The 57,671-nt window shown below is 36.7% G+C and carries 56 protein-coding genes and 2 tRNA genes (1 of these 58 running past the window's edge); 31 read left to right on the forward strand and 27 right to left on the reverse strand.

Translation table 11 applies throughout. The features are described from left to right. Positions 1 to 178 precede the first annotated feature (178 nt). Together D0T85_RS16675 and D0T85_RS16680 are read left to right on the forward strand one after the other, a co-directional pair. Positions 179 to 784 carry a TetR/AcrR family transcriptional regulator gene (locus D0T85_RS16675; RefSeq protein WP_163214667.1) on the forward strand — a complete coding sequence of 202 codons (606 nt, stop codon included), beginning with the start codon at positions 179 to 181 and terminating at the stop codon, positions 782 to 784. A gap of 131 nt (positions 785 to 915) precedes the next feature. Beyond that, positions 916 to 1,884, forward strand: a complete 969-nt coding sequence (locus tag D0T85_RS16680; protein WP_163214668.1) for a 3-oxoacyl-ACP synthase III family protein — start codon at positions 916 to 918, stop codon at positions 1,882 to 1,884. Positions 1,885 to 2,031: 147 nt separating this feature from the next. Here the strand turns inward: D0T85_RS16680 and D0T85_RS16685 are convergent, their stop codons facing one another. From D0T85_RS16685 to uvrB, 6 genes are all read right to left on the reverse strand, one after another. Continuing rightward, the gene (locus D0T85_RS16685) at positions 2,032 to 2,637 is read right to left on the reverse strand and encodes a hypothetical protein (RefSeq protein ID WP_163214669.1); all 606 of its coding nucleotides are present in this window, start codon (positions 2,635 to 2,637) and stop codon (positions 2,032 to 2,034) included. Between the two features lie 16 nt (positions 2,638 to 2,653). Continuing rightward, complete coding sequence (locus D0T85_RS16690; protein WP_163214670.1) at positions 2,654 to 2,830, reverse strand: hypothetical protein; 177 nt, start codon at positions 2,828 to 2,830, stop codon at positions 2,654 to 2,656. 147 nt (positions 2,831 to 2,977) lie between these two features. After that, positions 2,978 to 3,051, reverse strand: a tRNA-Arg gene (locus D0T85_RS16695). A 17-nt stretch (positions 3,052 to 3,068) separates the two neighbouring features. After that, positions 3,069 to 3,145: transfer RNA gene (locus D0T85_RS16700), tRNA-Arg, on the reverse strand. Between the two features lie 73 nt (positions 3,146 to 3,218). After that, positions 3,219 to 5,519: a patatin-like phospholipase family protein gene (locus D0T85_RS16705; protein ID WP_163214671.1), complete on the reverse strand. Its 2,301-nt coding sequence runs from the start codon at positions 5,517 to 5,519 to the stop codon at positions 3,219 to 3,221. Positions 5,520 to 5,704: 185 nt separating this feature from the next. After that, positions 5,705 to 7,726, reverse strand: coding sequence for an excinuclease ABC subunit UvrB (gene uvrB / locus D0T85_RS16710; RefSeq protein ID WP_163214672.1), 2,022 nt, complete (start codon positions 7,724 to 7,726; stop codon positions 5,705 to 5,707). Between the two features lie 543 nt (positions 7,727 to 8,269). On the opposite strand from uvrB, the gene D0T85_RS16715 reads away from it, so the two are divergent. Beyond that, on the forward strand, positions 8,270 to 9,052 hold the full coding sequence (locus D0T85_RS16715; protein WP_163214673.1) for a class I SAM-dependent methyltransferase: 783 nt from the start codon (positions 8,270 to 8,272) through the stop codon (positions 9,050 to 9,052). Here D0T85_RS16715 and D0T85_RS16720 read toward each other — a convergent pair. Next, complete coding sequence (locus tag D0T85_RS16720; RefSeq protein WP_163214674.1) at positions 9,044 to 9,574, reverse strand: hypothetical protein; 531 nt, start codon at positions 9,572 to 9,574, stop codon at positions 9,044 to 9,046. The genes D0T85_RS16715 and D0T85_RS16720 overlap by 9 nt on opposite strands. Before the next feature lie 182 nt (positions 9,575 to 9,756). Here D0T85_RS16720 and D0T85_RS16725 point away from each other — a divergent pair, with 182 nt between their 5' ends. The 8 genes from D0T85_RS16725 (at position 9,757) to D0T85_RS16760 (ending at position 20,217) form a co-directional block, all read left to right on the forward strand. Then, the gene (locus D0T85_RS16725; protein ID WP_163214675.1) at positions 9,757 to 11,055 is read left to right on the forward strand and encodes a phenylacetate--CoA ligase family protein; all 1,299 of its coding nucleotides are present in this window, start codon (positions 9,757 to 9,759) and stop codon (positions 11,053 to 11,055) included. A 13-nt stretch (positions 11,056 to 11,068) separates the two neighbouring features. Continuing rightward, complete coding sequence (locus D0T85_RS16730) at positions 11,069 to 11,494, forward strand: amino acid-binding protein (protein WP_163214676.1); 426 nt, start codon at positions 11,069 to 11,071, stop codon at positions 11,492 to 11,494. Positions 11,495 to 11,641: 147 nt separating this feature from the next. Continuing rightward, positions 11,642 to 12,448, forward strand: a complete 807-nt coding sequence (locus D0T85_RS16735; protein ID WP_163214677.1) for an outer membrane protein assembly factor BamD — start codon at positions 11,642 to 11,644, stop codon at positions 12,446 to 12,448. Between the two features lie 12 nt (positions 12,449 to 12,460). Next, the gene (locus D0T85_RS16740; protein ID WP_163214678.1) at positions 12,461 to 12,796 is read left to right on the forward strand and encodes a DNA-directed RNA polymerase subunit omega; all 336 of its coding nucleotides are present in this window, start codon (positions 12,461 to 12,463) and stop codon (positions 12,794 to 12,796) included. Positions 12,797 to 12,798: 2 nt separating this feature from the next. Next, positions 12,799 to 13,245 carry a DUF4293 domain-containing protein gene (locus D0T85_RS16745; RefSeq protein ID WP_163214679.1) on the forward strand — a complete coding sequence of 149 codons (447 nt, stop codon included), beginning with the start codon at positions 12,799 to 12,801 and terminating at the stop codon, positions 13,243 to 13,245. Between the two features lie 141 nt (positions 13,246 to 13,386). After that, positions 13,387 to 16,200 (forward strand): DUF6493 family protein, encoded by a 2,814-nt coding sequence (locus tag D0T85_RS16750; RefSeq protein ID WP_163214680.1) that lies wholly within the window; start codon positions 13,387 to 13,389, stop codon positions 16,198 to 16,200. Positions 16,201 to 16,214: 14 nt separating this feature from the next. After that, entirely contained in the window at positions 16,215 to 18,863 is a 2,649-nt protein-coding gene (locus D0T85_RS16755) for a DUF6493 family protein (RefSeq protein ID WP_163214681.1), read from the forward strand. Positions 18,864 to 18,870: 7 nt separating this feature from the next. Continuing rightward, positions 18,871 to 20,217 carry an SWIM zinc finger family protein gene (locus tag D0T85_RS16760; RefSeq protein ID WP_163214682.1) on the forward strand — a complete coding sequence of 449 codons (1,347 nt, stop codon included), beginning with the start codon at positions 18,871 to 18,873 and terminating at the stop codon, positions 20,215 to 20,217. A 77-nt stretch (positions 20,218 to 20,294) separates the two neighbouring features. Here D0T85_RS16760 and D0T85_RS16765 read toward each other — a convergent pair whose 3' ends face one another. The 3 genes from D0T85_RS16765 to D0T85_RS16775 all read right to left on the reverse strand — a co-directional run bounded on the left by D0T85_RS16765 (position 20,295) and on the right by D0T85_RS16775 (position 23,997). After that, positions 20,295 to 20,843 carry a hypothetical protein gene (locus D0T85_RS16765; protein WP_163214683.1) on the reverse strand — a complete coding sequence of 183 codons (549 nt, stop codon included), beginning with the start codon at positions 20,841 to 20,843 and terminating at the stop codon, positions 20,295 to 20,297. 73 nt (positions 20,844 to 20,916) lie between these two features. Further along, the gene (locus D0T85_RS16770; RefSeq protein ID WP_163214684.1) at positions 20,917 to 21,219 is read right to left on the reverse strand and encodes a hypothetical protein; all 303 of its coding nucleotides are present in this window, start codon (positions 21,217 to 21,219) and stop codon (positions 20,917 to 20,919) included. A gap of 519 nt (positions 21,220 to 21,738) precedes the next feature. Continuing rightward, a complete protein-coding gene (locus tag D0T85_RS16775; protein WP_163214685.1) occupies positions 21,739 to 23,997 on the reverse strand; it encodes a cation:proton antiporter in 2,259 nt (752 codons plus the stop codon). A 136-nt stretch (positions 23,998 to 24,133) separates the two neighbouring features. Between D0T85_RS16775 and D0T85_RS16780 the strand changes: the two genes are divergently transcribed. The 3 genes from D0T85_RS16780 (at position 24,134) to D0T85_RS16790 (ending at position 25,541) form a co-directional block, all read left to right on the forward strand. Continuing rightward, positions 24,134 to 24,625, forward strand: a complete 492-nt coding sequence (locus tag D0T85_RS16780; RefSeq protein WP_163214686.1) for an outer membrane protein — start codon at positions 24,134 to 24,136, stop codon at positions 24,623 to 24,625. A 65-nt stretch (positions 24,626 to 24,690) separates the two neighbouring features. After that, on the forward strand, positions 24,691 to 25,173 hold the full coding sequence (locus tag D0T85_RS16785) for a BON domain-containing protein (protein ID WP_163214687.1): 483 nt from the start codon (positions 24,691 to 24,693) through the stop codon (positions 25,171 to 25,173). Further along, the gene (locus tag D0T85_RS16790; protein ID WP_163214688.1) at positions 25,173 to 25,541 is read left to right on the forward strand and encodes a LysM peptidoglycan-binding domain-containing protein; all 369 of its coding nucleotides are present in this window, start codon (positions 25,173 to 25,175) and stop codon (positions 25,539 to 25,541) included. The genes D0T85_RS16785 and D0T85_RS16790 overlap by 1 nt, the downstream gene beginning before the upstream one ends. Before the next feature lie 80 nt (positions 25,542 to 25,621). Here D0T85_RS16790 and D0T85_RS16795 read toward each other — a convergent pair whose 3' ends face one another. From D0T85_RS16795 to D0T85_RS16815, 5 genes are all read right to left on the reverse strand, one after another. Continuing rightward, positions 25,622 to 26,608 (reverse strand): RluA family pseudouridine synthase, encoded by a 987-nt coding sequence (locus tag D0T85_RS16795; RefSeq protein ID WP_163214689.1) that lies wholly within the window; start codon positions 26,606 to 26,608, stop codon positions 25,622 to 25,624. A 5-nt stretch (positions 26,609 to 26,613) separates the two neighbouring features. Then, complete coding sequence (gene rlmD / locus D0T85_RS16800) at positions 26,614 to 28,035, reverse strand: 23S rRNA (uracil(1939)-C(5))-methyltransferase RlmD (protein WP_163214690.1); 1,422 nt, start codon at positions 28,033 to 28,035, stop codon at positions 26,614 to 26,616. Positions 28,036 to 28,332: 297 nt separating this feature from the next. Then, entirely contained in the window at positions 28,333 to 29,154 is an 822-nt protein-coding gene (locus D0T85_RS16805) for an SDR family oxidoreductase (RefSeq protein WP_163214691.1), read from the reverse strand. Between the two features lies 1 nt (position 29,155). Further along, entirely contained in the window at positions 29,156 to 30,070 is a 915-nt protein-coding gene (locus tag D0T85_RS16810; protein ID WP_163214692.1) for a M28 family metallopeptidase, read from the reverse strand. A gap of 11 nt (positions 30,071 to 30,081) precedes the next feature. Beyond that, a complete protein-coding gene (locus D0T85_RS16815) occupies positions 30,082 to 30,822 on the reverse strand; it encodes a bifunctional 2-polyprenyl-6-hydroxyphenol methylase/3-demethylubiquinol 3-O-methyltransferase UbiG (RefSeq protein WP_203558512.1) in 741 nt (246 codons plus the stop codon). Positions 30,823 to 30,897: 75 nt separating this feature from the next. Between D0T85_RS16815 and D0T85_RS16820 the strand changes: the two genes are divergently transcribed. Then, positions 30,898 to 31,092, forward strand: coding sequence for a hypothetical protein (locus D0T85_RS16820; protein ID WP_163214693.1), 195 nt, complete (start codon positions 30,898 to 30,900; stop codon positions 31,090 to 31,092). Positions 31,093 to 31,173: 81 nt separating this feature from the next. On the opposite strand, the gene D0T85_RS16825 is transcribed toward D0T85_RS16820, so the two are convergent. Continuing rightward, positions 31,174 to 32,412: a DUF4468 domain-containing protein gene (locus tag D0T85_RS16825; protein WP_163214694.1), complete on the reverse strand. Its 1,239-nt coding sequence runs from the start codon at positions 32,410 to 32,412 to the stop codon at positions 31,174 to 31,176. A gap of 571 nt (positions 32,413 to 32,983) precedes the next feature. Next, a complete protein-coding gene (locus D0T85_RS16830) occupies positions 32,984 to 33,691 on the reverse strand; it encodes a pirin family protein (protein ID WP_163214695.1) in 708 nt (235 codons plus the stop codon). Between the two features lie 208 nt (positions 33,692 to 33,899). On the opposite strand from D0T85_RS16830, the gene D0T85_RS16835 reads away from it, so the two are divergent. Continuing rightward, a complete protein-coding gene (locus tag D0T85_RS16835; RefSeq protein WP_163214696.1) occupies positions 33,900 to 35,231 on the forward strand; it encodes an OmpP1/FadL family transporter in 1,332 nt (443 codons plus the stop codon). Between the two features lie 86 nt (positions 35,232 to 35,317). On the opposite strand, the gene D0T85_RS16840 is transcribed toward D0T85_RS16835, so the two are convergent. Further along, on the reverse strand, positions 35,318 to 36,157 hold the full coding sequence (locus D0T85_RS16840; protein ID WP_163214697.1) for a Bro-N domain-containing protein: 840 nt from the start codon (positions 36,155 to 36,157) through the stop codon (positions 35,318 to 35,320). Between the two features lie 132 nt (positions 36,158 to 36,289). Between D0T85_RS16840 and D0T85_RS16845 the strand changes: the two genes are divergently transcribed. From D0T85_RS16845 to queF, 3 genes are all read left to right on the forward strand, one after another. After that, positions 36,290 to 36,970, forward strand: coding sequence for a queuosine precursor transporter (locus tag D0T85_RS16845; RefSeq protein ID WP_163214698.1), 681 nt, complete (start codon positions 36,290 to 36,292; stop codon positions 36,968 to 36,970). A gap of 138 nt (positions 36,971 to 37,108) precedes the next feature. Then, positions 37,109 to 37,771 (forward strand): 7-cyano-7-deazaguanine synthase QueC, encoded by a 663-nt coding sequence (gene queC / locus D0T85_RS16850; protein ID WP_163214699.1) that lies wholly within the window; start codon positions 37,109 to 37,111, stop codon positions 37,769 to 37,771. Position 37,772: 1 nt separating this feature from the next. Next, complete coding sequence (gene queF, locus D0T85_RS16855) at positions 37,773 to 38,219, forward strand: preQ(1) synthase (RefSeq protein ID WP_163214700.1); 447 nt, start codon at positions 37,773 to 37,775, stop codon at positions 38,217 to 38,219. 78 nt (positions 38,220 to 38,297) lie between these two features. Here the strand turns inward: queF and D0T85_RS16860 are convergent, their stop codons facing one another. After that, positions 38,298 to 38,969, reverse strand: a complete 672-nt coding sequence (locus D0T85_RS16860; protein WP_163214701.1) for an SGNH/GDSL hydrolase family protein — start codon at positions 38,967 to 38,969, stop codon at positions 38,298 to 38,300. A gap of 25 nt (positions 38,970 to 38,994) precedes the next feature. Further along, positions 38,995 to 39,468, reverse strand: a complete 474-nt coding sequence (gene rlmH, locus D0T85_RS16865) for a 23S rRNA (pseudouridine(1915)-N(3))-methyltransferase RlmH (RefSeq protein WP_163214702.1) — start codon at positions 39,466 to 39,468, stop codon at positions 38,995 to 38,997. A 203-nt stretch (positions 39,469 to 39,671) separates the two neighbouring features. Between rlmH and D0T85_RS16870 the strand changes: the two genes are divergently transcribed. From D0T85_RS16870 to D0T85_RS16905, 8 genes are all read left to right on the forward strand, one after another. After that, a complete protein-coding gene (locus tag D0T85_RS16870) occupies positions 39,672 to 40,064 on the forward strand; it encodes a DUF4783 domain-containing protein (protein ID WP_163214703.1) in 393 nt (130 codons plus the stop codon). Then, positions 40,057 to 40,896 carry a carboxylating nicotinate-nucleotide diphosphorylase gene (gene nadC, locus D0T85_RS16875; RefSeq protein WP_163214704.1) on the forward strand — a complete coding sequence of 280 codons (840 nt, stop codon included), beginning with the start codon at positions 40,057 to 40,059 and terminating at the stop codon, positions 40,894 to 40,896. Before D0T85_RS16870 ends, nadC begins: the two co-directional genes overlap by 8 nt. Before the next feature lie 151 nt (positions 40,897 to 41,047). Continuing rightward, entirely contained in the window at positions 41,048 to 41,641 is a 594-nt protein-coding gene (locus tag D0T85_RS16880; RefSeq protein WP_370459997.1) for an RNA polymerase sigma factor, read from the forward strand. Further along, complete coding sequence (locus D0T85_RS16885; RefSeq protein WP_163214705.1) at positions 41,625 to 42,917, forward strand: outer membrane protein; 1,293 nt, start codon at positions 41,625 to 41,627, stop codon at positions 42,915 to 42,917. Before D0T85_RS16880 ends, D0T85_RS16885 begins: the two co-directional genes overlap by 17 nt. A 29-nt stretch (positions 42,918 to 42,946) precedes the next feature. Further along, complete coding sequence (locus D0T85_RS16890) at positions 42,947 to 43,474, forward strand: DUF4943 family protein (protein ID WP_163214738.1); 528 nt, start codon at positions 42,947 to 42,949, stop codon at positions 43,472 to 43,474. 20 nt (positions 43,475 to 43,494) lie between these two features. Further along, positions 43,495 to 44,205 carry a DUF4858 domain-containing protein gene (locus D0T85_RS16895; protein ID WP_163214706.1) on the forward strand — a complete coding sequence of 237 codons (711 nt, stop codon included), beginning with the start codon at positions 43,495 to 43,497 and terminating at the stop codon, positions 44,203 to 44,205. 826 nt (positions 44,206 to 45,031) lie between these two features. Next, positions 45,032 to 45,415, forward strand: a complete 384-nt coding sequence (locus D0T85_RS16900; RefSeq protein WP_163214707.1) for a DUF2809 domain-containing protein — start codon at positions 45,032 to 45,034, stop codon at positions 45,413 to 45,415. 48 nt (positions 45,416 to 45,463) lie between these two features. Then, positions 45,464 to 46,018 (forward strand): epoxyqueuosine reductase QueH, encoded by a 555-nt coding sequence (locus D0T85_RS16905; RefSeq protein WP_163214708.1) that lies wholly within the window; start codon positions 45,464 to 45,466, stop codon positions 46,016 to 46,018. A gap of 60 nt (positions 46,019 to 46,078) precedes the next feature. Here D0T85_RS16905 and D0T85_RS16910 read toward each other — a convergent pair whose 3' ends face one another. The 3 genes from D0T85_RS16910 to D0T85_RS16920 all read right to left on the reverse strand — a co-directional run bounded on the left by D0T85_RS16910 (position 46,079) and on the right by D0T85_RS16920 (position 51,513). Continuing rightward, the gene (locus tag D0T85_RS16910; RefSeq protein WP_163214709.1) at positions 46,079 to 47,161 is read right to left on the reverse strand and encodes a hypothetical protein; all 1,083 of its coding nucleotides are present in this window, start codon (positions 47,159 to 47,161) and stop codon (positions 46,079 to 46,081) included. Positions 47,162 to 47,167: 6 nt separating this feature from the next. Next, the gene (locus D0T85_RS16915; protein WP_163214710.1) at positions 47,168 to 48,943 is read right to left on the reverse strand and encodes an HSP90 family protein; all 1,776 of its coding nucleotides are present in this window, start codon (positions 48,941 to 48,943) and stop codon (positions 47,168 to 47,170) included. Between the two features lie 155 nt (positions 48,944 to 49,098). Further along, complete coding sequence (locus tag D0T85_RS16920; RefSeq protein ID WP_163214711.1) at positions 49,099 to 51,513, reverse strand: tetratricopeptide repeat protein; 2,415 nt, start codon at positions 51,511 to 51,513, stop codon at positions 49,099 to 49,101. A 109-nt stretch (positions 51,514 to 51,622) separates the two neighbouring features. Between D0T85_RS16920 and D0T85_RS16925 the strand changes: the two genes are divergently transcribed. Beyond that, positions 51,623 to 51,976, forward strand: coding sequence for a hypothetical protein (locus tag D0T85_RS16925; protein ID WP_163214712.1), 354 nt, complete (start codon positions 51,623 to 51,625; stop codon positions 51,974 to 51,976). Between the two features lie 22 nt (positions 51,977 to 51,998). Continuing rightward, positions 51,999 to 52,763, forward strand: a complete 765-nt coding sequence (locus tag D0T85_RS16930) for a DUF1080 domain-containing protein (protein ID WP_163214713.1) — start codon at positions 51,999 to 52,001, stop codon at positions 52,761 to 52,763. A 112-nt stretch (positions 52,764 to 52,875) separates the two neighbouring features. Here the strand turns inward: D0T85_RS16930 and D0T85_RS16935 are convergent, their stop codons facing one another. Beyond that, positions 52,876 to 53,403, reverse strand: coding sequence for a DJ-1/PfpI family protein (locus tag D0T85_RS16935; RefSeq protein WP_163214714.1), 528 nt, complete (start codon positions 53,401 to 53,403; stop codon positions 52,876 to 52,878). Between the two features lie 216 nt (positions 53,404 to 53,619). Between D0T85_RS16935 and D0T85_RS16940 the strand changes: the two genes are divergently transcribed. Then, positions 53,620 to 53,976, forward strand: coding sequence for a helix-turn-helix domain-containing protein (locus tag D0T85_RS16940; RefSeq protein WP_163214715.1), 357 nt, complete (start codon positions 53,620 to 53,622; stop codon positions 53,974 to 53,976). A 105-nt stretch (positions 53,977 to 54,081) separates the two neighbouring features. Here the strand turns inward: D0T85_RS16940 and uxaC are convergent, their stop codons facing one another. Both uxaC and D0T85_RS16950 read right to left on the reverse strand, forming a co-directional pair. Next, positions 54,082 to 55,488 carry a glucuronate isomerase gene (uxaC, locus tag D0T85_RS16945; RefSeq protein ID WP_163214716.1) on the reverse strand — a complete coding sequence of 469 codons (1,407 nt, stop codon included), beginning with the start codon at positions 55,486 to 55,488 and terminating at the stop codon, positions 54,082 to 54,084. A gap of 126 nt (positions 55,489 to 55,614) precedes the next feature. Beyond that, positions 55,615 to 56,046 (reverse strand): hypothetical protein, encoded by a 432-nt coding sequence (locus tag D0T85_RS16950; RefSeq protein WP_163214717.1) that lies wholly within the window; start codon positions 56,044 to 56,046, stop codon positions 55,615 to 55,617. 736 nt (positions 56,047 to 56,782) lie between these two features. On the opposite strand from D0T85_RS16950, the gene D0T85_RS16955 reads away from it, so the two are divergent. Continuing rightward, positions 56,783 to 57,190: a Fur family transcriptional regulator gene (locus tag D0T85_RS16955; protein WP_163214718.1), complete on the forward strand. Its 408-nt coding sequence runs from the start codon at positions 56,783 to 56,785 to the stop codon at positions 57,188 to 57,190. 96 nt (positions 57,191 to 57,286) lie between these two features. Here D0T85_RS16955 and D0T85_RS16960 read toward each other — a convergent pair whose 3' ends face one another. Continuing rightward, positions 57,287 to 57,671 carry the end of a tetratricopeptide repeat protein gene (locus D0T85_RS16960; RefSeq protein ID WP_163214719.1) on the reverse strand. It continues 1,802 nt past the right edge of the window, so only the last 385 of its 2,187 coding nucleotides appear in the window; its start codon lies off the right edge, out of view — the gene reads right to left on this strand; the stop codon is at positions 57,287 to 57,289.

Consider the following 57,671-nt stretch of genomic DNA (forward strand, 5'->3'; position numbering starts at 1 on the left):
AGTACAAAGTATCGCATGAAGCCTTCCTTTGGCGGAGACAAAGATAGAAAAAATATTTAATTTAATTTGGAATTCAACACAGTACCTCTGTGTCTCTGTGTTCTAAATATTTGTATAAAAGTGAAAACTCGTTCACATTTTATTTGTGTATTTGAATTAAAACAATTTATTTTGCAGTGTGAAATTCAACAGGGAAGACATATTGAAAGTTGCTTTCGACGAATTTATGGTAGATGGTTACGCTACACCTATCATTAGTAATCTGCAACAAAAGTTGGGAATGTCTCGTGGTGCCCTGTACCGGCATTTTAAAAACAAGGATGAACTGTTCAAGGTGGTTGTTGATACCTACTTTTTTCATACCCTTGAGCGGATAACCGAAAAAATAGATGCCAGTATTTGTGTACCCGAACTGGTTCGTTCTTTGGGAAAAAGGCAACGGCTTATTGCTCAATTGATAACAACCAAAGGCGGATCGCGTTTTACATTCCTGAATTTCAATAATTTGATGATTCAAGCTGCTCGTTATTATCCTGGTTTTACTATTCGTTATAAGAAAATTCAACTGCATGTGCAAAACCAGTGGCGGATTGCATTGCTGAATAGTATCAGTGCCAATGAAATTCGTCAGGATATAGATGTAAATTTATTAAGCAGGTTGTTTACCAAAATATATTTTATGGACACCCGCGATGATTTTGCCATAAAAGATGCCAGAAAGAATATAGATGGGCAGGATCAGTTTGTGCTCTATTTGTATGATCTGGTAAAAGTTAAACCCTGATTCAGGGTGAAATAAAAAATGTGCAACGAGATAATTCAATTTATTGAATAGTCTCAATTTTTAATATTAATATTTTTTTGCAGCAAATGTGAACTGGTGTTCACTTGCTGCTCTAATAACACAGACTTGTTATGTTTATCAATTCTACAGGTTTTTATGTTCCGGAAACGAGCATTCCCAACAGTTATTTTACCGAGTTAAACGGCCTTAGTGATGATTGGATTTATCAACGTACCGGTATCAGATCGAGGGTACGTGCTTCAGAAAAGGAAACTCTTAACTACATGTGTCAACAAGCAGTAGAAATGGCTGCTCAAAAGCTACCTTATGGTATTACTACTGTCGATTTAATTATTTTTGCGTCGTATACCCCATCGGATACAGTGGGTACTACAGGGCATTGCATTCAGCGGGAGTTTAATATAGAAAATGCGAAAGTATTTTATATCTCTTCAGCCTGCTCTTCCGGAATGAATGCAATTGAAGCAGTTAGTGCTTATTTTGCTGCCGGATTGGCTTCGCGTGCCTTATTGATTTGTGCCGATCGTAATTCTTCATTCTCGGATGATAATGATTCTATTTCCGGACATCTATGGGGAGATGGTGCTGTGGCATATTTTCTTTCCAATGAACGATATGATGATTCGGAAACAGAAATATTGGATATAACCACTCAAGGACTGGCACACATTGGGCTAGGGCCCGAAGCGGTAAAGTTAAGTCTTCCGCATGGTGGTATTCAAATGCCTTTCGGAAAAGATGTTTTCACTTATGCATGTACGTATATTGCTCAGAATACACAAAAAATAGTAGAGGACAATGGTTACAAAGTAGAAGATCTATCTTATTTTATAGGTCATCAGGCTAATATGCGTATTCTTAAAAATGTAGCTCATCGTTTGGGTTTACCCGAAAAGAAATCTCTTTCGAATATTGAGAGAATGGGTAATACAGGCTCAGCAAGTGCCCTACTGGTGTATGCAATGAATGATAATCGCTTTGAGAGTAATGATTTGGTTTGTATGTCGGTGTTTGGAGGCGGTTATTCGGCAGGTGCTTGTTTGATGGTGATTGGAGATAGAAGTACACCTGAAAAGTAAGTTAGCTTTTTCCAAAGAATAAGTTAAGTTTTTCTAAAGAGTAACTTAAGTTTCTATACTAGAAAAACTTAACTTTTTATATATAAGAAACTTAACTTACTCTGAAGAAAAACTTAAGTTCTTGTTTAGCCTTGATTTTGGATTTTCTTATGGAATTATAAAGTTGCCATCGATTATTCGTGGGATAAAATATCCTTTGATGCAGTTTGGATTTCTTACACAAATTTGGATATGGTTTTTTTCTTTAAAGAATGCTCCTGGGTATATTTCTTCTCCTTCCCAGAAAACACCACGAACAGAATCATAAGATACACTATTATTATCTTCTTCATTGAGGGTATGAATTACCTCAATTACTGCACAGTCCAGTTTTCTTAAAAGTTTGTCAGGGGTTGTTCCTTTATTTACAGGCATTGGAGAGCCTATTAATTCCATAGTTGCAAGAAGTGTGTCATATCCAATTTTCAGTTCTTGTATAAATTCAGAGTCCAGCAGATCCATACAATAACCTAAATCGATAACTGCTCCTAGAACACCTGGTTCTCTAATTTTTTTTGATTTTTCTGCCCATTCAAAAGCTCTGTTATAATTGTTTTCCCAAAAATAAACGCCATTGCCTAGCCAATCATAATCATTTATACTTTTTTTTAAGTCTTCTTCACCACATGCAATCTTCTCTGCTATGTTTTTTTCACATCCATGAAATCCAATAATTAAATTGGCTCTTTTAGAGTACAAAGATTGTTTAGCCATTTAATTGTAGGATATTTTATTTGGTTTTGTATATATCCTTAATATTTCCTTTTCTATTAAGAATACCAGCTTTTTTCAGGAAAACAGTTGCAGCAGCTTTGGAAGAGGTTACACGTGCAGCTGTACTTTTTTGTTTCTCAATCCTTTTTTCAGAAGAATAAGTTGCAATACTACGTTTGTTATTATCTGTCATAACTAATCCTTTCTGGAACCAACCAGTATTCTGATGATTCCTTTTTTATTTCTAACAGCAAATGTACAGTATATATCCATCAAAACCAACTCGTTTTTATCCTTTTGATAAAAAAAACGCCGATAACCACTAGATTATCGGCGACTGTGATCGCGACAGGATTCAAACCTGTAACCGGCTGATCCGTAGTCAGCTACTCTATTCAGTTGAGCTACGCGACCCTAAATGCTTTGTTAATTGGTGACCGCGACAGGATTCAAACCTGTAACCGGCTGATCCGTAGTCAGCTACTCTATTCAGTTGAGCTACGCGGCCATTTCTTTAACGGGTGCAAAGATACGCCCTTTTTTTATATTTGCAAGCAATTTTACCTGTTTTTTTGAATTTCTTATTCAAAGAAGCGGTAATTAAATAATTGCCAACCTAATGTAATGCCCACATTCCATTCTTTTTTCGGTGAGCTATAATGATTTAGGTATGCCGAAATGCTTCCGAAGGGTAATGCACAAATTAACGATAACTCTCCCATATATTCAAAGGAAGAAAATGATTTTCCATATTGTGCTTTGTTCAAACTGGTTCTTTCAATAGGAAAGATAGGTAGGAAGCCGTAAAACTCTCCACGAAAATGAAAGAGATTATTTATGTGATAAATAGGTCTTATTCCGGTAGCCATATACTGATTGGCACGGAAGGCTTCATTGTATGTTAACCGACTATGTGCAGTGGGCGCAAACTCGCCTGCTTGCAACATTGTTGCTGTATAGTTCTCGGAAAAGTTTCTCGAAGCAAATAATCCTTCAATATAGGTGCCTAAAGTGAATTTAGAAGTTATTTTATGATAATCCTCGCGTGTATATGATATTTGTAACCAAGTATGATTTTGGTGGTATCTGGGTATTTCTTCTGATCTCATTCCTGGTTTGAATTTTTCTTTTCCTTTATATATTTGTGCAACTAATGCCTCACTGTACCCCTGTGTGGCATGTTGACGTCTGTTTAAAGTGCTACCGTTTATACTGATAGAACCGCCAAAAATCCTATATTTACTCCTGTCGTATTTATCTTCATCAAAATTAATTGTGTTTTCCTGGAAATATTTATCATCCAGTTCGGCAACACCAAAGCTAAATTCGGCTCTTTTGCTCGACAAAAACGGAAGGGCTACAATCAATTTGGCAAAACGTTCTTCTTTTTGAGTAAAAGCCGGTTTATCTCTGTTCGAGAATATCTTATCCTTTTTGAAATAATCAAGCGTGCTGACAGAAGTAATAAACCTGTAGGATGTTGGTATTGCTGTTGGAAAATCCATTTTTGCCATGAATTGGGCATTGTTATAAATCTTACCGATTTGTCCGTCTAAGCTAAACTCTTTTGAATAAAAATTTAAATCCTGATAAGTTATTCCAAAATAAATCTGGTTTGAACTGGTTGTTGATACGTTTCCTCCAAGCCGGATAGAAAACTGATCCTCAATTTTAACCTTTAGATATAAATCGAACACACTCTCATCGGGCCTGTACACAGCATGAGGCATTATTTCGGAAATAACTTTGTCTGAAAGTAAACGGAAATAGGCGCGCTTGATTGATTCGTAGCCAAAAAAACCGGAATCATCACGTTCAAACTCGCTTCGTATGTAGGCTCGTTGTTTTGAATTTGCTCCTTCAATATATATGTTTTTGAAACGTAATTCGGGGTAGCTGCTTCGGTATATCATGCGGCGTAGTTGAACATTTTCCTTATCTACCCGACGATGAATCCGGCTTTTAATAGAGTCCATCATACTCATGGTACGATCGTAACCTATTTTTTCCAGTTCTTTCAGTTTATGAAAGTCCATCAGAGTTACATTATCATAGCGGAAGGTCAGCAAAATGCCCAACGAGTCGGCCATAGTATAGTCTGTTTTTTGCATGATCATGTTTTCCAATTGATTCATAATGTCTTTCTCGTCTGGTTTCGACGGGTTTTTAGCTACTACACTTCCAATAATAATGTCTGGTTGCAAATCTGTTTGCATAACATCGGTTGGAAAGTTGTTGTAAATACCACCATCGTATGCCAAAACTCCATCTATTTCAATTGGTTTAAATACAAAAGGAAAACTCATGGATGCCCGGACTGCATCGCCAAGGTCACCATCTTTTAAAACCAGTTCTTTTTTGTTATAAACATCGGATGCAATGCATCGGAAAGGAACAAATAAATTGTCGAAATTACCTTTGCTGGCGGCTGTGGCAGCAGCAAATAATTCAATAAATACCAGATTCATCTGGATTGGGTTAACAACGCTGGTTGGAAGAAATTGCGAAGTAACGTTGGATAGAGAGTCTTGAAACGACAGGCGGATATTAAAGAAATCGGGAGTAGGGCGATTAGCTTTGAAATAGTACATATAATCTTCCTCAACTTTCCCTGTGTACCATCTGGCAAAATCTTCCGAACCAATAAGAGTTTCCATATCGTCGGCAGAATACCCCATGGCATAGAGTGCTCCAATAATGGCTCCCATGGATGTACCGGTTACATAATCAATAGGAATATTATTTTCTTCGAGGGCCCGGATTATACCAATATGTGTGAGGCCTTTTGCACCACCACCACTTAAAACGAGTCCAACTTTTTGTGCTTGCGTGGGGAGTGACAGGTATAAAACCGAAAGTATGAACAACAGAAATTTTCTCATAAATGTATGGGCATAAAAAAAGGGATCACGCCTGATCCCAACCTTTGTTAACCTTAAATCTAATACTATGAAAAACACATTGCAAAGATACGGACTTCGTGGAAATCTGCAAATTTTCCATTCATAAACCTGTGTTTTATAACATAGATTAAGATTTTGTGCTATGAAATTAAATATTATGCTTGTTAAGGCCATCTTTCCTTTAAAATATCTTGTAATTTAATAAGTTCGTCACGATACTGGGCGGCTTCAATAAATTCCAGTTTCTTAGCTGCTTCCTGCATTAATTTACGTGTTCTTTCTATGCTTTTTTCGAGTTGCGGTTTGGTCATATATTGAACAACTGGGTCGGCAGCCAGATTTGGGTTTTCGGGTTCAATGTAAACGTTTCCTGTTGTAACCTCTTCTGTATTAGAACCGAAAACAGATAAGTTTCGAGCTTTTTTAATTTGTGTAGGAGTAATACCATGCTCTTCATTATAAGCAAGTTGCTTTTCTCTTCTCCGGTTTGTTTCATCAATAGTAAGTTGCATGCTTTCTGTTATTTTATCGGCATACATAATTACTTTGCCATTAATGTTTCTGGCAGCCCTTCCTGCAGTTTGAGTTAGCGACCGGTGCGAACGTAGAAAACCCTCTTTGTCAGCATCAAGAATTGCAACAAGTGATACTTCGGGTAGGTCAAGACCTTCACGCAGAAGATTTACACCTATAAGTACATCGAAAATACCTTGACGCAGGTCGTCCATGATTTTTATTCGTTCCAGTGTATCAACATCGCTGTGAATGTAGTTGCAACGAATACCATGATTCAATAAATATTCGCTCAGTTCTTCGGCCATACGTTTTGTAAGTGTAGTTACCAACACTCTTTCGTTTATCTCTACCCGCAACTGAATTTCCTCCATAAGATCATCAATCTGATTCATGCTGGGACGGATCTCAATAACAGGATCGAGCAACCCCGTTGGGCGGATAACCTGGTCAACCACAATACCTTCCGATTGTATTAGCTCATAATCGGCTGGGGTTGCACTTACATATATTACCTGATTTAACATTCCCTGAAATTCGTCGAATGTTAACGGACGATTATCCATTGCAGCCGGAAGCCGGAAGCCATACTCTACCAGATTTGTTTTACGGGCACGGTCGCCCCCATACATCGCTCTGATTTGGGGCACACTTACATGGCTTTCGTCAATAACCATAAGAAAATCTTCCGGAAAGAAATCGAGCAAGCAATAAGGACGTGTTCCGGGTTCGCGGCCATCAAAGTAACGCGAGTAGTTTTCAATGCCCGAACAATGTCCCAGTTCGCGTAGCATTTCCATATCATACGTTACACGCTCATACAATCGCTTTGCCTCATAGGGTTTGCCTATGGACTCGAAGTAGGCAACTTGTTTGGTCAAATCGTCTTCAATCTGGTGGATAGCCCTTAGGGTTGTTTCCTTTGTGGTCATAAACAAGTTGGCCGGATATATTTTATAAGCATTAAATTTGCTTAGTGAAAAGTTAGTTACTGGGTCAACTTCTTCAATAGATTCTACTTCATCACCCCAGAAAATAACCCGTAGTATATTGTCGGTATATGCAAGGGCAATATCTACCGTATCACCTTTTACACGAAAATTTCCCCGGTTTAAATCAATATCATTACGTACATATAAACTATCTACAAGTTTTCTAAGAAATACATTTCGGCTAATACTTTTTTCTACCTGTACCTCTATTACATTATTATAGAAGTCGGCAGGGTTACCCATACCATAGATACAGGATACAGAAGATACAACAACAACATCTTGCCTGCCCGAAAGTAGAGAGGATGTAGCTGCCAGCCGTAATTTATCAATCTCATCGTTTATTTGAAGATCTTTCTCTATATACGTATCCGATCCGGGTAAATAAGCCTCCGGTTGATAATAATCGTAATAGGATACATAATACTCAACAGCATTGTTGGGGAAAAAACTTTTAAACTCACTATATAATTGTGCTGCAAGCGTTTTATTATGGCTTAATATCAGTGTGGGCTTATTAATGTTTTTGATAACATTTGCAATGGTGAATGTTTTTCCCGAGCCTGTAACACCCAATAGTGTCTGTGCGTGGGTGCCTTGGAGTAGCCCTTCGGTTAGTTGTGCTATTGCCTCCGGCTGGTCGCCGGTTGGTTTATATGGAGATATTAATTCAAAATTCATTGGCTGATAATGTTAGCTACTAATTAAGAACAATATTCGCTAAAATAATTGAGATACACAAATTGTTTAATGTAGATAATGATTATTTGTTCAATTGTATCATGCCTATGGTACAAAAGTGCCACGCTTGTGATACAAAAGTATCTTAGTTGTGGCACTTTTGTACCACCCTAGTTGATACTTTTGTTTCAAGCCTTAAAAAACAGATGAAACTTTTTTCTCAGGCTTTAAAAATCGGTGGTACTGCAATTTGTTGATTATCAGCAGCGAATCTATCCATGGCCATTTTATCATTGTAGTGGAGAAAAAATGAGAAAACACTTCAATTCTAAAAAAAAGATGTATCTTTGCCGCATGACAACAACTAAGAAGGATTTGGTGAAGTAAATAACTTTAGCGTTCTGCTAAGGTTATCCCTTATTTTATACTCAGGCATGTTCTTGCCCGAGTTATTTTCATATACATATATATAACAATAATTTAGTCATGTGATAGGTGTATTTTATATCTACCTCATTGCTATAATAATAATTTAAAAACATCATGAGTAACAATAATACTAAAACAATTCACGATTTCGATTTTAATTTAATCTGCGAATATTTTGCTGGTGTAGAACGACAAGGACCCGGAAGTCCGGCAGTAACTCTCAAAGCATTGAGCTTTATTGATAACCTGACAAAAGAATCTCGCATGGCCGACATAGGTTGCGGCACAGGTGGGCAAACAATGACTTTGGCACAGCACACCTCGGGCCAGGTTACCGGACTTGATTTGTTTCCGGATTTCATTCAAATCTTCAATCGAAATGCAGAACAACTCAACTTACATGGGCGAGTAAAGGGCATTATTGGTTCAATGACAGATCCTCTTCCTTTCGAAAAAGAATCTTTAGACCTTATATGGTCCGAAGGTGCCATCTATAACATAGGTTTTGAACGAGGATTGAACGAATGGAGGCAGTATTTGAAAACAGGCGGTTATATCGCTGCATCGGAAGCATCGTGGTTTACCAACGAACGTCCTGATGAGATCAACAAATTCTGGATGGAAAACTATCCCGAAATAGATACTATTCCTAATAAAGTTGCCCAAATGCAGCAAGCCGGATACGTTCCTGTTGCTACCTTTATTTTACCCGAAAATTGTTGGACAGAATACTTTTATGCACCATGCCATAAGGCACAGGAAGAGTTCCTGAAAAAGTATCCTGGCAATAAAATGGTAGAAGACTTAATTGCAGGTCAGCGCCATGAAGAAAGCCTATACCTTAAATATAAGGAGTTCTATGGGTATGTGTTCTATATTGGGAAGAAATTAAAATAAACAATCAAACATCTTAGCCGATTCCTCACTTATTCTGCGGACGTGCCCTTGGAAGGTTAATGATAGTATCTGGCCATTTTTCAATTTAGCCGGTACTTCTTTTCCAATAGGTCCCAGTTTTAAGTGAGGAATAAGTTCGTTTGGAAATAGACGGTTTTCGATAGTTGAACCATCTACACCTAACGCAGCATCATCGGTGCAAGTGCGTGGAACATTGTGCTTGATTGTTTTTTTATTTTTGTATGTATAAGAGTCCCACATTTCATTATCGGGATTAATTTGAAGGTTGTTTTTAATGTATTCATCTGCATTCTGAATTTCCGCAACAGTTAATCTTCCCATAATAAAAAGCTGTCCTTTCTCTACTCTTACAGCATAAATAACATCTCCAGCTTTTACTTTACTCAAAGAGGGTTGTGAAGTGTGTTCACCACCATAGATAACAGTAAGAGGTCCTGCATCTCCATTTTTCATTATATTTTTAACCCATTCGTTGGGCCATAGAACGGTATAGAAATTCATAAATATATGTTTTAACGATTATTCGGACAAAAGTACGGATTCTTCCGTTAAAAATACTTTTCTTTGTATTTTTACTAGTGTGATTTTCATCATAGTTTTATTTGTTTACTCAAAATAAATCTTTTACTTTGCACCATCTTATAACAAAAAGCTGCTAATTCATATAAAATTATAATATAAAGATGATCTGGAATGAAAATATCGAATGCATGGATCGTGAAAGCTTAAGAAAGATTCAGAGCATTCGTTTAAAGAAAACAGTAGAGCACGTATATCACAACACACCATTCTATCGGAAAAAAATGCAGGAACTGGGTATAACGCCCGACGACATTAACGATATAGATGATATTGTAAAACTGCCTTTTACCACCAAGCATGATTTGCGCGATAATTATCCCTTTGGATTGTGTGCAGTGCCTATGAGCCAGATTGTACGTATACATGCATCATCAGGAACAACCGGAAAGCCCACAGTAGTAGGATATACCCGGAAAGATTTATCGGCCTGGACCGAATGTCTTGCACGATGCTTTACTGCTTATGGAGCTGGTAGCACCGATTTTTTTCAGGTTGCTTATGGGTATGGATTGTTTACCGGAGGATTGGGCGCCCATTACGGTGCCGAACATATTGGCGCCTCAGTAATTCCGATGTCGAGTGGAAATACCGAAAAACAAATAACTCTGATGCACGATTTTGGGGCAACAGTACTTTGTTGTACACCTTCGTATGCTTTATTTATGGCAGATGCAATAAAAGATTCCGGTATTGACAGGAATGAGTTAAAGCTTAAAATAGGAGCTTTAGGTGCAGAGCCGTGGACCGAGAACATGCGGAAAGAAATAGAAGAAAAACTTGGCATAAAAGCTTATGATATATATGGATTGAGTGAAATAGCTGGTCCTGGTGTAGGCTATGAATGTGAATGCCAACATGGAACCCATTTAAACGAAGACCATTTTTATCCGGAAATAGTTGATCCGCATACTTTACAACCTGTAAAATCTGGTGAAACAGGAGAACTTGTATTTACACATCTTACCAAAGAAGGAATGCCGCTTTTGCGTTATCGTACAAAAGACCTGACGGCCTTGCACCATGAAAAATGCGATTGTGGTCGTACACTGGTAAGGATGGATAGAATACTTGGCAGAAGCGATGACATGTTGATTATTCGTGGGGTTAACGTATTCCCAACACAAATTGAATCTGTTATTCTGAAAATGGAGGAACTCGAACCACATTATTTATTAACTGTTGATCGTATTAATAATACAGATAGAATGGAGCTTCGCGTAGAAGTACGTCCAGATTATTATTCCGATGAAATTAATAAAATGGTGGCTTTGAAGAAAAAAATTACCGGGCGTTTACAAAGTGTATTAGGACTTGGTGTAGATGTGAAACTGGCAGAACCTCGCAGTATTGAACGTAGTACCGGTAAAGCCAAACGTGTGATTGATAAAAGAACATTTTAAAATTCTAAATATTATGATAGCAAAACAACTTTCCATCTTTCTTGAAAATAATACAGGCCGTTTAACAGAAGTAACAGAAGTTTTAGCTAAAGCAGATATTAATCTGTCTGCCCTTTGCATTGCAGAAAATGCTGATTTTGGTATTCTTCGTGGTATTGTTTCCGACCCCGATAGGGCTTACGCGGTATTGAAAGAAAATCACTTTGCTGTGAATATTACAAATGTGGTAGGTATTAACTGCCCGAATGTGCCTGGTGCATTGGCTAAAGTATTGAACTTCCTTTCGGACGAAGGTGTATTTATTGAATACATGTACTCCTTTGCAAATAACAATTCGGCCAATGTTATTATACGTCCCAGTAATCTGGAAAAATGTATTGAAGTACTAACAGAAAAGAAAGTAGACCTGCTTGCTGCAAGTGAACTATACAAATTGTGATTTGAACTTATAAGTTTTGAGTTTTTAAGTTTTGGAACCAATAAACTTAAAAACTCAAAAACTTATAAGCTTAAAAACTCAAAAACTCCAATTATAATTGATTTATTCAATGTGAATAAGTAACTTTGCGCAATTATTTTTAACGGCATGAAGAAAAATCTTGTTTTAGTTTTACTTGCAGCTATCATTTTCTCCTCTTGTGGTGAATATAACAAGTTGCTGAAGAGTACAGATTATGAATATAAGTATGAAGCAGCAAAAAACTATTTTGCAAAAGGCCAGTATACTCGGGCTGCAACTTTGCTGAATGAAGTAATAACTATTCTGAAAGGAACAGATAAAGCAGAAGAATCTCTTTATATGCTGGGCATGAGTTACTATAATCAGAAAGATTATTCTACTGCCGCTCAAACTTTCATGACCTACTACAATACCTATCCACGAGGTACTTATACTGAACTGGCTCGTTTCCATTCGGGAAAAGCATTATACTTGGAAAGTCCGGATGCACGCCTCGATCAATCGGGTACATACATAGCTATTCAGGAACTTCAAATGTTTATGGAGTATTTCCCACAGAGTTCTCAGAAAAAAGAAGCACAGGAAATGATCTTTTCTTTGCAGGATAAGTTGGTAATGAAAGAATTTCTTGCTGCCAGATTGTATTATAATCTGGGCAACTATAATGGAAACAACTTCTTATCGTGTGTAATTACTGCACAAAATGCACTAAAGGATTATCCTTATACATATTTGCGTGAAGAACTTTCTATTTTGATACTGCGTGCCAAACATGAGATGGCTTTACATAGTATTGTTGAAAAGAAAGACGAACGTTTTAGAGAAACAATTGATGAATATTATGCCTTTAAAAATGAATTTCCTGAAAGTAAGTATATGAAAGAGGCAAATAGAATATTCAAAGAATCAAGTAGAACAATAGAAGAAGAATAATTATAATTTTTTATGGATTACAGAAAAACAAATGCGCCGGCTAATACAATAACCCGGGATATGATGGAATTGTGTGCTGACACAGGTAATGTTTATGAAACTGTGGCTATCATTGGTAAACGTTCCAATCAGATAAGTGTTGAAATTAAAAATGATCTTTCTAAAAAACTACAGGAATTTGCATCATATAATGATAATCTGGAAGAAGTTTTTGAGAACAGAGAACAGATTGAGATTTCACGTTATTATGAAAAACTTCCAAAACCAACGCTTATAGCAGCTCAGGAATATATTGAAGGAAAAATCTATTATAGAAATCCTTCAAAGGAAAAAGATAAATTACAGTAATCATGATTCAACGCATACAAACAGTTTATTTATTGTGTGTTGTCGGGCTGCTTATAACAAGCATGTTTCTCCCTCTGGGATTTTTTATTGATACTGATGCTATTGCTTATACATTTACTCCTTTCGGAATAGATTTGAAAGACAGCTTTCACTCTTCCTGGGGGATATTTGCTATCTTATTGTTGAGTAGTATCATCGCAGCGGCAACTATATTCATATATAAAAACAGGGTTCTGCAAATAAGATTTTCTATATTTAATAGTATTCTGTTAATAGGATATTATTTGGTTTTTGTGGCTTTCTTTTTTGCTTTGAAAGATAACTTTAATGATTTCCGTATAAATTGGGCATTGTGCCTACCCTTAATTGCTATAATTTTTAATTATTTGGCTATCAGGGCAATTGGAAAAGATGAAGTGATGGTGAAAGCTGCCGATCGTTTAAGATAAATATAAAGAAAATAAATAATAGAAAAGGTGAAAATACTTCAGGGTATCTTCACCTTTTTTATTTAACTTGCAATGATTTTCTAATTGGTTATAAAATAAATCGTTTTTTTGTTCTAAAATACAGAATACTAAATTAGAATTATGAAGGAGATGTTATTGGAGATTATTGAGAACGAAAAAGTTATTGAAACAATTCCTTTTTTCCGAAAACTCGATGAAGCGAAACGCAAAGAACTAGCACCGGTAGTTAAGGATAGAATAAAATATTATACTACTTATCAACATCAAGGAGACTTTAGTGAAATTCGTGGCACAATGGCGCAGTTCACTATTCTTTCTATTGCAGCATTTATTTGTCTGGATTACAATGATTATAAAAGGAACCGTATTAATTTAAATAATCTGACTTCCGGTTTTATTAAGTTTCATGAATATACTCAATATGAACTGATGGAAAAAATTTGTATTGACGATATACTGGAATGGTATTGCCCGGAATGGCTAAATGCATATATTAATGATAATCGCCTGAATAATAAACTGAGAGACTTTTCGTATAATGAAATAATACATTGGCAAGCAAAAGGATACATTACTCCTACACCCGAACTGATTGTAGCAACTTTAATTTTTCATCCGTTTGCTTTCGACACATACAGTAACCGGTATTTGTTTCAGATTGAAAAACTTACCCAATATCCGCAAACGCTTCAAGAACATGTGTGGTTTCTTTTTCAATATCCTTCGGATATATATTGCGATTTGATTGAGGGAACCGGAAATGAAAACTGGAAAACCGTTTTCAGAGCGCTCATAGCAAATAAATATATAGACCGGATTCACGTATTAAGAGAATGCTTGTTAACAGTTAATCGTAGTAATTTGAGTCGTAATCAGGTTAACTGGTTTATGGAATTATTTAGCAAATTAGATCCATCTTTGTCCGAGCTGTTTGCTATTCAAACGGAACTATTTCAGTTATTAACATCCACATATACCAAAAGCATCTCTGCTATTTTAGAGTATATCAGATATATTTGTACTGTCCCCGGTTTTCAATTAGATGAATTTCTAACCCATATTTCTATAACACTGAAGTCGGGTGTAAAGTCTATTATTGATTTGGCAATTGATATACTATTGAAACTACTCGAAGTGTATACGCAAACATCAAAATTGGTAGATGTATTAGCAGTTGGTTTTATATGTCAGGATGAACTTATTCAGTCTAGGATAGTTCAGTATATTACAGCATATTCTCATCCGGAACAACAAAAAGCCATTCTTAAACAGTATGATAGTTACATATTACCCCCATTTAAACCATTGCTGGATCAGGATATTGAAATATTACCTACCCCGGAAACACCGGCTTTACCAGAAATGCAGGAAATATCTGATTTGGATAGGTTTGTTATAAAGCCCCATATACGTAAAGAAACCAAAATACCGGTAGCCGAAACATTTAATGATTTCATTGCGTATCTGGACGAACTTTTTGAATCGGAAGAAGAATGGCACTTATTTATGTTACCCCACTATGTACAGAAGTTTAGTGCTCATTTAACACAAAACAATATAAACCAACTGGATCCTGTTTTAAAAAAAGTAACTAAAGTTAGTGCTGATACACTTTTAAGGTCGGGATTAATTGGGCGTACCTTTGCATTCTTTATGGTAAGTTATGGTAAATATCTTACTTCGATGTATCCGGATATCACTTTGGAACTACAACAGCATTTGCAAAAAAATGGTCGATTGGATCTTTCTATCTGGTTAACCGCATTTAATCATTATGAACTTTATCCGTTTTACTTTTTACTGACTGCTGTTCTCAAATCAATGAAATCGGGTAATGAATTCCTTTTATTATCTACTCCTACCCATGCGCCTATGTGGATAGATCCGGTAGTTTTAATTCAGCGGTTAAAACAATATCAGGATAATAAGTGTACTCCTAATGGATTTGATATGCAGTTAGCACTTCAGCGGTGTGCTTTAGATAATACTACTGAAGCAATAAAGCTGGCCCAAACAGAATTAGAAGGGGAAATAAAATCTTTAATGCTTTATTTACTGAATCCAAAAGTATCTGCGCCATCGTTAGAAATTAGCAATCCTTCCTGGTGGATGACTGCAACGGTTTGTAAATATCCGCATCAGGTTCCAAAATATGCTTCAAAATGGGGTTATAATATTCCGAGAGCCTGTTTTACTGGAAACTATTCGTTCGAAATAAAAACAATTGAAAACATAAGCTTTTTAAAACTAAATCCTCCGATTTACAATGTAAAGCAGCACAATGAATCAGTTTTCTTGGCAGAATATTATTATAGTTTGTTTACCAGTAGTAAACTATTACCCAAAGACATTACAAAACTGATAACCTCGGCACCTTATCACCATGATAGTATAATTGCCTATGTATTATATATTATTGATGACTTTTCCGAAGGAGATACAATACGCAAAGCATCTGTAATAAATGCTTTGAAAGCATGTATTGAATTACATATATCATTGTCAAATCCGGAAATACAGTTGCTTGCCATTTCTCTTTTTGCTTCGGATAAAACAATCCGAAATTATGCAGCCACTTTGTGGAGCGAAACGGTTTTGGGTGAACTTATTGATAATAAAGTTTTAGGAGAGATTATGGCAGATATTAATAAATCGGGATGGCTTTCTTTAAAAAACTTCAATCAGTTACTTGAGAAAACAATGCTTAATATAAGTGTTCCGCATAACTGTGCTTTAGAAGAACTACTTGCTGCTATGATTGATGGAATGGGCGATAAAACCGTGAAGCATTTGAAAGGTGTACTCGAGATATATAATCAATTACTATCTTTGAACGAAACTAAAAATATTGAGCGAACAAAAATTGTAGAAAAGTGGAAAAACAATAGTGTATTAAAGAATATTGTACACGAAATAATGAGTAAAGGTAAATGAGTAAAACCAATACTATGAATACAGGAAATGAAATTGTTGAGAGTTTTAAGAAAATATATTTCAATAATCAGCGTAATAAAATAATTCCTTTCTTGAAGGAATTAAAAAATAAAGATAAAAAAGCTCTTCTTCCTTTTTTACGTGAGTGTGCCAGTAAATCGACATACAAAGAAAACAGGGAGATATTTTATGTAACGACTCTGGTATGTGCTACCGAATCACAATTTATAAAACTTACTGAATGGTTTTATAATAATACTCTGGAACTGGTAGATGAAGTATTGGAATGGTATTGTCCGGCTTGGTTTTCGAAAGTATACAATAAAAAAGCAAAAAATAGCTGGAATCCTCTTAGCTATACCGATCTTTTACGGTGGACATTGAAAGGATATATTGAACCGGATGAGCTTCTTATAGCCCGTAGTTTAGGACGTGCTCCCTTTTATTTTGATGAAAAATCAAGAAAAAGATGTTCTACTGATGCTTTTCTGGAACTCGACCCTCTTGTATTTGATGAGCATATCTGGACACTGTTTAAGTACGAAGTAAGTATGTTCGATTATAGTGAATATTCTCCAAAAGATGCTGATATACAAGATGCATGGACCCGTATTTTTTTGAAATATACAGCATCCGGCCGTATTAGCAGGATGCGGGTTTTAAAAGGAATATTGCTTACCATAACTTACGACTTTAAAAGTGGGCCTACTGGTTGGTTTGCAAATTTGTTTATAGCAATGAAACCTACTACAGAAGAACTACTTGAGTTGCAGGATGAATTATTTGCTACATTTTCCAGTAAATACTCAAAGCTAGTCAATACAGCTCTTAATAGTGTAAAGCAAATTGCTGGCAGTGAAAAATTCCAGATCGATGGCTTTATATCCCATCTTCCGGTACTTCTTATGTCAGAAGTAAAATCGATACTTCTTTCTACGCTTACTATAGCCGAAAAAGTAGCAAAGAATCATCCCGAAAAACAGGGACAAATATGTTGTGAACTGGCTTATTTGTTTTTGAATAAAGATGAAGCTATTCAACAGAAAACAGCGAAGATAATAAAACAATATGGAGTTCCTTATTCTGATTTAATAAAGGAATCATTAGTGCCTTATCAGGATGCAATTCTTTCGAGTGTAAAAGAACTATTAATTGATTTTATAGAACTGGTACATGTTGAAACAATAGATAATTGTGGGATAACCGAACCATTGAAGGCTATAGACGAGAATCAGCGTGTACCAGCATTTAATACAGTCGAAGATATTGTTTTTTTTCTGTCAAAATTCTTTGGTAGTGATGTTCCTGTATATATTGATTTGCTGCCGGCGGTAATAATGAAACTGAATAGTTTGATTAAGCCCGAAAATCTTTCGCAATTAGAAATACCTTTAATCAAAGCGTATGAGTTATCTTATCACAGATCAATCTCGCGTTATGATTTTAAAGATGGTACAACGTCTATAAATTTCTGGGGGAGAGGACTCTATTACCATCTTTCAGCTATATTCTTTATAAATTATTGCCAGTACTTATGCCGCCGCTTTCCAACAGATGCCGCTTATATTGCCAAAATGCATGAAGAAGCCGTTGATTTAGACATTAAGGAATCAAAAAGAGAGAGATTTAACAAATATAACCGGCAAATACTCCCTTTAAACGAATGGCATGGACAACAATATCCGGTATTTCGACCTTATCATCGTATAATGTGTCATGCTTTAAATTTGATAGAGCGTGAGATAGATCTTCCTTTATTATCAACCCCAACCCATCTACCTGCATGGATACAGCAGGATATGCTGGACAAACGGATCAATCAATATAAAGTAGCCGGAGTGGAACCCGATTCGATAGACCTTCAAATGGCTTTATCGCGTTGCCCAGGTTTTGTTCCGGAAGAAGTATTGCAACATTTGAAAAAATACTCCTGGAAGATATCGGATGAAAAGGAAAAAGATGGAAATTACAATGAGCATTATTTTATACAAATGGATATTCCATTGTCTCCTTGGGAAGACCAGAACAATTTGTATGCCTGCATTGGCGATAATATAAGCTACAGTATAGGTCCATCTGATATTAGTAACTTTATATTAACTTATCCAACAGCACTATCCATACCTTATGCATTGCTTGTAAGAAGCAGAATTAAATTTTCGCAAGTAGCAAATGCCGAAACAAGAGATGTATTGCTTCCGGCTATTCAGATGTTATACAACCAGAAAACAGCAGTAGACTCTTATACAGCCCTGTTTTTGGCATGTTCCATTCTTTGTTCGGATAGGAATATTCGTAATTATGCTGCTGAAATCTGGCTGGAACGATCTCTGCATAATCTAATAGATAATGTGGAATTCGGTTCGATGATTGGAAAGTTGTTTAATGCAGACTGGGCACCAGTAAAAAGGTTGACTGATTTGATAACATCGTTTATGATGAATATAACCCATCAGCAAAATACCGAATTACAGGTTTTAATGGAAGCTATTTTATCTCAATTACATAGAACAGTAACCAACTTAAAGAAATTATTGGAAATATATAGCGAATTGTTGGTATTAAACAATAGTACAGCAAACCTTCAATTGACTCAGATGCATAAATGGCAGGACGAAAAAAGTTTGAAGAAAATAATAGAACGAATCATTAATAAAAAATAAAAGAAACATGAGCGACTTACTAACTTATCATTACGCACAACCTTCGCAGCTTATAAAAGAAGCATCATCCGAACAGCTTTTTCTATCCAAATACAGTGAAATACAGAAAAATACGGATGCTCCTTGTTACTTTTGGGGAAATGTAAACAATCCCTTTATTATGGCGCGGTGTTTAATTACACTGTCAAACATTGTGAAATCAAGTTTCAGCATGTCGCCCTTTCAAATGGCCTTGTTGAAAGATCCCATTGTTACAGCAGGAAACGGAAGTGTGCGTTTTGAAGGCTTTTCGCATTGTGCAGGCGTTTATGCCCGTGTTGATGTTTTACCCGATGGTCTGGATGGCGAATTTCTGGATAACGGTACTACAAATGTCGATTTTAATCAACCTATGCTTACGGCTTTAGGGGGTATTCGTCCCAATGAAAAAGTAATGCTTTCGATAGGGCAGAAGCAGGTAGGTTTACACCGTGAAGGCGAGAAAGTAGTGGAGCGTAAAGTTCCTCTTCCAGTAAAATGGATTAAGGGGTTAAGTACAGTACAGATTTATCTCTCAAAAGCCGAGAATGTGCATACATTCAATAAAATACAAACCCAGCAGCTTTTCCGGGGCATACCACGCGGACAGGTAAAGAATGATTATTATCTGATTATACGTGGCAATACTCCCATGTTTACTCCGGTAAAATCACAAAATGCTATTTGTGTAGGTGGTTTGCATCGTTTACGGTTGCTTGAACCCTTGCTCCCTTATATTGATGTATTGAAAATATTTCCGCATCCTGACATGCAATCCACAACCTGGCAGCTTTATTTTGGTAATATCCGGTTTAGCTTTTCGTTGTCGCGCGATGCATGGAGAGGATTCTCGGGTGAGGGAGCTGCATTAGAATCACTTATCAATGACGTTTCGGATGAGTGGGTCGACGCTCTGGATAAATATGCTTATGCCAACCAAGCATTTAATCCAACCCTGTTTGCTATTGAAGAAAACATTTCATTTGAGAATGTAGATAGTTTAACTGCCCGGCTTGCTGCAATGGGGCTTCTTGGTTTCGATCTGGATGAAAACCGTTTTTTCTATCGTCGTTTGCCTTTTAAACTAAATCGTATCATGAGCCTTAATCCGCGCATTAAAGGAGCAGAAAAACTTATTGAAGATGGAAAAGTAGAAATCATCAGTCAAACTTCAGAACGTATTGAAGCCCGGGTTGAAGGAAGCGGGGTACGGCATACGGTTATTTTAGACAGTAAAAACGAACGTTGTACCTGCGAATGGTACAGTAAATATCAAGGAGAAAGAGGATTGTGTAAACATGTATTGGCAGTGAAGAAGGTTGCTAATAAGGGGTAAGATGTCGGGCGTGTCAATATTAACCACAGATTATCAGATTACACTAATCTGTTAATCTGTGGTTAAGTGGCATAACACTACTTCATCTTGCGATACTCTTTAACTGAATATGCTACTGTTTTTTCAGCACTGTGTTTTATTTGCTTAATTGTTGTTGTTTTATCTTTAGCCTTTAGTTCCAGGTTTTCAAAAATAACCACACTTTCATTGCTTAGCGAATCAACCTTAAAACGATCAATATTGAAAGTGTCTTTTTTTAACGCTAGCATATATTGATTTTTATCTTTAAAAACAACAAATTGACTGGTTGACTTTTGTTCAATGAGATTGCGTAATTTAATGTGTAAAGAGTCGCTTTGTGGCGAAAGGTCTATATTGTATGTTGCTTTCAAAATTTGCAATAATGTAACAGTATCCTGTAAATAATCATCGCCAAACAAGAAATCTCCATGGCGGTTAACTTTAAAGGTATCAGTATCTTGAATTATAAGGAAGTAATTGGGAGTAGAAACTAAATCTGTTTTTTGATCTTTTTGAGTGTGCTCAACACTCTTTTGTTCTGTTTTGCATCCATACACAAGCCCCATAATAGCAAAAGCTAAAAATAATTGCTGAATTCTTTTCATAAGTTTTTCAATTTTAAAGATTAACACTTAAATTTATTTGTTCAAATCGTGAGATTTCTTTGTATTTGCTCTTTTAATTAAAATCCAGCAATTTGGAATTTATTAAAAAAACTTTCCCTGTATTACTCAACTGTATGGAAGAACCATTGTTTAAAATGGTCAGTTTTTTGTTTTTATAAGAAATGTTTATATCCAATCCTTTATCATAATCAATAAAAATGGTGTCGTTTCTTTCAACCATTTGCAATCCTATGCCATTTATTGTAATATGGCTCTTATTAGAAGTTGATTCACTTTCGTTTGTGTTTTGATCTTGCAGAATGTTATTTCCATTCAAGTAAAGGAGAATTATAAAAATGATACCTGCTGTTTTCATAATTTATTTTTTAAGATTAATGTAATAAGTCTTTTTTATCCGATTCTAAGGTTGATTATACTAAGGAGTATATATTGCATGTTTTTATACTCATTGTTTTGGGAAAATTTTCTTTGTACGTTGAAAATAAATGTTAAAGATGACAAGCTATATAGCAGAGCGGGTTCGGTCTATATAACAGAGCACCATTGTTCTATATAGCAACAACCCTTTGGTCTATATAGCATTGACCCCTCGGTCTATATAGAAAGATATTTGAACAGCACTTTTCTCCCGGTAGGATAAAGGTTTTCTCCTACCGGGATGAAGCGTTCATCCTACCGGGAGAAACCGTTTATTCTACCGGGAGAAAGGCTTCATGCTACCGGGATAAAAAGTTATGAGTCATGGGCTATGATACTTCAAATGGTACTTATGTTTTACTTTTTAGCAAAGTGCAATAAGTTAATCGATTGACAATTAGTACATTAAACTATCTATGAGACTTATGAGTCTTTTTTTATCGAAAATTTTCTGTAGCTAAAAATTTTCCTCAAAAATATTTAGTTTATTCTGCTCGCCGGCTAATAAAATGGTATCTCCCTCTTTAAAAGTAAAATGAGAGGGAATATTTATTAATGTTATTTCGTTGCGGTCAACACTGATTATCATGCATTCGGTTTTCTCCTGAATGCACAGTTCTGTAATTGTTTTCCCAATCATAGGGGAGTCTTCTTCTATAACATATTGCGAAAGATGAACCTGGTGTTCAGGAATATCCTCTTCTGTGTTCTTTTTTGATTTACGTTCCTCAATAGCGTGTGTCAGCTTTTGAATATCCTTATCAGCCCCGGCAATAACAATTGTGTCGTATGGATAAAGACGTTCGTTGGCATCGGGCACATTGATTCTTTCATGTCCTCTGATTATGGTTACAATACTTACACCGGTTTTCCGTCGGAAATTAAGTTCCCGAAGTGATTTACCAACTTTGGGCGAGTTGGGAGATATCTCGATCTCTTCCAGATGTATTTCTTTAGATAACAGATGATTCTTTACCATGCGTGGAACGGCAGCTTTCTTATCGGCTAATTTTTGTTTCAGATTATAATTTTCCAGAAAACGGGCTTCCATTTTGCGCGATTGTGTTTTAAATCCCTGCGAAAAGATGATGAGTGTGAGAATTGCCAACCCAATAATAACCATTAAAACTGTTAGTTTGGGGAATAAAGGTATCAGAACCATCAAAACCAACATCATACATACGCCCAATCGGAATGCAATCAGAGATATTAATACACCTTTATTGAAGTAACTGTCGGCCCAGAGGTTTTTAACTTCCTGTGATTTATTCTTTTTCATCATAATTGCACGCAAAAACGGAGCCATTACCAGTATAGTTAAAACTCCGGCCAGAATTTTACCAAAAATACCCGGAACATAATCAGTAATAAATGGAGTTATATAATGTTTGAACAGGAAAATTACTGCCAGTGCAAGCGTTGAATAAATTGCCAACAACAACAAAACACTTTTGAACAACTTGTTCCAGTCGTTCTGGGTATTAACGGTTTTGTGCATAGATACAGCATATCCGGTAATTAGTTTGCTCCATTTAGATGGGATACGCTTTTCCAGAAAATTATAAAATGGAATAGATAATCGGATGCAATAAGGAGTGGTAAAGGTGGTAATAATAGATACTGTAACAATAATAGGATAAAGATTATCGCTGATAACTCCGAGGCTCATTCCTAAAGTGGCAATAATAAAAGAGAACTCACCAATCTGCGCCAAACTAAATCCTGCTTGCAGGGCTACCTTGAGTCCCTCGCCCGAAGCCAACACACCAATGGTGGCAAATAAAATACGACCTACAAGTACAATAAAGACAAGGAAAAATATTAAACCGGCATATTCAATAATAATTCCCGGATTAAGCATCATCCCTACCGAAACAAAGAATATGGCACCAAAAAAGTTCTTGAGTGGTTCAATCAGATGTTCAATGTGTTTGGAGGCAACTGTTTCTGCCAGAATAGATCCCATAATAAAAGCACCTAATGCAGCCGAGAAACCAACATAATGAGCAAATAAAACCATTCCCAAACATAACCCAACGGATAAAATAAGGAGAGTTTCGTCATTGAGATATCGCTTTGTTATTTTCAGCAAGCTGGGAATAAGGTATATTCCTACAATAAACCAGATAAGAATAAAAAAAACAAGTCGTAATAAGCTGCCTAAAAGAGCAGTACCCTCAATATCACTACTGGCAGCAAAGGTTGATAATAAAACCATCATCAGGATGGCAGCAAGATCTTCAACAATGAGCATTCCAAAAACAATTCCTGCAAATTTCTGTTTCTGGAGTCCCATATCATTAAAAGCCTTTATTATGATTGTTGTAGAAGACATAGAAAGCATTCCGCCTAAAAAAATACTATCCATTTTTGACCATCCCAATCCCCGGCCAACAATGTATCCGATAATAATCATTGAACCCAGATTAATGAGCGTGGCAATAGATGCAGTACCTCCTACAGCAATTAATCGTTTAAAGCTAAATTCCAATCCAAGAGCAAAAAGAAGAAAGATTACACCAATTTCGGCCCATATTTGCACATTACCCATATCGGTAACGGTAGGTAGCATTGTAATGTAGGGACCAGCAATAAAGCCGGCTAATATATACCCTAAAACCACAGGTTGTTTTAACCATTTAAATAATATAGTAGCAATTCCTGCGGTAATAAGAATAATGGCCAGGTCGCCAATGAAATCGTGTAGATGAGCCATACAAATTTAAGGTAATTTGTTTAATGCTCGTAAAGTTATAAAAAAACTTTTGAACAAACTCTTCTGTATAAATGTTTTTAGTTCAAATCAGTGAGTCTGATATTTGTTATATAAACAATTAATTTAAACTTTAATTATGAAAAAGATTTTGTTTTTAGTTGCTTTTCTTGCAACCGTGGCAACTACGTATGCGCAAAAGGGCGATCTGGCAGTGATTGGAAACATTGGATATCAAACCAATTATGAAAGATTTGCTATTGGTGCGCAAAGTAGATACAATTTGTCTGACCGTTTTCGGTTAGCTCCGGATGTTACTTTTTTCTTTCCTAAAGATAAAGTTACCGGGGTAGACATAAACCTGAATCTTCACTATGTATTTGATTTAAATGCCGATAACTTAACGTTTTATCCATTAGCTGGTTTTGGTATGCAAAACAATTTTTATGGAAAACGTACCATTGCAGGAGTTAAGATTGACTCGGATACAAGAACCGAACTAGCATTTAACCTTGGTGCCGGATTAACGTATAATCTTAGTGCACGCAGTTTCTTGAATGTGGAAGGTAAATTTATGTTTGGTGATGATGACAGTGGAGTATTCCTGATTGGCTATGGATGGAAATTTTAACCTTTTTAACCTCTAACCTACCTTAACTATATTATTATATTATCATTATTTTAAAAACGAAGTTTATGAAAAAAGTTATATTTATAATGTTGAGTGTGTTCTTTGCCGGAATTACACTCCAATCTTGTTCGGATAACGATACTAAAATTAAGCAAGAAGTTGAAAAAGCTTTAAAAGCACAGTACAGCAATGTTTCGGTTGCAATTAAAGATAAGGTTGTAACTCTTACAGGAGTATTGGAAAACCAAGCAGAAAGAACGTTAGCCGAAAACGTTGTGAAAGCAATTCCGGGAATTAAATCGGTTGTGAATAATATTACGGTTCAGGAGCCTACCCCAACTGTAAAGGTTGATGTGGATGCCAATATCAGAACTGCAATTGAAAACCTGTATAAAACAAGTAACTACACCGATGTGAAAGTAGCAGTAGCAAACGGCGAAGTTGTTTTAAGTGGAAATGTTAAGCGTGCCGACTTGCAAAAAGTGATGCAAATAGCTAACGAAGCAGAAGGTGTGAAAAAAGTAACCAATAATATGACTGTGAAATAATGGGACTAAGAGATAAATATAGCAAACTAATTAAGTTAGCTGGTGAATCGGATATCTCAGATCTTTCGATCACTGAAAATAACAATATTCTCTATGTTTCGGGTAGTACAACTCCTGCTGTAAAGCATGAACTGTGGAAGATTTATAATGAAATAGATCCGGATATGCGTGCAGGTGATTTGATTCTGAATATAGAAGAAAAAGAAGGTGGTGAAGCTATTTATGAAGTGAAGTCGGGCGACAGCCTAAGTAAAATAGCTAAAAACTATCCCGGAGTAACATGGCGAAGTATTTACGAAGCCAATAAGGATATAATAAAAGATCCGAATAAAATATTCCCGGGACAGAAAATAAGAATACCAGGATAGTTGAGTAATGAGTAATGAGTTTTGAGTAATGAGATCTATGCAGAATTATAACTCGAAACTCATTACTCAAAACTCATTACTCACTCAACAGATTTAAGCATTAATTTTTTAAACTCTGCTGGATAAACGGTTTCGAATTCCATTAATCGTTCGGTTACCGGATGGTAGAACTCCAGTTTGAAGGCATGTAATGCCAGCCGTTTCAGAGGATTTGTTTCATCGAATCTGTTATCTCCCAATATAGGGAATTTCAGGTTATCCATATGAACCCGTATTTGATTCTTCTTTCCCTGACCCAAATCGAATTCAATCAGCGAATAGCCATTTGCCCGTTTTATTGTTTTAAAATGAGTAATAGCTTTCTCGTCGTTGTTGTTAGAAACTGCAGTATAAGTTACATATAGCTTATTTTCATTTAGCCAGGAAGCTACTATACCTTTATCTTTATCAATATCTCCGATTACGATGCCAACAAAACGTACCGATTTAAATATCTCATCCCGATATTCGTTGAAAGTATCCCGGGTTTTTTCATCTTTGGCAAAAACTACCAAACCTGATGTGTCTTTATCGAGCCGGTTTACTGTATATATGCGGTTGGGCTTACCCGACCGGGCAACATATTCGCTTAATATGTTGTGAGCCGAACGTTCTTTGAGTTTGGTCGATGTAACAGGCAATCCTTCTTTTTTATCAATTACAATCAGATAAGCATCTTCATATAGAATTTTCAGATAGCTGCTGTGAAATTCCTTTTTTCCTTTTTCTTTGCTTATCTGCACTTTCATGCCTGGTTTAAGGGCAAAGTTATATTGGCTTGTAATTACATTGTCTACATATACCTGTCGGTGGGCAAGCAATGATTTTGCCGAGTTACGACTGATACCCTCTTTTACTTTAATAAGGAAATCAAGTAATTCTCCTGCTTCCTTAACAGTATATACCGTAAATTTAGCTTTAGCACGAGCTTTCTTATTATCCGGAATACCCGTATTGGAGAACTTCTTCTTATTTCCACCTTGTTTTACAGGTGTATCTTTTTTCCTGCTCTTATTGTTTCTTTCCATATATGCTAGTTACGAGCTACAAGTAGTACAACGTTCTCTACATGGTGAGTATGCGGAAACATATCTACCGGTTGAACAGCGGTTACTTTATATTTTATATCCAGAAGTGCCAGATCACGCGCTTGTGTAGCTGGGTTACAGCTAACATACACAATGCGTTTGGGTTCGGCAAAAAGAATAACGTCTACAACATCCTGATGCATGCCGGCCCGTGGAGGATCGGTAATAATTACATCCGGCTTGCCATATTCATTGATAAAATCTTGTGTAAGAATGTCTTTCATATCCCCGGCAAAGAAGAGGGTGTTTTCAATTTTATTGATCTCTGCATTAACTTTTGCATCCTCAATGGCTTCGGGAACATATTCAATACCAATAACTTTACGCGACTGACGGGCTACAAAGTTGGCTATGGTTCCGGTTCCGGTATAAAGGTCATAAACCAATTCGTCACCAGTAAGACCAGCAAAGTTACGTGCTACTTTGTATAATTCATAAGCTTGTTCGGAGTTGGTTTGATAGAAAGACTTAGGACCAATCTTAAAACGTAGCCCTTCCATTTCTTCAAAGATATGATCGTTTCCTTTGAAAACATGTACATCCAAGTCGTTGATTGTATCATTGCATTTATTGTTTATTACATAAAGCAACGAGGTTATTTCGGGGAAAGAGTCGGCTATGTGTTGTAGCATCTGTTTAAAAAGTGCCATTTCACTATCCTCAACAATTTTGCAGATCAGGATAACCATCAACTCTCCAGTAGTTGATGTACGGATAATCATATTACGTAACATCCCTTCCTGAGAGCGTAAATCTATGAACGAATAATTATGCTCGTATGCATAATCGCGCACAGAGTTGCGGATACGATTGGAAATTTCATCCTGCAACCAACACTTCTCAATAGCCAGCACTTTATCGAATGCTCCCGGAATGTGGAATCCTACCGCGTTCATCTGATCGTATTTAACATTCTGCTTAATTTCTTCGTAAGTAAGCCAACGTTTGTTCGAGAAAGTAAATTCCAGTTTGTTACGATAGAACTCTGTTTTTGCCGATCCTAGGATAGGAGAGATTTCGGGCAGTTCAATTTTACCTATCCGGGTAAGATTGTCTGTTACTTGTTTCTGTTTATACCTGATTTGTTCGGAGTAGGGGAGAACCTGCCATTTGCAACCACCACATACTCCATAGTGTTCGCAGAAAGGAACAGCACGTGTATCCGAGTATTTGTGGAAATGCACTGCTTCTCCTTCGGCATATTTGTTTTTCTTACGTTTAACTTGTATGTCTACTACATCACCCGGTACCACATAAGGTACAAAAATAACTAAATCATTTACTTTTGCAATGGCTTTTCCTTCGGCCGCTACATCAATAATTGTCACTTCTTCCAATAAAGGAAGTTCTTTCTTTTTTCGTGCCACTTTATTCCTGTCTGTTAAATTCGATGCAAAAGTAACTAAAAAACAAGCAGGAATCACACTAAGTAATCAACAATGTTCTTTTAATTAGTTACAGTTTGTAAGCAAGGGCTGTAAGCCCGTTCGATTTAGCCCAGGGTTTTAACCCTGGGTAAGCTATCAATCTCCAGCAATGAAGTGCTGTAAGCACGACCCTAGCTAGACTATTCGTTCGTGCTTACAGCACTCTGATTGGTACATATCGTACATACCCAGGGTTAAAACCCTAGGCTAAATCGAACGCACTTTCAGTGCTTAGCTCTAATAGATTTTGCTAATTACCCAAAGTCTGAAAGATAATGGAAATAAATTATAAATGGAATAAATTACTTTGTAGCCGATTCCAGGTACTACCACAGCCTTCATACGCTTGCGTAAAAGCTGTTTGGCCATTTTCGTTGCTACATATTTTGCTTCCATACCGTTCTTTTCATCCTTCTCCATTGTTTGAACGGCTTTTTTCATCCTTTTTGTATAAGCCGAATCTGCCGATTGCGATTTTATAGTGTACTTTCGGGTGTTGGTAAATTCTGTCTTTGTATCGCCGGGAAGCACTGTACAGCACTGTATGCCAAAAGGTTTGGTTTCAATAGCTAATGCTTGCATAAAAATAGATAAAGCAGCTTTTCCGGCCGAATAAAAAGCCTGGTAAGGAATAGGAGTAATTGCAGCAATAGAAGAGGTAGCCATAATTTTACCACCTCCCTGTTTCCTGAAAACCGGTAAGCAGGCTTGAATGGTTTTAACAGCTCCAAAAAAGTTTGTTTCGAGTTGGAATCTGGTTTCACTTTCGTTGCAATCTTCAATAGAGCCTGCTATTCCGTTTCCGGCATTGCAAACAACAGCATCGAGCCTGCTGTTTTCTTTTAAAATACGGCTGATAACTGCTTGAATATCCGATTCAACATTTACATCCATCTGTACAGGGATTATCTCTCCGCTGCCCGAAGATGCTTTTCGAACCTCAGACAGGCGGCGCGAAGCAGAATATACGCGAACGCCCTTTTCCATTAATAGAATTGCCAGTTCGAGGCCAATGCCAGCGCTTCCTCCGGTAAGTAAAACAACTTTGGTATCTGCCATTTTATTCGTTTGCTAATTTCATCATTAAGAGATAGGCTGTTTTGGTAATTTCTACAAGCTTATCCCAATTTATTTTCTCCGGGTGGTCGCTTGGCTTGTGATAATCGGGATGCCCATCGGTATGATACCATATAATGGGTATATTATGCTTTGCAAACGAAGCATTATCGCTTCCGCCTACAGGTTTATCCCACGGACGATAATCAGGTGTTAACGAAAAACCATATTGCTTGATGTCGTTCTTTAGCCATTCACCATACTGGGGGTGAGTATCGGTATAGAAATAAACAACATGATTAGGTTTACTCTCATCGTTGTTCCGGCCTATCATGTCGAAATTCATGTAACATTTAATGTTGTTCAAGTCTGCGAAGGTTTCTACAAAGAAATTTGAGCCTAATAATTTTTTCTCTTCCCCATCCCAGAAAGCAAAAATAACAGTTCTTTGGGGTTTGATTCCCGATTCAACAAATCCTTTTGCTATTTGCAAAACAGCCGAAACGCCAGAAGCGTTATCATCCGCACCGTTGTAAATGGAGTCGCCTTCCAGGTTAGGGTTTATTCCCAGATGATCATAATGCGCTCCTACAATTACATATTCGTTGGATATTTTTCCGGGTATAACTCCAAGTATGTTGTTCATTTGCTTTCCAGTATAAACTTCAAATGGTTGATAATAGCCTTCAACAAATGGTTGAACACTCATTATTTTTAGGCAGGATACAATGTATTCGCCCGCTATTCGTCCGCCACGGGTACCAGCTTCTCTACCTTCCAGAAAATCACTTGCCAGAAACCCAATATATGCTTCGGCCGTATTACGGTTGATGGTTCGTAAACCTTTATCTACTGGCGATTGTGCCAGCACAAATAAACAGGCTGATAGGAGTATTAACAAGCATCCGATTTTTTTCATTTTCTTTATAATTATACTTTAAGACTAAGTTTGGCTAAATAATCATAGTGTGTGCCTTCTTTTACTAACTCTGCATTGAATCCATTTTGGTTGGCATATAGGCTTAATGTTTCAAAATCTACATACAGCCAATCAAAAGGTTCTCCTTTAATATCTTTATATTGCATCTGGAAATCAATTTCTCCATAATAGTTGCCGGCAAGATCAATAACATAGCTGCCATCTTCATCCTCGAAAAGATATTTCAAATCGCTCGAATCCATGTATATACATCCCCCGGGACGAAGCAGTTGCTTCATTTTCCGAAAGAAAACAGGGAAATTCTCTATCTTCCCAATAATTCCCGATCCGTTCATAAGCATAAGAATGGTATCAAAGGAGCCAAGAAATTGCTCGTCGAATAAATTCATTAGTTGCACATCTTTTACTCCTCGTAATCTCATAATTGTTACAGAGCGAACAGAGATGTCTATTGCACAGACTTCTTTGCCCATTTCTTGTAATGCCAGTGTATGGCATCCACTGCCTGCGCCTACATCAAGTATTTTTCCTTCTGCTAGTTTTAAAGCCGTTTTTTCTAGTGGCGGCATTTGCTTGAAATTGCGAAATAATTGTCTGACGTGGATTGCATCTTCATCGAATTGTGAAGAAAATACCCGTAATCTATCAGCTTTGCCATGAACATAATATTCGGCAATGGCTGCTCCCATTGGGTCTTTGTCGGGGGTAAGATGGTTTGTTGTGATACTCATATAATTTTTCTTGATGCGCAAAGATAAATTTTACTCAATTAAAAAGACTATCTTTGCAGCAAAATTATTTCAAATATGAGTAATGAAATAGAAAAAGCAATGACTGGAGGAATCGTTTTTAAAGGAAAAGCGAAAGAGGACTCCGGAAAAGATGAGAAGAAAGTTAAAACAAAAGCAAAGAAAACAACCTATATTAAAGGTACACACGGATCGGCTGCTGCCAAAAAGAAAGCTGAGATAAGAAGGAAAAGAGCCAGTAGGCATAAATAAATTAAGAATTAGGAATTAAGAATTAAGAATATTGCGATGGCGCATTAGAAATTCTTAATTCTTAATTTCTAATTCTTAATTCTATTTCACCCACACATTAATAATTTCACCAATATACATTTTGTGTAGTTGTTTACCTATCCACTCTTCTTTAACCTTTTCGTTGTTAATAGCTTCGGGAGTAATAGATTGGGAAACAAGTTTGCGGCATTCAATAATTAACCATGCTTCGCCAAATGCCTGACTGCCGTTTGGTGTTGTGATAGGAGTTAATCCTGATCCTTTTACTTTATCGGTGTTTTTGCCTGAGGTGCTTCCACAATATTTCAATGCATCACGATACGCTTCGGTATAGAAGGTAAATGTATAAGTATCGTTTTTCTCCATTAACTGATATGTATAGCGTGTAGGATTAATGAAACACATTGCTATTGGTTTACCATATAACATACCCAATCCGCCCCAGCTGGCAGTCATCATATTGAATTGATCTTTAGTACCTGCTGTAATAAGCATCCAATCGTCGTTAAGCATTTTAATGATATTGCCAGGTAATTTATCAGGAGCAATCTGACGATATCCATCTAAATTGGCTGCAGTAGTAGTGATTGGAGCAGAAGTTGTGATTGGAGCTGCAGTAGTAGTGATTGGAGTTGGAGCAGTGGGAGTTGTTACTCTTACTGCAGACTCTTCTACTGTGGTTTTAACAGTAACTCTTTGTTGTGGAATTGTAACAACTGGCTCTGGAGTAGCCATTCCCGATACATTTAGAGCAAGGGCACTCTGGGCACCAGCAAACAATTCGTCGAAATAATCTACTGTTTTTATACGAAACTTAGATAATCCGCGTACAAGTTTGGTTTGGGTTTTGTTCAAAGCATTTTTGTCGGATATATAATCTTCGGCAGTAAGTTTTTCATCTTCGTATGTATAGCGTATTCTTTCTACTTCGAGTATACATTCGCCGGTAGAACATGTAGCATTGATTTGATAATTGATAATTGCCCTGTCTAAAGATAAAGCAGAAGATTTGAAAACAAGATACTCTTCTACTGTACCTGATATAATTCCTTTACTTTCGTCGGTATATACTACACGACTGTTGTTTTCATTCTGTTTTAATCTGTCTTCCATCCATTGGTGGATAGCGTTGTAAATAACTTCTTTTGAAGTTCCAGGTAAGCTGAATTCTTTTTTAAAGACTATTTTTCCGTCTTCTTCGGGTACAGCTCCTGCCAGATATCTGGCGTCCTCTTGTGCGTTTAATGCAAAAGGCAAACACACTAATAAAATAAATAAAAGACTAAATTGCTTTTTCATATTAACACTATATTAAATTTCGAATATTTCTCCTTTGTGGCTGATAGATAAAAAACGGCTCAGTAAAATGCATAGGTGCGAATATACTGGTTTTTATTTGTTGTACAATGCCTTTATCTCGAACATTAGGCAAAGTATCTCTGAAATAATCAATAATAACTGTTACTCCATCTCCTAATATGGCAAAACCACTGTGGTATATGTAAATTATTTGCATGTACAAAGGTATCTATTTTTATTTAATCTGCGTTAATCCGAGTTAATCTGCGTTTGATATATTGAGTTGTGATGAATCCGAAATCTTTTCAAACCCAACCGTTCTGTATAGTTATTTTACGACTGTTTTAAACGGCTAAAATGAAGCATTGCTTAATTTAACCCCCGTTGTATGCGCTATAGGGCCGATTTTATGGCCCATTTTCAAAATGCTGCATTTTGCATTGATGAAATGCTGCATTTCGTTTAATCAAAATGCTGCATTTCGAAAGTGTGAAATGCAGCATTTTGAAACAACGATTTGCAGCACAAAAAAACGTAGCGATTTATAAATGGATATAATTTGACATAAGTTTTATATCATTGGAACTTCCATTAAAAGGATATGCGAATCTTTTATGGTTTCAATGGTAAAGTCACTGGTATCATAAATACCTAAACCGTCTCGCCTCTCCAATACCTGGTCGCCAACTTTGATTTCGCCTTCAATTAAGAAAATATAAACTCCGGTATTGCTTTGATGCATCTTATAATCAATGGTTCTTCCTTTTTCAATTTCTCCGATAGAGAACCATGTGTTTTGTAACATCTTTGCAGGGGCGCTACCATCGGGTGCAACAATTGTGGTCATCTTGTTTCTTTCAAGTAACGAACGAATATCATAGTCATTGTATTGTGGCTGTGTATTGTTTTGTTTGGGTATTACCCATATTTGCAAAAACTCCATCGGCTCAGTATGACTATAGTTCATTTCGCTATGGTAGATGCCTGTACCTGCACTCATAGTCTGGATAAGACCAGGTGATACAACTTTACTGTTTTTATGACTATCGCCATGTTGTAATTCTCCTTTCAGCGGAATGGAAATTATTTCCATATTCTTATGTGGGTGCATACCGAAACCTTCACCTGGGGCAACGCGATCGTCGTTCAGTACCCTTAACGCTCCAAAATTTACTCTTTCAGGATCATAATACTGATCAAAGCTGAATGTATGTTTGCTATCCAACCAATCGTATAAAGAATGTCCTCTGGTATTTGCTTTGTGATAAATTGTTTTCATATAATTTCTTTTTTATTGATAATATAAATATAACAATAAGTGTTGTTGTTTGTTTATAGATGTCTTGGTAAAAATCACCTTAGTTTCTGGTGAAATAGTTTCTATTTAAACAATGTTTCTTTAGAAATAGCATTTATTTGCACACAATTGTTTGTAATGTGCAATAATGTTGTAACTTTGTGGCCTTAAAACTCTAAAAGAAGAAAGAATGAAGAAATTTTTATTTATTAGTGCTTTAGCTTTGATGGTTTCAAATTTAACCTTTGCAGGCGGAATCCTCACAAACACAAATCAACATATCTCTTTTCTCCGGATGATAGCAAGAGGAGCCTCTATTGATATTGATGGGGTTTATTCAAATCCGGCAGGTTTAGGATTTTTGGAAGATGGTTTTTATTTGTCGTTGAATGGACAAAGTGCTTATCAAACCAGAACAATCCATTCTACATTTGCACTTTTTGGGGCAGAACCTCGTAAATATAAAGGTACGGCGTCTGCTCCGTTTATCCCTAGTGTACAGGCTGCTTATAAAATGGGCAACTGGGCATTCTCGGGTAGTTTTGCTGTAACAGGTGGAGGTGGTAAAGCTTCGTTTGACACAGGTCTTCCTATGTTCGATTCAAAGATTATGGCTTTATTGGCTTTGAATGGTCTTAATTCCAGCATGTATACAATAAACAGTGCTATGGATGGTAAGCAATACATCTACGGTTTTCAATTAGGAGCCTCTTATAAAATAAACGACTATTTGTCTGTTTTTGCAGGTGGTAGAATGAATTATGTAAAAAGTGGCTATGAAGGTTATTTAAGAACTACAGCAAATCCTGGCTATGAAGAAGTTATTCCTTCTGGAGCTTTACCAATTATTGAACTAGACTGTGATCAGGCAGGTTGGGGAATAACTCCGATAATCGGAGCAGATGTGAAATTAGGTAAGTGGAATTTGGGCTTAAAATATGAGTTCATGACAAATGTTAATATTGAGAATAAAACAAAGATGTCTTACTCTCCAAATAACCCAAATCTTCAAGAAGCATTGAAACCTTATGAACATGGTGTAAATACCCCCAATGATATTCCAGCATTATTAACTGCTGCTTTAGGTTATGAAATACTTCCTACTTTACGCGCAACAGTTGAATATCATCAGTTTTTTGATAAAGATGCAGGAATGGCTAATAATAAACAAAAGGCATTAAAGGGAAATACACATGAATATCTGTTTGGAGTTGAATGGGATGTGTTGGACCGTTTAACTATCAGTGCAGGCTATCAGAAAACCGATTATGGCCTTAGTGATGATTTCCAAGTTGATACTAGTTTCTCATGCGATTCATATTCAGTTGGATTAGGTGCTGCCATTAATTTATCTTCCAGACTAAAATTAAATGTAGGTTATTTCTGGACTTCTTATTCAGATTATACCAAAGATGTTGCTGCTGCTAATCCAGGAGGGTATAATGGTACCACAATGGCCGGAAAAGATGTATATAGTCGTACTAACAAAGTTTTTGGTTTAGGAATAGACTATAAGTTCTAAAGTTTTTTTCAATAACATAAATAACACGGAGATTACAAATTTTACTTTGTAATCTTCGTGTTTTGTTTTAATGAGCATCCATATAGTTAGTCTTCATTGTCTGCATCGTTATTAGGCAGTAAATAGTCTTGTGCCTTTTGTGAAGTTATAACTGAACGACCAAGCTGTGACTCTAATTGCTGTCTTGCTGCCTTTGCTACGCTGCCGCCGCTTATAGCAACTGTTGCATTTTGATTAAAGCCTTTTGGATTTTTACTTTTCGATATTTCTGTAGTAGAAGCTTCGGCAAGGGTATTCAACGCAAGTTCAATATTAGTCATGTTATCGCGAAGGTTTTCTTTTTTCAGACCTTTCAATTTCTTGTATTCTTTGGTTGTACGTCCACTCCATTCTTTAGTAATGATATCAGTCAATGAAGCATACTGTATTCCATCTATTCCACTACGTTGCCATTCATCAGTTAGTTCTTTACGCACCTCAATACTTTTGATGCGTTGATTTATCCAATTATCAGAGTATCCAAGTCGTTTATAATCCATAATCGCTTGATCTATTGATAGTTCTGGGTCCTGCAACTGATCTATTCTATCACTAGCTACTTGTGCCATCCATTGTTTGAAAGGTTCTGCTTTAGGAGATGGAATAGACTGTATCAAACGGAATAACTGCTCTGTATCAGCTACATCGGTTATTCTCATTTTACCATCAGCAGCACGTAATTTCAAAGCGTGACAATTTGTCACGGTTTCATTACCTTCTTCTTTTAAGCGTTGCTTAAGTTTACGCCAATAGGCCTGAGGGTTGGTACTGTCTGTTAATACAGCTACAACATCCACAATAGCAAAATACCATTTTTCCTGTTCATCATCCCAAACAGTACGAACTTTCTTATCTTCAAATAGCTTTAGTGATTCTTTCTGAGTCATTATTATTAAATGTTTGTATAAAGATAAGCAAAGATAATTCAAAAAGTCATATCTTTGCAGCAGAGAAATCTCTATTTAATTATTAGTGAAATAATCACCGTGTGCTTGAACACCACGTAAAAAACAAGATTTATGAAAGAAAAAGTATCAGTACCCTTCATGCTGTTGGGCATTTTATTTAATGTATGCCTCATTACAGCCAATCTTCTTGAAACCAAAGTTATTCAGGTATTTGGAATATCCATAACTGCCGGTTTATTAGTATTTCCAATCTCTTACATTATTAACGACTGTATTGCCGAAGTTTGGGGATTTAAAAAGGCCCGTTTAATTATTTGGAGTGGCTTTGCAATGAATTTCTTTGTTGTAGCTGTTGCTCAGATAGCCGTTGCACTTCCGGCAGCTCCCTTCTGGAAAGGCGAAGAAGGATTTAATTTTGTATTTGGCATGGCTCCCCGTATCGTTGTTGCCAGTCTCACAGCATTTCTGGTCGGCTCTTTTCTGAATGCTTATGTAATGAGTAAAATGAAGTTGGCCTCTCAAGGTAAAAACTTCTCTGCCCGTGCCATTTGGTCTACAGTAGTGGGCGAAACAGCCGATTCATTAATCTTCTTCCCCCTTGCTTTTGGTGGAGTTATTCCCATAAAAGAACTTGCCATTATGATGGGAATACAGATTATAATTAAATCCATGTACGAAGTTGTAATTCTTCCGATTACTATTAAAGTTGTAAAAGCTATTAAGAAGATCGAAGGAACCGATGTGTACGATGAGGATATATCTTACAATATTCTGAAAATAAAGGATATTTAATGTGCCAATGTGTTAATATGCCAATATGCCAATATGCCAATGTGCTAATTGGTTGCGCATTATTGGCATATTAACACATTATATATTAACATATTATATATTGACACATTAGATATTGGCACATTGGCACATTAGTATATGAATAACTCGGCAGTTGTATTATTTAGTGGTGGACAGGACTCTACCACTTGTCTTTTTTGGGCAAAAGAACACTTTGAAAAAGTATATGCAATAAGTTTCCTCTATGGGCAAAAACATGCTAAAGAGGTTGAACTGGCGCGTAATATTGCAGATAGAGCAGGAGTGGAGTTCCATGTAATCAATACAGATTTTATTGGTAATCTGGGAAATAACTCATTAACAAATTCTTCCCTGAAAATGGATCAAGATGTTCCGGAAAGTGGTTTACCTAACACTTTTGTACCAGGACGGAATTTATTCTTTTTGAGCATTTCGGCAGTTTTTGCCCGCGAATGGGGGATTCATGATTTGGTGACTGGTGTTTCGCAAACAGATTATAGCGGATATCCTGATTGCCGCGATTCCTTTATAAAATCAATGAATGTAACTTTGAATCTGGCAATGGATTACCAGTTCAATATTCATACTCCTTTAATGTGGTTAAATAAAGCGCAAACATGGGCACTGGCAGATAAATTAGGTGTATTTGATATAGTACGCAATGAAACCTTAACTTGCTATAATGGTATAATGGGTGATGGCTGCGGAGAGTGCCCTGCTTGTAAACTCCGTAGTCAGGGATTGGAGCAATATCTTAATTCAAAAAACAAATTCATTTAATATGGAACAATTATCTTTATTAGGCAACAAAACCGAATATAAACAGGATTATGCCCCCGAAGTGTTAGAGGCATTCGACAATAAACACCCTGAGAATGATTATTGGGTGCGTTTTAACTGTCCGGAGTTTACCAGTTTGTGCCCTATTACTGGTCAGCCTGATTTTGCAGAGATTCGTATAAGCTATCTTCCTGATGTAAAAATGGTTGAGAGCAAAAGTTTAAAACTCTATCTTTTTAGTTTCCGCAATCATGGTGCCTTTCACGAAGATTGTGTAAATATCATAATGAAAGATCTTATTAAGCTTATGAATCCCAAATACATTGAAGTAACAGGCATATTCACTCCCCGTGGTGGTATATCCATATATCCGTATGTTAATTATGGGCGTCAGGGTACTAAATACCAGCAAATGGCCGAATACCGGTTAATGAACAGGGAACTTTAATAAATAGAACTACTAACCAAAGAAAAGTCCCGACTTTGTTAAGGAAAAGTCGGGACTTTGTACAGGTGAATATCTTTGTTAGAATCTAATTACTTCATCAATCACTTTCTTAGCAGTCTCTTCCATAATTTTGTATCCCTCTTTGGTTGGATGCACACCATCCCTTGCCAATTCGGGTTTCATGCCACCATTAGCAGCACGCATAGGTGTATTATAGTCAATATATCCAAAGCCTTTAATTTGGGCATAAGCTTTAATATTTTCGTTCAGGGCGTCTATTTTTTCAACAACATTCTTTATTTCTTTTCTCCAGGGATACTCATAAACAGGAAGAACAGCCGAAAGTATCACTTTAATTCCATTATAATCAGCCAGCTCTGCCATCGACTGAATACAATCCATTGTGAACTGCGGATTATATTCGCCTGTGTTTTGTGCAATATCATTGGTACCAATATTTATAACCACAGCTTTGGGACTTAAATTAATAACATCCTGACGGAAACGTAAAAGCAACTGAGGGCTGGTTTGTCCGCCAATGCCTCTTCCTATATAATTATTGTTCGAAAAGAACTCCGGACTTGCATTAGGCCATCCATCCGTAATTGAGTTACCCAGAAAAACAACAGGTTTGGTAATAGAAGCATTATTTTCAGCATACCTTTTTAAATTTGCTGCACCGGTTATATCGGTTTGAGCATACATTGTTGTGGCGAAGATTACAAGAAAACCTAATAAAATCTTTTTCATAATTTAAAAATTTAATTGATTGTATTTATTCGTGGTGATAAGGCCCGCCATTTAAAATAGTCATGGCCCTGTATAATTGTTCAACAAAAATAAGTCGTACCATTTGATGCGAGAAGGTCATCTTTGATAAAGATATCTTTTCGCTTGCAGCCTGATATACCTTTTGAGAAAAGCCATAAGGCCCGCCAATAACAAAAACTAACCTTTTGTTTACTGTTGATAACTTCCTCTCAATCCATGAGGCAAAGTCGATAGAACGAAACTCTTTACCTCCTTCATCCAGTAATATAATCACATCCCCAGGCTGAAAAGCTTTTAAGATGAGTTCGCCTTCCTTTTCTTTTTGCTGATCAGCCGAAAGATTTTTTGTATTTTTCAATTCAGGAATGATTTCCATTTCAAAAGGAATGAAATGCTTTGTTCGTTGAATATAATCATTTATGGCAGTAATATAGTGTTGCTCTACTGTTCGGCCTACAGCAATTAAAACGGTTTTCATATTAGTTACGAGTTACAAGTTACGAGTTACAAATTACTATGAAACAGCTTATAACTCGTAACATGTAACTCGTAATTAATTTGCAAATATAGATTTTTTCTTTAAGTTTGTAACAACAGAGCGGCTAAATCCGTCATATTTATGATAAAGCTTACTAATAATAAGAGGAAGATTCTTACCTTTGCCAAGCAATTAGTATAATTATGGAAAAGAAAATACTATTGTTGATAACAGGATTACTGTTTACTACCCTAACAGTTTGGGCACAAGCCAAACCAGTAGGTGTGATAGTTGCTTTTAAAAAAGGAAGTGCTACTGAACTTTCTACATATTTGGGCGACAAGCTAGACCTGTCTATTCAAAACCGTTCGGGCAATGTTGACAAACAAAAGGCAACAACCATGCTCGATGCTTTTTTTACTCAAAACAAAGTAAAATCTTTCAATGTAAACCATGAAGGAACAAAAGGCGAGTCGAGTTTTTTTATAGGAACTCTGGTAACAGAAACCGAAAAGTTTCGTGTAAACTGCTTTTTTAAACGCATACAGAATAAATATTTAATTCATCAGATAAGAATAGATAAAGCTAATGAATGATTTGATTAACAGGTTAATAGATTTGGCCTTTGCCGAAGATATAGGTGATGGAGATCACACAACCTTATCCAGTATCCCTGCTACAGCAATGGGGAAATCAAAGTTATTGATTAAAGAAGCCGGAGTATTGGCTGGAGTTGAAATTGCGAAGGTAATATTTCATCGTTTCGATCCTGAAATGAAAGTTGAAGTATTCATTGAAGATGGAACAGAAGTAAAACCCGGAGATATTGCAATGATTGTAGAAGGAAAAGTACAATCGTTGTTGCAAACCGAACGCCTGATGCTGAATGTAATGCAACGTATGAGTGGTATTGCTACCATGACACGCAAATATGTGAAGCAACTGGAAGGTACTAAAACCCGTGTACTGGATACCCGCAAAACTACACCGGGTATGCGTATGCTCGAAAAAGAAGCCGTTAAGATTGGTGGTGGTGTAAATCATCGCATTGGTTTGTTCGACATGATACTCTTAAAAGATAACCATGTTGACTTTGCAGGCGGAATTGATAAAGCTATTACCGGCGCACAGAAATATCTCAAAGAAAAAGGGAAAGATCTTAAAATAGAAATTGAAGTACGTAACTTCGATGAACTTAACCAAGTACTCGCAATTGGAGGGGTTGACCGTATTATGCTGGATAACTTTACTCCCGAAAACACTAAAAAGGCTGTAGATATAATTGGTGGCCGTTACGAAATCGAATCGTCGGGTGGTATAACCTTCGATACGCTTCGTGATTATGCAGTAACCGGCGTTGATTACATCTCTGTAGGAGCTCTAACCCACTCTGTAAAAGGGTTGGATATGAGTTTTAAAGCAGTCTGATATAATATTTTAAACACAGAGACACAGAGGCACAGAGAAAGAAAATAAAACTCTGTGCCTCTGTGTCTCTGTGTTCTAAATAATTTATTTTTGTTTTAACTTTCTTTTATATATTCTTTTGCAGCATTGTGTATAAAGCAGCGTCTAACCAATGAACGAGGCAAAGAAACGTTCGGATAAAATAGCATTTCAATTGGAAAACGAGATAGAACTAATTAAAGGCTGTCGTGCTGGAGATAATTTGGCCCGGAAGAAACTTTATACCCTCTTTTCCAAACAAATGCTGGCAATATGCTACCGTTATACGGGCGATATGGATGCCGCACACGATGTTTTACATGATGGATTTATCAAGATTTTCACAAACTTTTCTTTTCGTGGAGAGTCTGCCTTAAGTACCTGGATAACCCGGGTAATGATAACACAATCGCTCGACTATCTGCGTAAACAACAAAGAATAAGTAAGGTAATCACCTACGAGGAAGAAATTCCGGAAGCAGTTGATTGGTCGTCGGCCGAAGATTATGATAATATATCAGAAGAGCAACTTCTTGTTTTTATAGCCGAACTTCCCGAAGGCTGCCGTACAGTTTTTAACTTGTTTGTATTGGAAGGCAAGTCGCACAGGGAGATAGCAGAGATTCTTAACATCAAGGAGCATTCATCTACATCGCAGTTGCACCGTGCCAAAGGTTTATTAATGCAAAAGATTAACGAATATAAAAGAAATGAAGAAAGAGAATGATGAATTGTTTGACCTGTTTCGTACACGGTTAGAACATGCAGAGGTTGAAGTAAGAGATAATTTCTGGGAACAACTGGAAAATGATATCCCTGTTGTTGTCCGTAATCGCAGGCGGTTACTGGTGCAACGCTTTTCTGCAGCAGCTTCTGTTCTTATTATATTGGCTGGGGTATCAGCTGCATTCTGGCATTTCTCACCAAAAGATGAAATAGCCGATGCATTTACCAAAATGGAAATATCTCCGGTTGCCAAGGGTAATATGAAAAATGACGGAATAAAAGAAGAACTCCCTTCTATACATGCCACCCCCAAAAAACAATCAGGCACAATAATTAAACCTCAATCCAGGAAATCCATAATAGAGGAAATAGATGAAGAAGAGTCTTTTTCTTTTTCAATATCGATGTCTTTCTCGGTAACCGAACAAATAACAGAAAACCAAATAGACAGAAATCCGGCTAATCGTTTAGCAGGTGGCATGGATATACAAAACAATTATTCGGAAGAGCAATCTCAGGAAACCACATCTGTATTGAAAAGCAAAAAAGAAAAAAACAATTCGTGGGCATTGGGCTTCTTCTCGTCAACGAGTGCCATTACAGGAAAAGATTCTAAAAACGGGTTGCAAATGCTAACTGCTAAAAACAACTCATTGAATATAAATAATCATCCCGGAGCAGTTTCTCGTTCCGATTTCTATTCAGAGGAAGATTATTTAAACTATATGCAGGTAGCCAGCAATGTTCCGGCAGAAAAGCAACATACTAAATTAAAACATAAACTACCCATATCTGTTGGCATAACTGCCCAAAAGAATCTATCCGATCGTTTTTCGCTCGAAACAGGCTTGGTGTATACCAAACTGGATTCGGATTTAACAGGAGGAAAAGATAATACCTATTACCAACAAGAACAAACCTTGCATTATCTGGGCATACCATTAAAAGCCAATTATACTATTTGCGATAATAAACATTTCGATTTATATGCGTCGGCAGGAGGAATGGTTGAAAAAAGTATTTCAGGCAAAATAAAAACAGATTATTACGATGCCGGTAAACATACTCATTCCAGTAAACAGTCGTTAACGGTAGATCCTTTACAATTATCCTTGACCGCCTCTTTAGGCGTGCAGTATAAGTTTAATGATAGGGTATCTGTTTATGCCGAACCAGGACTTGCATACTACTTCGATGATGGAAGCTTGGTAAGTACAATTCGTAAAGAAAAACCTCTGAATTTTAATATGCTCTGCGGAGTACGTATGACCTATTAATATAAAACAATACTCATATTCTGAACATGATGAAAAAAATACGTTTGATAGTATGGAGTATATTGTTGCTTTTTATAGTAGCAAGTTGTACAGAAGAAGCAGTGGATTATTATAATCCGGATGTAAAGTTGTTTGTAAAACACTTGAAAGCAGGAACATATAATACGAAAAATGAAAAAGGAGCAGTAGTAGTACCTATGTTTAGTTATAAGCATATTGCCGAATTGTTGCGTTATGCAGATGACATGACAGAGATACCCTCTTTCCCATTACCTACTTTATCCTCGCATTACGGAGGCAAGCCTCGTTTAGGCGAATGTATTTTATGGATAATAGAGAGTATTCGTATTGGTCAGCCCGCTTCGATGGGATGTAAGATCGTTCATAAAGACGCAATGAATTATGAAGGAATTTATTTTCTTACAAGCGAGCAAGTAGTTGAAGCTGCTTTATTATATCGTGAATGGTGGAGAAAGATTGATACTCAGGATTCCAATAGCCTATTGCGCTATTGGCCATTAGATCCACTGGCGGAGAGTGATTACCGCTGGTGGTAATGGTTAATTTTTTAGTTTAAATGTATAAGCACCTAAACCTTTTCTTTTTTGTGTGTACGGTAACCGTATTTGCACATGCTCAGTGGAGCCCAAAAGATTCTTTAAATTTACGTCGTATCCTTGATGGAGATGGTGAAATCAAACTTAACCCTAATGCAGTTAAGCAAATTGATTTCGGATCTTTTGTAGGAACACCACTAATGTCGACAGACAAACCCGCATTACAATATGATACAAGTTTACCCTATGCTCCAAAGAAAGCAGATATTGTATTAACTACTCAACCCTATACAGCTCTTACCAAGTTTAATTATGATCCAATATATAAAAGGAAAATAAAGGTTGGACCTAACACGTGGCGCAATGATACATTGCCAAGAGCAATTTATTTAAGAAGGTACACTAACTGGGCGGATCATCCTTTTGCAAAAGGTAACAGGCAATCTCTTGAAGAGATAGAAGCCTCTGGCCTACGGTATAACCCGATTGGTGAACGTGCTAATAATCAGCCTGTAGGTACATGGCGACCAGTACCAGGCGCTAGCAGGGTAACTACACACATGTCTGGGTTTACAGTAGGTGGATTAGATTTCAATGCCGTTTTTACCAGAGAATTCTGGGATAAGTCGATAGAGAGACGAAGAAACAGAACATTGGAGGTTTTGAAAAATTATGGAGATTCTACCACTGTTCTGTATAACGAAGAGATAAGGAAGACAAAGATTCCCTGAGATGTATGTGCTTAACTCCTCTACACAAAAGTTTAAAATGAAAAATTTGTCGTCATTCAACACGCGGAGGCTTTATTGATTTGATTAACAGTGTGTTAAATGCGTGTTGAATGCCGTGTTGAGAAACATTGTTACAACTATTTCGTCACGCTTTCAACACGCTTTATTTTGAGCTTTGACCTCTAACAATAGTAGGGACTTTCCGATAGAAAACCCTGTACTCTTCCGCATAATAATCCATACTTTTCCATGAAATAGTCCATACTTCTACGCAAGCTATATAGCATTGGGATTCCAGTCTATATAGATGAGTGCCTTCGATCTATATAGCACCGACCCCTCGAACTATATAGCATTGACCCCTCGATCTATATAGAAAGATATTTTACTTGTTATTGAACAGCACTTTTCTCCCGGTAGGATAAAGGTTTTCTCCTACCGGGATGAAGCGTTCATCCTACCGGGAGAAACCGTTTCTCCTACCGGGAGAAAGGCTTCATGCTACCGGGATGAAAGAGTTATAATATTGTGATTCAAAGTATGAACAATGTAGGGTCAACACGATAGTTGTATTAAACAAATCTTAATAAAATAAGGATTGAGTACTAAATCTATTAAAGGGTGTTATTATAAATTGTATATAGTTATAGAATTTGCATAGTATGGTATACTGCCCTATATTTGCACTGTGTTTTTCATAGTATTAGATTTTAAGGTTAACAAAGATTGGCTGCTCGGGATGAGTAGCCTTTTTATTTTGTGGAGTATTGATCTATTTCTCTTTGGCCACATGGCTCTTAATATAAAACAATAAAACTCTTTATTTATGAGAAACAAACGTTTAATCTACTTCATTGCTACTATAATAATTATATGTCTGGGCCTTGCATCCCGAAAGTTTGGAGCCATGTTGCCCACATTTATAGCAGAATATTCGGGAGATGCCTTGTGGGCAGCAATGGTTTATTTGGGTTTACGATTCCTTTTTCCCTCACTCCGTATGCCTACAACAGCTTTAGTTGCACTTTTATTTTCGTATTTCATAGAAATAACACAATTATATCAGGCTGATTGGATAAATTCCATACGTAATACAACCGTAGGAGCTTTAATTCTGGGACATGGATTTTTATGGACCGATTTAGTATGTTATACAGTAGGGGTTATACTTGTTTTTATCATAGACCGACTGTTTTTTGTTTCCCGATAATAACGAGATTGCATATTTTTATCTTACTTTGCAGCAAGTTTTATTATTATGGAAAAAGTACTTTTACATACTTGCTGCGCCCCTTGCTCATCTGCAATTATTGAATGGATGTTGAATAATGATATCCGCCCGGTTATTTTTTATTTCAATCCTAATATTTATCCGCTTGAAGAATATAATATCCGGAAAGCCGAATGTACTCGTTACGCCCAATCGAAAGGTATTGAAATCATTGATGGGGATTACGAACACGAACAATGGTTGGAATGTATTTCCGGATTAGAGCATGAACCGGAAAGAGGAAACCGTTGCTTGAAATGTTTTAAAATGCGCTTATTGGCAAGTGCACAAAAGGCTTCCGAACTGGGAATAACCCGTTTCACAACAACCCTTGCATCTTCCAGATGGAAAAGTCTGGATCAGATTGCCGAAGCAGGTATAGAGGCCGCTTCACAGGTTCCGGGAACTGAGTTTTGGGAAAAGAACTGGCGCAAAGGAGGATTGAGCGAAAGAAGAAGAGAGTTATTAGCCGAAAATAATTTTTATAATCAGCAATATTGCGGATGTGAATTTAGCATTTATAAATTGAAAGTTGAAAGTTGAAAATTGAAAGTTATGCCATGCGGCATCGTAATTTTCAACTTTCAACTTTCAATCCTCAATTTACAACCCTTTAACTCTACTTAAATAGGCGTCACAATTATTCCTTTTATCAAAGGCTTCTGCTAGTTCATAAGCTTTCTGATAGAAATAGTCTTTTAGGGTTTCAATATCATACACGCCGGATTCTGTGTAAAGTTCAAACTCGGTTGGAAGTTCCAAAGAAATAGTCTTTTCTGTTTTTAACAGAAGTTTAAGCCCTTCAACCAAATAGTAATAAAAATCGTATTTGGTATATCCGTCTGTATCCAATGCCCAAGGCAAGTACCGCTGAATGTATTTTAGTGTCTTTTCTTTGTCTTTATCAGCAAGATAACTAATAAGCATTCCTCCGTAGGAAATTAGGTTAGGGTTTTCTTTTTGCTCTTCCATTTCATTTTCTCCTTTGCTGAATAGTTCGGCAGCCAGTTCGTGCTTTCCGTTTTTCTGTGCATGATAGAGTAATGTACAGAAAGTACGTGCCGGAACCTGAGAGCAGGTATGAACATGTATTTGCTTATTTAGAAGTGGCTGAGCCCGGTTATATGCTTCATCAAAATTACCGGTTTCCAGGTAATAATCTAATTCATAATCCAATGTACAGGCCACACAGTTGTCAACATCATCCTGCGGACAAGTATTGCGCAGGTCGAGGTATTCTTTAGCCTGATCGTATTTATTAATGCTGAGGGTTTCGGTGTAAAGCCTGTCGTAATAAGCCCGTAAACCATGTCCGTTGCGGGTAAGACGGTTTTTGAAATCTTCCAGAATCGTTTCTATCTGTTCCATTGATACTTCCGGATTATTGTACATGGAACCCAGAATCCATTTGTATTCCCAAAGAAAATCATTTTCGTCGAACCAGTCCGGATGCTGTTCGTAAGCATTCAGAATCCAGCTGAAGTTTGTTACCAATTCATTGTCTGATGGAAGGAAATAGCATTCGTGAATAAGTTGCATACGTATGTCGTATCCCCATTCAACATCATCATTATCATCGGCAATAACAGCAGCTTGTTTTAATAACTGTACTTTATCTTTGTATGTCAGGCTTTTATTATTTTCTACCTGATATATTATTTTCTGTATTTCTAAAGTGTATATCATTGTGTTTTAATTTTTATTGATTAATCCTAGGAAATCTTGCATTCCCATAACAATTAAGCGGTAAAGAGATTCGTTAAATAGGTTCATACCATCGTCGTTTACCGGATACTTGCCCAACAAAAGCGATTGTATGTATAATATGTTTACGATAGATTCAAAAACAACTACATCGTTTATTTCTGTAAGTTTCAGAATTAATTCATTGTTTGCATTCATGCAAAGTGTAGGGGTTGTTTTCTGAACTTTGGGCTTAAATGCACCTAGAACAGCATTCAACGGGTTATTTGCATTACTAGTATCCTGAGCAATTTTTTCGCTGGCAACGAATATAACCGGAGTATCTGCTGGGGTGAAATATTTTAATTTGCATATTACACCCATAGGCTTAAGCAGTACATTGCAGCGCTCTTCAAAGCTTCTGTATTCGGGATGTTGAGTATATGAAACCTCTTTAAAACTATTCAGAATAAACGAAGGAGAAATTTTCTCAATCTTAATATCGAATTGGCGGGTGGCTTTCTTTAGTAGTGCTTCATCAAAAGTGTAAGCAGCATTAATAACCAACATTCCCTGTGAAGAAGCGATTCGCCTGATTTGTTTAAAATCATCCAGTAATGGAGTATAATAAATATGGGTTTCGTTATTGCGGATACTCTTAAAGTTACGTGTTCCCTTGTTGGTTTCGAACGGAAGTGTATCCATAAATAAAGAAAACAATTCGTTATCTTCGGCTGCAATAGCTTTAATATACAGATAATGTATGTCTAATATTTTATTAAACAAATCGATATTACTGTGCAGAAGTCCCTTTAAATGATTCTTCAGGGCTGTACCTATTTCTTTAGACGCTTCACGAAGTTCTTCATTGTTAACCAATGATTCGCGCGAAGCGGTAGAGGAAAGGTTTTCCACATTCAATATACATTTCACAAAGAATGCCCAGGAAGGTAGCAAATTGCAATCGTCTTCACCCAAAAGCATTCTTTTTAAATATATTTTATGGGTTAACTTGCCCGAGAACTGTGTTCTGTAAGGTAGAATGTAAATAACCCCTGTTATTTTTCCCGCATTGGTTTTAATAGGGAAAGCATCCAGAAAAGAACTTTGGAATTCATCTCTACCGTACTTAAGTAAATCTTCTTTATTTGCATTGGGGTTGAGCCATACCGGGTTCTGTTCGTTGATTTGTTCACGTTCGGTTTCATTACTCAAAAAGATCGGGTAGGGTAGTGCTTTACCATAATAAGTGAGGTTGCGTTTAAATGTTTCGTATTCAAACAAATGTTTCCATTCACTTTTGGGTTTTAGTATTACCTTCGTTCCAATGGGGCGTTCATCATTAAGAGTAATTGTTTCATAGGTTCCATCGGCTTTGCCACACCATCTTATTGTTTCCTTGGTTATGGCCGAACGGGTTTCAAATATAATGTCGTTGCTAACCACAAAACAAGAAAGCAGGCCGATACCGAACCGGCCAATGAAGTCGGCCGATGAAAATGAATCCCGTTTAGAACTTTCTCCTATAACTGTAAGTACCTGATGTATATCGTTTTCTGTCAGCCCAATTCCATTATCGGTAAAACTCATTGTGCCATCACTATGTAAAATGACCTCTATGTTGCCCACAAAGTTTTCGTCCAGACTGCGAAAAGCAGTTATAGCATCGATACCATTTTGAAGTAATTCACGTACAAACGTGTTTGGGTTACTATAAATGTGCTCTGAGAGCAGTGATATCATACCTTTCAGGTTAACCTGAAACAAATGATTTTTATTCTCCATAATTGTTTTAGTTTTGAGTTTTGAGTAATGAGTTATGAGTAATGAGTCTTGAGTAATGAGTTTTGAGTTTTCCTGCGGCATCGCCAAACTCATAACTCAAAACTCATAACTCAAAACTCATAACTCAAAACTCATAACTCAAAACTCATTACTCATTACTTTCTACGTCTTCTTCCTGTTACCTTTTCTGCACCCTCATGTCCGTTATCGGCTGCTTGTTCAAAAAGTTCCATTGCTCTGTTTTCATCTACTTCAACACCATTACCAATCAAATAGCAATTGGCAAGTGTGTATTGTGCATTGGCATGATCGCTTTCGGCTGCCTGGGTAAGCAAAGTAATGGCCTCTTCGATATTCTGGGTACAACCTTCACCATTCAGAAGCATTTTACCTTTATAATATGTAGCAGAAATAATATTGTAGTTTGCTGCCTCATTAAACCAACGGAATGCTTCCTGAAGATTTTCTTTGATACCGAAACCATAATAATAGCAACGGCCGGCATTGTACATGCCTCGTGAATAACCATCCTCGGCGGCTTTCAGGTAGTATTTGAATCCTTCCGGTTCATTTTCTTCTACACCAATTCCGTACTCTAAGCATGCACCCAGTCCTTCGTTTACATATCCTTGCTCGGCGGCTTTCATATAATAGGGGTAGGCTTTTTCTTTTTCATCTATTCCGGCATAGTCCCATAGATAGTAGTCGCCAATTTCCATTAAAGCATACGGATATTCACTTTCGGCTGCTTTAGACATCCATTTGAATGACTCGGCTGTGTCATCGGGCACACCTTCCAGACCATATAAGTAATAGCATCCTACTTTGTATTGTGCATACGTATAATTTTGTTCGGCTGCTTTTAGCATATACTCAAGAGCTTTTTTACCATTCTCTTCTACACCGTAACCTTCTTCGTAGCATAAGGCCAGTTCGGTTAATCCTTTAGCTACATTGGCATCGGCAGCCATTTGCAGATAACGTATGGCTTCATCCGGATTCTCTTCTGTTCCAAATCCATGGCGATAACAACGGCCAAGTAAGAAATAGGCATAATGGTAACCATTTTCGGCAGCATCTTTTACTAATTCAAACATTTTAGCTGCGTCTTGTTCTACTCCTTCACCCTCTTCGTACATAAATGCCAGTTCTACTTTACAGTAAGAAGAACCCATCTTGGCACCCAGCGTATAGTATTCTAAGGCTTTTTCGTAATTCGGCTCTCCGGTTGCTCCCACACGGTGATAACGTCCGGCCATTTCGTAACCATACATATTGTTTAGTTCGGCGGCCTTTTCGTAGTATTCAAGAGCTGCTTTGTAATCGGATTCACCATTACTCAATAAACCCTCTTCATTTATAACTCCCAGGCGATAGGCTGAATAACCATCACCTAGCTCCAGCGCTTTATTGAAAAGTTCAACACTTTTTTCGATGTCTCTTTCTATAATGTCACCGGCATAATACATATATCCTTTGCAAGAGATGGCATCGGTGTAATTCATTTCAATGGCTTCATCAAGATAGGCCAATCCTTTTTCTACATCTTTATATTCGTCATTATAAAGATGAAGATAAGCAAGCTGATAGGTGCTGTATGGATCGTAATACAGATATGCTTTTCGAAGCCAGTTGATGCCACGCTCATTATCCTGCCATTCTTGTCCGGACTGGTGGTAGCAATAAAAAAGACTTCGTGCAACTTCGGGTCTTCCATAACAGAATGCCTGTTCCATAAGTTTTAAGCCTTCCAGATTGTTTCCTTTGTTGTACTGGAAGAATCCAAGATGCATTGCCGAGAATCCTGAGCAGTTGTTAGCTAGTACTTTTTCGAAATACGCTGCCGATTCTTCGAGTTTGTCCTCTAATTTAAGGAATAATGCTTTCTGTTCGTAAGCCATCTGTAGAATAATGTCGTCAACATTGTTGGCCAAAAGTTCATCGATGATTGCTTGGGCTTCGTTGTGCTTTCCTTGCGATGAGAGTATATAATTTTTATATACTGCGGCTTTCTGTTTGTAAAAAGGAGTAGTTACACTATCCATCAGTTGGCTTCCCCTTTCTTTATCGGGTTCGCCACAGAAGCCTATACAAAGATTATAACCAAGTAGTACTTTTGCATTCTCACTGCCCCGATCAACAGCTTCTTCCAGTAACTTTAAAAGCATGGGGCGATCTTTGTAATTACGGCGGGGATTGAAACGTTGCAATGCTTTTTCAATAAGTGCTTCGCACGAACTGGGTGCAAACTTATCAAATAATAAGTTTATTTTTTCCCAGAAGAATTTATAATCTTCATCGTTGAGGCCTACAGCTGCATTATAATCGTATCCTTTGAAAATCCTTTTAAAGAAATTTTCTGTTTCTTTAGGATCGAATCCGCTTTCAACCGCAATTTCCAAAACCGCAAAGGCTTTGAACCATTCGGCTGGTTGTAGCAATGATTGGTGTGTAAATGATGCAAAAGTTTCTGAAGATAAGGAAAGGTTTTTTTGTGCTGAATGGAATATTTCTGCATAAAATTCTTCTAAACTTTGACTCTCTCTTAAAAATGTCTCAATTAGTTCCATAGCAATTCTATTTCTGTTGTGTAATATTTGTCGCTAAATTATAATTAAATTTGGATATAGCGAAGTAAATGTGTTTTATATTCATCAACATTTAGTATTTTTGCTGGCAATGAAGATTCTAAATGTGATATTTTACAATTACATGCTTTGGTTCAGGAAGGTTGTTGTACACGAACATAGCATTGTTCCCAGTGCTTTCATGGTGTTAGGAATTGTTATATTATTGCCTTTATGTGTTGCTATGGACAATTTTATAGAAATTAGTAATAACGATGAACGCGCAAAGTATATATTGGGACTAAGTATTTTGATTTATGCTACCTTGTATTTCTTATTGTTATTTAAAGGCAAAGCACAAATAATATTAAAATCTAAACCCAGATTATTTAATAGCTACATACTATCGGCAACTGTTACTTTTTTAATAACAGTGTTATCGGTTTGCAGCGTTTTATGGACCTGATCAACATTATAAACTTTATACCATGAAAACAAAACTTACACTTTTAGCTATTGTACTTTTAGCTATCTCTTGTACAAACAAAGTAGAAAAAGAAGAATGGATACCTCTATTTAATGGTGAGAATCTGGATGGATGGACTGTGAAGATCAGAAATTATCCGGTAGGCGAGAACTTTGGAAATACTTTCCGTGTGGAAGATGGATTGTTGAAAGTTCGATATGATGCTTACGATGAGTTTAATGATTGTTTTGGCCATATCTATACAAACGAAGTTTTTTCTAGTTACAAATTAAGAGTTGAATATCGTTTTCTTGGCGAACAGGTAAAAGGTGCTGCCGGATGGGCTTATCGCAACAATGGGGTAATGTTTCACTCGCAATCGGCAGAAAGCATACATCTTAATCAGGATTTTCCAGTATCTATTGAAGCACAATTGTTAGGAGGCGATGGCAGTGGCGACCGTCCTACAGGCAGTGTGTGTACTCCGGGTACAGAAGTTTATATTGATAATAAGCCATATAAAGCACATTGTTATGAGTCAAATAGCAAAACATACGATGGTGACCAGTGGGTAAACTTCGAACTGGTTGTTTATGGCGATAGCTTGGTTCACCACATTGTGGAAGGAGATACGGTACTTACATATACTAATCTTACTGTAGGCGGAGGAAATGTGAGTCCAACACCGGATATTCCTTTCGGGCCGCTTAAGAAAGGACATATTGCATTACAGTCGGAAAGTCATCCAACGGATTTCCGCAAGATTGAAATATTAAAACTGGATTGATTTTTAATTTAGACACGGATGACGCGGATTGCACGGATTAAGAAACAGATAAATGTATTTAATTAAAATCCGTGTATGAAAATCCGTGTAATCCGCGTCATCCGTGTCTAAATTATTTTAAAACGTCTAGTATTTTGGGCATCATAGTCCAAATGGTATTTTCTGTTTGAGCGGTATAAAGATTACCATCAATTTCAAAATTCTCGTCGGTAGCAATTCCATTTTGAATAGCAGCTTTGGCCAGTGGATGTAGTGCAACCTTTTTACTTTCGGTTAATCCGGCCATTTCGAATATCATGGCAGCTGCACAATGACCAATCATTAATTTACCCTTTTCGCCAAAGGTTTTAATAACCATCATCATATCCTGGTTGTATTGCTTTTCAATGTTCTCACCAAATTTAGGAATTGCATCTCCGCAGCTAAAAACAAGTGCATCGTATTCGTCTTCGTGCCCTTTCAGGTTTGCAATAACATCGTCGGCAAACATTGTGATTCCCGAGTTGGTTTTTATTTCCTTCGAATCTGCAACAGCAAATACTTTGTAAGGAATACCATTTTCAAAAAACGCTTCCAGATACTGGAACAATCCAAACCCATTTACTGGGTTTACAGCTAAAATAGCAACTTTCTTTGCCATAATTTAAGTTTTTAAGTTTGTAAGTTTTTGAGTTTTTAAGGTGCATTTAAGAACTTATGAACTAAGAAGCTCAAAAACTTAAAAACTCAATAGTTATTTTTAGTAAGTTTATTACTTTTGTATTGCAAAGGTAGAATTTAGGTATCAGAAAAGCAAGAACGAACCTGTGAGTAAGATACTTACATAAAGATAACTATTATTGATTGACAGATAGATATGAGCGAAAAAAACTTTCAGAATTTTTATCCCAACGGTGTTTGTCCGGTGAGGGATATAATGTGTAGATTCGGAGATAAGTGGTCGACATTGGTTTTAATCACTCTTTATGTGAATGGAACAATGCGTTTCAGTGATATTCATAAAACAATTTCGGATGTGTCGCAACGTATGCTTACTGTAACATTGAGAACATTGGAGGCAGATGGCTTAGTTGGCCGGAAAGTATATGCAGAAGTTCCTCCACGGGTAGAGTATTGCCTAACATCTTTGGGCGAAAGTCTAATCCCTCATATTCAAGGATTAGTGGATTGGGCTGTTGAGAATATGCCAGCGATAATGGAGAATAGGAGGTAAAGTGAGGTATCGCTTCGCTAGGAGATAAAGGAGGTAAAGTTAATAAAGTATCCGCATGGCATCTTTACCTCCTCTACCTCCTTTACCTCACTCTACCTCCTTTTACTAAAACTTAAAGAAGTTCTTAGCATTATTGTAACTGATATCTTCAACCATCTGATTGATTCTATCCATTTCGGAAGCAGGAAGTTCTCCGTTTTCAATATCGCGACCGATAAGGTTACACAATGTTCTGCGGAAATACTCATGTCGTGGGTATGATAGGAACGAACGAGAGTCTGTTAACATTCCTACAAAACGGCTTAACAGGCCAAGAACAGAAAGTGCATTCATTTGTTTTTCCATACCATCTTTCTGATCCAGGAACCACCAACCCGATCCGAACTGTATTTTACCTGCAATTGTGCCATCCTGGAAATTACCAATCATGGTAGCAATCATTTCATTAGCACAAGGATTCAGGTTGTAAAGAATGGTTTTAGTCAGTTTGTTGGCCGAGTTCAGTTTATCGAAGAACTTAGACATAGCTTTCGCTGTGTTAAACTCTCCAATAGAATCGAATCCGGTGTCAGCACCTAACAACTTGAACATCTTTGTGTTGTTGTTACGAATAGCACCATAATGAAACTGTTGTGTCCATCCTTTTTCGTAATCCAATTCGCCAAATACAATAAGCATTGCCGATTTGAATTTAAGGATTTCTTCTTTAGTCAATTCGCTACCACCATATACTTTATTAAATATAGCATTGATTTCGGCATCGGTATAATCTTCTGCATAGAACTCTTCAATACCATGATCGGATAGACGACAGCCTTGTTCGGCAAAGAAATCATGTCTTTTGCGTAAAGCATCAACCAGATCATTGAAATTAGAGATTGTTACTCCGCTAACTTGCGATAGCTTCTCTATGTATGCACGGAAGTCAGCAGGCACCTCAACAGCCATTGCTTTGTCGGGACGCCATGTGGGCAACATCTTTATTTCAAATCCACTTTCGCGTGTTTTGATATGATATTCAAGTGAGTCGATAGGATCGTCGGTAGTACAAACAACTTCAACACGGTAACGACGCATCATACCACGGGCCGAGTATTGGGCAGTGGCAAGCTTTTCATTACACTCATCATAAATCTCTCTGGCTGTTTTGGGACTCAATATTTTATTGATGCCAAAAGCAGTTTTTAGTTCCAGGTGTGTCCAGTGATAAAGTGGGTTACGCATGGTGTATGGTACGGTTTCAGCCCATTTCTCAAACTTTTCCCAGTCGGAAGTATCATTGCCGGTACAGTATTTTTCATCAATTCCGTTTGTACGCATGGCACGCCATTTATAATGGTCACCCCCCAACCATATTTCTGTTAGTGATTTAAACTGGTGGTCGTCGGCTACCATTTGTGGTATTAAGTGACAATGATAGTCGATAATTGGCATCTTAGCCGCATGTTCGTGATATAACTTTTGTGCAGTTTCTGATTGCAGCAAAAAGTTTTCGTCCATAAATTGTTTCATAAATATAATAGTGTTTTTAGGTACCGTTATCGCACACAAAGATATTAATCTTATGTTTCCGGACAAAATTATTTGTGTGGATGTTTAGTTTTTATGGTTATTAAACATTTGGCGATGTACCTAATACTAGCAATATTCAAATTCCGGACTTATAATTTTAAAGCGGAATTCATAGAATTCATAATAAGAAAATTCTGGTTCGGATATTATATTCCCATTAGATAACTTCCATCCTTTTTGTGGCAGTTTCTGAAATAAATAATGTTCATGTTGTTCTCTGTAGAAACATTTTTGATATTTTTCATTTAGCAGAGTAATTAAGCAAATTGTATCCGATTTACATAATGATAAATAGCATTCAGTAGCAATCTCTTTATAGTAATACTGAGATACCAAAATATTAGCATCTATTTTACCTAAACGAATTTTGAAAGAATGAAAGGTTAAATTAAATGTTTCTTTCAGTAAGTGGAATTCTGTTTGCAATCTCATTTGTTTCACTTCAGGATATGTAAGTTTATATCCCGGTTCAAACTCTTCAATTTCTATGGTTCTCATTTTTTGGGGAAGATAATAGAATCTGCACTTATGGCTCTCTGAAGTGCTATTATAAAAAAGAAGTGTGAGCCAACTTACTTATCCTCTGAAGAGGCTCTGGACTGCCCAAGGTATGGATAAATAAATCGCTCACACCTAACAGGTATATATTGATGGTATATATACGAGAGGTGGAGCATTCACTTTATTCCTATACCTTCGAAATTGTCCAGATTCCTTCAGATAGAATAAGCTAAACGCTTCTTAAATAATATGTCTGTTACATTTTGTAACGCTGCAAATATAAAAAAATGTTTGGTAAATACTGCTCTTCTAACCTATATTTTTATTATAATGAATCCTCTACGGGGATTTGTGTTTGTTTGTTTTGTTTTTCTATTGATATGAATAGAAGTAAAAAAAACACCCAACAAGAATCCGTTTGTTTACTTATTTTCCGCATGCATAAAACAGTAAAAACGGAAATTTACCTTAGCTTACCCTCGTTATACGCGCTGTAGAGCCGATTTTATTGTTCGTTTTCAAAATGCTGCATTTTGCATTGATGAAATGCTGCATTTCGTTCGATCAAAATGCTGCATTTCGAAAGTGTGAAATGCAGCATTTTGAAATCGCGTTTTGCAGCATAAAAAAGAGTAGTGATTTATGAATGAATGAAAGTTTACAGAAACAAAAACTCAGTGTTTCTTTGTTCTATAACTTTTTTGTAATTTTGTAGAAACATATTCAATATAATATGGACGAATACGAAAAAAGACTGGAATATCGTGGCATACGCGTAACTGCTGTACGTTTGTTGATTTTAAAGGAGATGCTTACTTTTTCAAGGGCATTTAGTTTGGCTGATATAGAGGAGAGGTTAGATACAGTAGATAAGTCTACTATATTCCGGACAATATCTTTATTTCACGAAAAACTACTGATTCACAGTATAGATGATGGATCTGGCTCAATGAAATACTCTGTTTGCAGTGAGGATTGTATGTGTGCTTTGAATGATCTGCATGTACATTTCTTCTGTACAAAATGTAAGAGAACGTATTGTTTAGAAAGTATTCATATTCCTAAAGTACAGTTGCCGCCAGGATTTTTATTGGAAAATGTGAATTTTGTGTTGAAAGGGCTTTGCGGAGATTGTAGTTAGTAGATAGTAGCTAGTAGTTAGTAGCTAGTAGTTAGTAGCGATGCCGCATGGATTCTACTAGCTACTAACTACTATCTACTATCTACTATCTACTAATTACAGTAAATCCAACATTAATGGAATATCATCCTTTTTGATTCCTTGTTGTATTAATACGGACCTGTCTTTATTAAACATGGTAATAAATAGTTGGTGTCCATGTATGGCTTCTATTGATTTAGTATATAATTCAATTGTTTTTTCCATATTGCCCATAACCCATGCTACATGTCCGGCATTCATATAATCGGATGCTTGAGGCTTGTGTTTTAGAATCTTCTTATAGTATTTTTCGGCCTGTTCCAGTTTACCACTTATAAACGAGCACCATGCAATGGCTCGCCAGGTTTTCATAGAGGTGGGGTCTATAAAATCGAGTTTAAAGAAATAGTTTAATGCTTCATCGTCTTTGCCAAGTTCGGCCAGGCAACTACCAATATTA

Source organism: Bacteroides sp. 519 (assembly GCF_010500955.1).
Taxonomy (GTDB): domain Bacteria; phylum Bacteroidota; class Bacteroidia; order Bacteroidales; family Bacteroidaceae; genus Bacteroides.

Excerpts from the sequence above, each read along its gene's own strand:
- D0T85_RS16900 (WP_163214707.1), top strand. The coding sequence starts at position 45,032 with ATGAGAAACAAACGTTTAATCTACTTCATTGCTACTATAATAATTATA.
- uvrB (WP_163214672.1), bottom strand. The coding sequence starts at position 7,726 with ATGAATTTTGAATTAATATCTCCATATAAACCAACCGGCGACCAGCCG.
- D0T85_RS16835 (WP_163214696.1), top strand. The coding sequence starts at position 33,900 with ATGAAGAAATTTTTATTTATTAGTGCTTTAGCTTTGATGGTTTCAAAT.
- D0T85_RS16955 (WP_163214718.1), top strand. The coding sequence starts at position 56,783 with ATGGACGAATACGAAAAAAGACTGGAATATCGTGGCATACGCGTAACT.
- D0T85_RS16745 (WP_163214679.1), top strand. The coding sequence starts at position 12,799 with ATGATTCAACGCATACAAACAGTTTATTTATTGTGTGTTGTCGGGCTG.
- D0T85_RS16765 (WP_163214683.1), bottom strand. The coding sequence starts at position 20,843 with ATGAAAAGAATTCAGCAATTATTTTTAGCTTTTGCTATTATGGGGCTT.
- D0T85_RS16915 (WP_163214710.1), bottom strand. The coding sequence starts at position 48,943 with ATGGAGAATAAAAATCATTTGTTTCAGGTTAACCTGAAAGGTATGATA.
- D0T85_RS16760 (WP_163214682.1), top strand. The coding sequence starts at position 18,871 with ATGAGCGACTTACTAACTTATCATTACGCACAACCTTCGCAGCTTATA.
- D0T85_RS16770 (WP_163214684.1), bottom strand. The coding sequence starts at position 21,219 with ATGAAAACAGCAGGTATCATTTTTATAATTCTCCTTTACTTGAATGGA.
- D0T85_RS16720 (WP_163214674.1), bottom strand. The coding sequence starts at position 9,574 with ATGAATTTCTATACCGTTCTATGGCCCAACGAATGGGTTAAAAATATA.
- D0T85_RS16690 (WP_163214670.1), bottom strand. The coding sequence starts at position 2,830 with ATGACAGATAATAACAAACGTAGTATTGCAACTTATTCTTCTGAAAAA.
- D0T85_RS16805 (WP_163214691.1), bottom strand. The coding sequence starts at position 29,154 with ATGGCAGATACCAAAGTTGTTTTACTTACCGGAGGAAGCGCTGGCATT.
- queF (WP_163214700.1), top strand. The coding sequence starts at position 37,773 with ATGGAACAATTATCTTTATTAGGCAACAAAACCGAATATAAACAGGAT.
- D0T85_RS16925 (WP_163214712.1), top strand. The coding sequence starts at position 51,623 with ATGAAGATTCTAAATGTGATATTTTACAATTACATGCTTTGGTTCAGG.
- D0T85_RS16685 (WP_163214669.1), bottom strand. The coding sequence starts at position 2,637 with ATGGCTAAACAATCTTTGTACTCTAAAAGAGCCAATTTAATTATTGGA.
- D0T85_RS16890 (WP_163214738.1), top strand. The coding sequence starts at position 42,947 with ATGAAAAAAATACGTTTGATAGTATGGAGTATATTGTTGCTTTTTATA.
- D0T85_RS16895 (WP_163214706.1), top strand. The coding sequence starts at position 43,495 with ATGTATAAGCACCTAAACCTTTTCTTTTTTGTGTGTACGGTAACCGTA.
- rlmH (WP_163214702.1), bottom strand. The coding sequence starts at position 39,468 with ATGAAAACCGTTTTAATTGCTGTAGGCCGAACAGTAGAGCAACACTAT.
- D0T85_RS16935 (WP_163214714.1), bottom strand. The coding sequence starts at position 53,403 with ATGGCAAAGAAAGTTGCTATTTTAGCTGTAAACCCAGTAAATGGGTTT.
- D0T85_RS16840 (WP_163214697.1), bottom strand. The coding sequence starts at position 36,157 with ATGACTCAGAAAGAATCACTAAAGCTATTTGAAGATAAGAAAGTTCGT.
- D0T85_RS16905 (WP_163214708.1), top strand. The coding sequence starts at position 45,464 with ATGGAAAAAGTACTTTTACATACTTGCTGCGCCCCTTGCTCATCTGCA.
- D0T85_RS16725 (WP_163214675.1), top strand. The coding sequence starts at position 9,757 with ATGATCTGGAATGAAAATATCGAATGCATGGATCGTGAAAGCTTAAGA.
- D0T85_RS16825 (WP_163214694.1), bottom strand. The coding sequence starts at position 32,412 with ATGAAAAAGCAATTTAGTCTTTTATTTATTTTATTAGTGTGTTTGCCT.
- D0T85_RS16815 (WP_203558512.1), bottom strand. The coding sequence starts at position 30,822 with ATGAGTATCACAACAAACCATCTTACCCCCGACAAAGACCCAATGGGA.
- D0T85_RS16705 (WP_163214671.1), bottom strand. The coding sequence starts at position 5,519 with ATGAGAAAATTTCTGTTGTTCATACTTTCGGTTTTATACCTGTCACTC.
- D0T85_RS16780 (WP_163214686.1), top strand. The coding sequence starts at position 24,134 with ATGAAAAAGATTTTGTTTTTAGTTGCTTTTCTTGCAACCGTGGCAACT.
- D0T85_RS16810 (WP_163214692.1), bottom strand. The coding sequence starts at position 30,070 with ATGAAAAAAATCGGATGCTTGTTAATACTCCTATCAGCCTGTTTATTT.
- D0T85_RS16870 (WP_163214703.1), top strand. The coding sequence starts at position 39,672 with ATGGAAAAGAAAATACTATTGTTGATAACAGGATTACTGTTTACTACC.
- D0T85_RS16820 (WP_163214693.1), top strand. The coding sequence starts at position 30,898 with ATGAGTAATGAAATAGAAAAAGCAATGACTGGAGGAATCGTTTTTAAA.
- D0T85_RS16740 (WP_163214678.1), top strand. The coding sequence starts at position 12,461 with ATGGATTACAGAAAAACAAATGCGCCGGCTAATACAATAACCCGGGAT.
- D0T85_RS16775 (WP_163214685.1), bottom strand. The coding sequence starts at position 23,997 with ATGGCTCATCTACACGATTTCATTGGCGACCTGGCCATTATTCTTATT.
- D0T85_RS16750 (WP_163214680.1), top strand. The coding sequence starts at position 13,387 with ATGAAGGAGATGTTATTGGAGATTATTGAGAACGAAAAAGTTATTGAA.
- D0T85_RS16680 (WP_163214668.1), top strand. The coding sequence starts at position 916 with ATGTTTATCAATTCTACAGGTTTTTATGTTCCGGAAACGAGCATTCCC.
- D0T85_RS16730 (WP_163214676.1), top strand. The coding sequence starts at position 11,069 with ATGATAGCAAAACAACTTTCCATCTTTCTTGAAAATAATACAGGCCGT.
- queC (WP_163214699.1), top strand. The coding sequence starts at position 37,109 with ATGAATAACTCGGCAGTTGTATTATTTAGTGGTGGACAGGACTCTACC.
- D0T85_RS16885 (WP_163214705.1), top strand. The coding sequence starts at position 41,625 with ATGAAGAAAGAGAATGATGAATTGTTTGACCTGTTTCGTACACGGTTA.
- D0T85_RS16830 (WP_163214695.1), bottom strand. The coding sequence starts at position 33,691 with ATGAAAACAATTTATCACAAAGCAAATACCAGAGGACATTCTTTATAC.
- D0T85_RS16920 (WP_163214711.1), bottom strand. The coding sequence starts at position 51,513 with ATGGAACTAATTGAGACATTTTTAAGAGAGAGTCAAAGTTTAGAAGAA.
- D0T85_RS16930 (WP_163214713.1), top strand. The coding sequence starts at position 51,999 with ATGAAAACAAAACTTACACTTTTAGCTATTGTACTTTTAGCTATCTCT.
- D0T85_RS16795 (WP_163214689.1), bottom strand. The coding sequence starts at position 26,608 with ATGGAAAGAAACAATAAGAGCAGGAAAAAAGATACACCTGTAAAACAA.
- D0T85_RS16845 (WP_163214698.1), top strand. The coding sequence starts at position 36,290 with ATGAAAGAAAAAGTATCAGTACCCTTCATGCTGTTGGGCATTTTATTT.
- D0T85_RS16735 (WP_163214677.1), top strand. The coding sequence starts at position 11,642 with ATGAAGAAAAATCTTGTTTTAGTTTTACTTGCAGCTATCATTTTCTCC.
- D0T85_RS16790 (WP_163214688.1), top strand. The coding sequence starts at position 25,173 with ATGGGACTAAGAGATAAATATAGCAAACTAATTAAGTTAGCTGGTGAA.
- D0T85_RS16880 (WP_370459997.1), top strand. The coding sequence starts at position 41,048 with ATGAACGAGGCAAAGAAACGTTCGGATAAAATAGCATTTCAATTGGAA.
- D0T85_RS16910 (WP_163214709.1), bottom strand. The coding sequence starts at position 47,161 with ATGATATACACTTTAGAAATACAGAAAATAATATATCAGGTAGAAAAT.
- D0T85_RS16940 (WP_163214715.1), top strand. The coding sequence starts at position 53,620 with ATGAGCGAAAAAAACTTTCAGAATTTTTATCCCAACGGTGTTTGTCCG.
- D0T85_RS16860 (WP_163214701.1), bottom strand. The coding sequence starts at position 38,969 with ATGAAAAAGATTTTATTAGGTTTTCTTGTAATCTTCGCCACAACAATG.
- D0T85_RS16950 (WP_163214717.1), bottom strand. The coding sequence starts at position 56,046 with ATGAGAACCATAGAAATTGAAGAGTTTGAACCGGGATATAAACTTACA.
- D0T85_RS16785 (WP_163214687.1), top strand. The coding sequence starts at position 24,691 with ATGAAAAAAGTTATATTTATAATGTTGAGTGTGTTCTTTGCCGGAATT.
- uxaC (WP_163214716.1), bottom strand. The coding sequence starts at position 55,488 with ATGAAACAATTTATGGACGAAAACTTTTTGCTGCAATCAGAAACTGCA.
- D0T85_RS16715 (WP_163214673.1), top strand. The coding sequence starts at position 8,270 with ATGAGTAACAATAATACTAAAACAATTCACGATTTCGATTTTAATTTA.
- D0T85_RS16755 (WP_163214681.1), top strand. The coding sequence starts at position 16,215 with ATGAATACAGGAAATGAAATTGTTGAGAGTTTTAAGAAAATATATTTC.
- nadC (WP_163214704.1), top strand. The coding sequence starts at position 40,057 with ATGAATGATTTGATTAACAGGTTAATAGATTTGGCCTTTGCCGAAGAT.